We start from the raw sequence: 55,268 nt of genomic DNA, 5'->3' as shown, positions 1-55,268 counted from the left end.
TGTTGGTGGCATCCGGGGTTGCGGCTGGTTCTCCCGGTTCTTGTGTGTTTCATAGTGTTTCGGTGGTTATAGCGTGAGGGAAACGCCCGGTTACTTTCCGAACCCGGAAGCTAAGCCTCATTGCGCCGATGGTACTGCGAGGGGGACCTCGTGGGAGAGTAGGACGCCGCCGAACAATCATTGACGGGAGCCCCGTCGGCCTTCGGGCCGGCGGGGCTTTCGCCGTTTCCAGACCCGGTGTTCAGTCTCGGGCCCGGGGCGGCGGGTGCCGGAACCGGTTCCGACGCCCGCACGCGCAAGCGCCTACAGACGTCCCGCGGCCTTCAACGTGAGATAGGCGTCGACCAGGTGCGGCGCGAGAACGCCTGGCGTCGCGTCGACGACCGTCACTCCGTGGCGGCGCAGGAGATCGGCCGCGCTGCGGCGTTCCCCCTGGGCGCGCGTCGCCGCTCCCGCCTCGTACACCGCGTCCACCGAACCCCGGTTGCGTGTCATCTCCTCCAGCCGCGGGTCGGCCACCGCCGCCGCCAGTACCGTGTGCCTCTGCGTCAGCAGCGGCAGAACCGGCATCAGGCCCTCCTCCACGGCGGCCGTCTCCAAGCCGGTCAGGAGCACGATCAGCGAGCGCCGGCGCGCCATGTGCAGCGCGGTGGACGCCAGCCCTCGGGCGTCGGCCTCCACCAACTCCGCTTCCAGCGGGGCCATCGCCGAGACGAAGGAAGGCAGTACGTCCTGTGCTGACTTCCCGCGAACGGTGGCCCGGACGCGACGGTCGTAAGCCAGCAGATCCACGCGGTCACCCGCCCGGGAGGCCACGGCGGCCAGCAGCAGTGCGGCGTCCATCGCCGTGTCCAGCCGTGGCGCGTCGCCCACGCGGCCCGCTGCCGTACGACCGGTGTCGAGGACGACGAGGACGTGACGGTCCCGCTCCGGGCGCCAGGTACGGACGGCGACGTCGGACTGCCGTGCCGTCGCACGCCAGTCGATCGACCGGGTGTCGTCGCCCGGGACGTACTCGCGGAGGCTGTCGAACTCGGTGCCCTCGCCCCGGGTGAGGATGCTGGTGCGTCCGTCCAGTTCGCGGAGCCGCGCAAGCTTGGCCGGGAGCTGTCTGCGGCTCTCGAACGGGGGCAGCACGCGGATCGTCCAGGGAACGGCGTGGCCGCCTTGCCGTGCGGCGAGCCCCAGAGGGCCGAGGGACCTGACCGTCACCCGAGCAGAACGCAGGTCGCCGCGCCGGCGTGGCCGGAGGCGGGTGGTGAGAAGCGTGCGTTCGCCCGCCGGAACGTCGAGCCGGTAGCGGGAGGAGAGCCCTGCCTCCGGGCTCTCGGCTCCGCCGCTGGGAGGCCAGGCGTCGCGGAGCACGCCGCGCAGCAGCCGGGAGGAGGTGTTGGTGACCAGCAGGGTCACCGCCGCACTCTCACCGAGTCGAACTGATGTGTCACCAGAACGGGTGAAATGGAGCGTTCGTACTGGCGCGGCGCGGAGGAGGTCGTAGACGATGGCGAGGAGCAGGGGGAGTTCCACGGCCAGGACGCCGGCCCAGCCGGGGAGCACCAGTCCGACGAGTAGCGCGCCCAGAGCTGCGACCAGAGCGGCGCGTCCGGTGAGAGCCATGGCCGGGTCCTCAGCGGGGTACCGGCACGTGGGCCAGGACGGAGTGGATGACGCTGTCCGGGCTGACGCCTTCCATCTCCGCTTCCGGGCGCAGCTGGATCCGGTGGCGGAGGGTGGGAAGGGCCAGAGCCTTCACATCGTCAGGGATGACGTAGTCGCGGCCGGTCAGCCAGGCCCAGGCGCGCGCGGTGGCGAGCAGCGCGGTGGCGCCTCGGGGAGAGACGCCGAGGGAGAGAGAGGGGGATTCGCGGGTGGCACGGCAGACGTCGACGACGTAACCGGTGATCTCCGCCGAAACGGACGTCCCGGCGACGGCCCTGCGTGCCGCGTCCAGCGCCTCCCGGCCGGCGACGGGACGCAGGCCGGCGGCGGACAGGTCGCGGGGATCGAAGCCCTCGGCGTGCCGGGTGAGGACGCCGATCTCGTCCTCCCTGGAGGGCAGCGGCACGTTGAGCTTCAACAGGAAGCGGTCGAGCTGAGCCTCGGGAAGGGGGTAGGTGCCCTCGTATTCGACCGGGTTCTGGGTGGCGGCGACGAGGAACGGATCGGGCAGCGGCCGAGGTGTCCCGTCGACGGAGACCTGCCGTTCCTCCATGGCTTCCAGGAGCGACGCCTGCGTCTTGGGCGGAGTCCGGTTGATCTCGTCGGCGAGGAGAAGGTGGGTGAAAACAGGTCCGGCCTGGAAGGAGAACTCCGCGGCCCGGGCGTCGTACACCAGGGATCCGGTGACGTCGCTCGGCATCAGGTCGGGCGTGAACTGTACGCGCTTGGTGTCGAGTTCGAGCGTGGCGGCGAGGGCGCGCACGAGCAGCGTCTTCGCGACGCCGGGGACGCCCTCGAGCAGGACGTGGCCTCGGCACAGCAGGGCGATGACGAGGCCGGTGACGGCGGCGTCCTGTCCGACGACGGCCTTGGAGATCTCGGTGCGCAGCGCCTCGAGTGCGCTGCGGGCGCTGTCTGCGGAGGGGACGCTCACGAGGTGCGGTCCTTGTCTGTCGGTGGTGCGGTGACGGGCGACGGAGGTGGTGCGGTCGGTCGGTGGGCGACCTGGCCTTCGAGGGCGTCGAGCTGGTCCGCCAGCAGGACCAGCGCCCGGTCATCGGCCGGGGCGGGACCGAAGAGCAGCGCATGCAGGTCCCCGCTGTGGTGCCGGTCCAGGGCCGGCAGGAGTCGCTCGGGCGCGTCCGCTTGCGTGGTGCTCACACCCACGAGGGGTGCCAGTCGTCGACGGCTCGCTTCGCGCAGGGCATCGGCGGCGCGGTCGCGGGCCTGCGTCTGACGGTAGAGGCGTGCACGGCCCTCGGTGGTCTCGGAAGCCCGGACGACGACCGGGAGGCGTTCGGGCACCAGCGGCCCGAGGCGACGTGCCCGCCAGAAGGCTGCCAGCACGGCGGCGAAGGCGAGTTGGAGGACACCCCAGCGCCAGCCGCCGGGAAGGAGGTCGAAGAAGCCGTCCGCGCCGTCGCGGTCGGCGGCGGAGTCGGACAGCGAAGGGAGGTACCAGACGAGCTGCGGTCGTGAGCCGAGTAGTTGGAGGGCGAGCGAGGCGTTGCCGTGGTCGTCCAGCCGGTCGTTGTGCAGCGGGTGGGGCGTGCCGAGGAGGACCGTGTCCCCGTCGCCCCCCTCCGAGGCGGTGACCACCAGGGTCGGCCGCGCGTCCCGGGGGTAGCAGGCGTGGGCGGTCTCGTCGGCGGTGCGGTAACGGACTCCGCCGAGGTCGGCGTCGCCCGCGCGTCGGGCCGCGGGCAGGTCGCAGCGGGGCGGGGTCGCCTCGGCGGCTGCGCTGGTCTTCGTCGCCTCGACGCCTGGCGTGAGGACGGACGTGGCGCGCGGGCCCGCACCGACCACGACGGTACGGCCGCCGGTGGCGGCCACCGCGCGCAGCGACGTCAGTTGCTCGCGGCTCAGGACGTCCGGTCGGGTGATCAGCACGGTGGTGTCCGGTCCGGCGGCGGCCGCGGCCTCGGCGCCGGTGGTCACGACGGTGGTGGTGACGCCACGCTCGGCGAGCAGTTCGGCGACTGCCAGGCTTCCGTACGTGCTTGGGGAGCGCGGGTCCAGCGCGCCGTGGTGTTCTCCGGAGCGCAGCGCGGCGAGCGTCACGCCGGCCACGGCGAGGATCGCGGCGGCGACCAGCAGGCCGCGCAGGCGTGCCCAGACGTGCCCGGCGGTGGGGGAGACGGAGGTCGTCGGACGGCTCACCGGCCGCTCCCGGTGCCGGCGCCGCTCCCGCTCCCGGCGCCGGTGAGTGTGGGGGTGGTCCGGCGGAGGGTCTCGTCCAGGTCGCGGATGCGGCGGTAGGTGTCCTGCCGCGCCGCCCGCCCTGCGTAGGTGTCCTCGTCGAACGCGACGGCGGCGTCGCGCAGCGCGCCTGCCTGGGCGGGCAGCAGGCGGCCGGCCTCGTGCGCGGCCTCGTCGGCGGTGCGTCCGGGACGGGGGTCGAGCAGCGCCCGCTCCTCCAGGGAGCGCACGAGGGCCCGCATGGCCTCGCGTACGGCCTCGCTCCACCGCCCGGCGGCGGCGTGGGCGTCGGCGACGGCGCGGTGCTCGTCGGCGGTGCGGGGGCGGTCCTCGAAGAGAGCGGGGCGCGCCGGGCCGGTCGTCCGGTGCGGGTTGCCCAGGCGTGACCACAGGGCGGCGACCAGCAGCACCAGGGCGCCCACCAGGACCGTGACACCGACGGCTCCGCCGGGCACGACGTCCACGGCGGAGCCGAGCAGCTCGCCCAGCTTCTCCCAGACCCAGTCGACGGCCTGCTCGAGGAGGCTCGGGTCGTCGCGGTGGTAGACGGGCTCGGAGAGTTCGCGTTCCGCGTCGCGCCGGGCGGGTTCGCGCGGCGTGGTGACCGGCGGGGCGTCCTCGCCGAGGACGCGGGCCACGGCGGAACCCCCCGGCACCGTGTGTCAGCTCCCCGCGGGACCGGGCGGCGGGGAACCGCTCGCGTCGACGCCCGCGGCGCGGGCGAGCTCCAGGTCGAGGGCCTCCCGGCGGATGCGCTGGTCCATGTAGAGCAGGGCCGTGATGCCTGCGCTGAGGGGCAGCGTCACGGTCATGGCCAGTACGCCGCCGATGCCGACGATGATCAGGTACGTCCAGGAGAACGTCAGCGAGCCGCTGAGGACGTCGCGGAGACCGTCCCCCTCGATGACGGAGGCGAGCACCGAGGACGGGATCTGCACGACGAGACTGACGATCTGCACCAGGAGCCAGGCCAGGACCTGGATGCCGAAGATGCGCCACCAGCTGTTCCGGACGAGCTTGGCGGAGCGGCGGAGTGCGGTGGTGACGCTCTGCCGCTCCAGCATGAGCGCCGGTGCGGCCAGGCAGTACCGGATCCACAGCCAGATCCCGCAGACGGCGCCGCCGATCATGCCCAGGAGGAGGAGGCCGCTTCCGGCGACGGTGGCGCCGGCGGCCAGCAGGACGATCCCCGGCAGCGTTCCGGCGAGGACCGAGCCCGTCACGATCAGCATGACCAGCACGGTGAGGCCGAGCATGCGGCCGAGCTGGGGCCGCGATGCGCGCCAGGCCTCCGACATGCTTACCGTGCGGCCGAGGACGGCGCGGCTGACGACGATGGTGAGCATCGCGGTGGCGATGACCGTGCCGACGAGGGTGGCGAGGAGGGTGATGCCCGCGCTGCTGAACGAGGCGCTCATCGCGTCGAGCAGTTCGTCCGTGCTGGGCTGCGGGTTGTTCTCGAGGGCCTCCAGCCCGTCGTTGCCGCGCAGCCATATGCCGTTGGCGACGGTGGACGCGAGCTGCACCAGCACGGCGACGCCGAGGGCGACCCCCAGGGCGGTGCGCCAGTGGGCGCGGGCGGTGGACACGGCGCCGTCGAGGATCTCCCCGACGCCGAGCGGCCGCAGCGGGATGACGCCGGGCTTGGCGGCGGGCGGGCGCCCCCACTGGTTCCAGGCTCCCCACCCCGGCGGCTGCCCGGGCGCCGGGTGCCCCGGCCCGCCCGGGGGTGGCGGGGCGGCGCCCCATCCGCCGCCCGCGGACGCCGGCGGCTGCTCGGCCGACCACTTCCCCGGCTGTACGTTCCCCGGCACGCGCCCAGGCTGCGCGTCGGGACCGTCCGGCTGCTCGCCGGGCCGTTCCTGCCGCCCCGCGCCCGGCGGTTCGGGCGGCGGGGTCCGGGAGGCGTCGTCGGCCGGACTCCCCTCGGCGCCCTTCGCGGGCTCGGACGGGGAGGATCCGGGCGAGGCCCAGCCCGGAGAATCGTTCATTTCTGCCACTCCTTCGCCTGGTTCGCTGCCATCGTGCCACGACCGGTGGCGGCCGGGCGTTTCTTTTGGATCACGCCCTAGAGGTGGGGCCTCTGCGGGTCGTGCGCCTTCTGCGCCGCGCCGGTGCGGGGCAGACTGGGCGGATGACAGATCACAGTGTTCCGGTACTCCGGTGGGCGGACGCACCCGAGGGCCCCGCGGTGCTGCTCCTGGACCAGACGCGGCTGCCTGCCGAGGAGGCGGAGCTGCGGTGCGGCGACGTGCCGTCCCTGGTCTCCGCGATCCGGTCCCTCGCGGTGCGGGGCGCGCCCCTGCTGGGCATAGCGGGCGCATACGGGGTGGCGCTGGCCGCCGCGCGCGGCGAGGACGTGCGGAAGGCGGCGGGCGTGCTCGCCGGCGCCCGGCCGACCGCGGTGAACCTGGGGTACGGCGCGCGCCGGGTCGAGGGTGCCCATGGCCGGGCGGTCGCGGAGGGCGCCGGGCCGGAGGCGGCCGCGGCGGTGGCGCTGGCCGAGGCCCGTGCCCTGCACGCGGAGGACGCCGAGGCGAGCGACCGGATGGCCGAGCACGGACGGGACCTGCTGCTCAACACGCTGCTCGGCGACCGCCGGGGCGCGCGCGACCTGAGGCTGCTGACGCACTGCAACACCGGCATCCTCGTCTCGGGCGGCGGTGGCACGGCGTTCGCGGTGGCCCGGGCGGTGCACCGGGCGGAGCGGCTGGAACGCCTGTGGGTGGACGAGACGCGGCCGCTGCTGCAGGGGGCGCGGCTGACGGCGTACGAGGCGGAGCGGGACGGCCTGCCGTACAGCGTGCTGGTGGACGGTGCCGCGGGGTCGCTGTTCGCGGCGGGCCGGGTGGACGCGGTGCTGATCGGCGCGGACCGGATCGCGGCGGACGGCTCGACGGCGAACAAGGTGGGGAGTTTCCCCCTGGCGGTGCTCGCCCGGCACCACGGGGTGCCGTTCCTGGTCGTGGCCCCGGTGACGACCATCGACCCCGAGACGCCGGACGGCGCGGCCATCGAGATCGAGCAGCGGTCGGCGGAGGAGGTGACCGCGAACGCGCCGAAGGGCGCCGAGGCCTACAACCCGGCGTTCGACGTGACGCCCGCCGAGCTGGTCACGGCCATCGTGACGGAACGTGGTGTGGTCTCCCCGGTCGGTCGTGAGGGGATCGCGGCGGTGTGTTCCGCACCACCGACGGGAGCGTCACGATCGCGCAATGGGATGATGAACTCATGAAGGGACGCGTCCTCGTCGTCGACGACGACACCGCACTGGCAGAGATGCTCGGCATCGTGCTGCGCGGCGAAGGCTTTGAACCGTCGTTCGTGTCGGACGGCGACAAGGCGATCGCCGCTTTCCGCGAGACGAAACCGGACCTGGTGCTGCTCGATCTGATGCTGCCAGGCCGGGACGGTATCGAGGTGTGCCGCCTGATCCGTGCCGAGTCCGGGGTACCGGTGGTCATGCTGACCGCGAAGAGCGACACCGTCGACGTGGTGGTCGGTCTGGAGTCCGGTGCCGACGACTACATCGTCAAGCCGTTCAAGCCGAAGGAACTGGTGGCCCGCATCCGGGCGCGGCTGCGCCGTTCGGAGGAGCCCGCCCCGGAGCAGCTCGCCATAGGCGACCTGGTGATCGACGTCGCCGGTCACTCGGTGAAGCGCGACGGGCAGTCCATCGCGCTGACCCCGCTGGAGTTCGACCTGCTGGTGGCACTGGCCCGGAAGCCGTGGCAGGTGTTCACCCGCGAGGTGCTGCTGGAGCAGGTGTGGGGCTACCGGCACGCCGCCGACACCCGACTGGTGAACGTGCACGTGCAGCGGCTGCGGTCGAAGGTCGAGAAGGACCCGGAGCGGCCGGAGATCGTGGTCACCGTCCGCGGCGTCGGGTACAAGGCCGGACCGGGCTGACGAGCCCGCACAGGTGACGGAGATGCCCGAGAGGCCGGACGGGTCCCGCATGGCGCGGCTGTGGCGTGCGGGCGGTGCGCTGTTCTCCGAGGGCCTGCTGCCCGAGGGGGCGACGGGGACCCGCTCCCATCCGGTGTTCCGGATGGCGGTCCGGCTGATTCGCCGTCCGCTGCTGCCTGCCGTGCGCCTGTGGCGACGGAACATCCAGCTCCGGGTGGTCGCGGCGACGCTGATGATGTCGCTGTGCGTGGTGGTGCTGCTGGGGATCGTGGTGACCGGCCAGGTCCGGAACGGGTTGCGGGAGGCGAAGGAGCAGGCGGCGCAGAGCCAGGCCGCCGGCGGCTTCGCCTTCGCCCAGCAGGTGGCCGACGCCTCCAGCGGGCGCGGTTTCAGCGACGGCGGCTCCGACCCGGCGGACGGTCCCGTGGACCAGTCCGCCGGTCCCTGGCTGAACAGCCTGGCCGAGCAGCTCTCCAGCGGCGGGCAGGGCGTCTTCTCCGTGGTCGTGCTCAATTCCGACCCCGACGACTCGCCGCCCTCCCTGGACCAGGGGACTCGTCCGCTCGGCCCGCGCGCCTCGGACGACGTGGACCCGGTCCGCACCATCCCGGCCGAGTTGCGGAGCACGCTCGACAAGAAGGACGGCACCTTCCAGCAGTTCGCCCTGGTGCACCGTCCCGGCGGCGCCACCGAGCCCGGTCTGATCATCGGCAAGCGGGTCAGTGACCTGAACGGCAATCCGTACCAGCTCTACTACGTCTTCCCGTTCGCCCAGGAACAGGAGACGCTCAACCTGGTCAAGGGCACGCTGATCACCGCCGGGGTGTTCGTGGTCGCGCTGCTCGGCGCCATCGCCTGGCTGGTCGTACGCCAGGTGGTCACCCCGGTCCGGATGGCCGCGGGCATCTCCGAACGACTGGCGGCCGGGCGGCTGCGGGAGCGGATGAAGGTCGCCGGCGAGGACGACATCGCTCGTCTGGGTGAGTCGTTCAACAAGATGGCCCAGAACCTCTACCGCAAGATCCACCAGCTCGAGGAGCTGTCCCGGATGCAGCGGCGGTTCGTCTCCGACGTGTCGCACGAACTGCGGACGCCGCTGACGACCGTGCGGATGGCCGCGGACGTGATCCACGCCGCGAAGGACGACTTCGACCCGGTCACGGCCCGTTCGGCGGAGCTGCTCCTCGGCCAGCTCGACCGGTTCGAGTCGCTGCTGGGCGAACTGCTGGAGATCTCCCGCTTCGACGCGGGCGCCGCGGCGCTGGAAGCCGGTCCCGTCGACCTGCGGGACGTGGTGCACCGCGTGGTGGACGGCTGCGCGCCGCTCGCCGAACGCACCGGCAGCCCGGTGCGCGTGCTGGGGGACGAGCAGCCGGTGATGGTCGAGGCCGACGGCCGCAGGGTGGAGCGGGTGCTGCGCAATCTGCTGGACAACGCGATAGAGCACGGCGAGGGACGCGACGTGGTGATACGTCTGGCCGCCGGCGGCGGTGCCGCCGCGGTCGCGGTGCGGGACTACGGCATCGGCCTCAAGCCGAGCGAGGTCAACCGGGTGTTCAGCCGCTTCTGGCGCGCCGATCCCGCCCGTGCCCGCACCACCGGCGGTACCGGGCTGGGACTGGCGATCGCCCTGGAGGACGCGCGGCTGCACGGTGGCTGGCTCCAGGCCTGGGGCGAGCCCGGGGGCGGTTCGCAGTTCCGGCTCACGCTGCCGCGCACCGCGGGCGATCCGCTGAGCGGCTCGCCGATACCGTTGGAGCCCGCCGACTCGCGCCGCCGCCGGGGCGCCGAAGGCGTGCTGCCGCCCCGCAACCGGGTGTCCGCGAACGGGCAGGGCGGCCGTGGAGAGGAGACGGAGGATGAGGGCTGACCGACGGCGCCGCGGAGGCGTCGGTGCGCTGCTGTCCCTCGCCCTTCTCCTGTCCGGGTGTGCGTCCATGCCCGCCGACGGCCAGGTCACCCCGGTCGAGCCCTCCCAGCGGGCCGAGCAGGAGTCGCGGGTCCGCGTGTACGGCCTCAGCCCGCAGAAGGGCGGGGAGCCGCAGGACATCGTGCGCGGGTTCCTGGAGGCCACCACCAGCGACGAGCCCGGCTTCAGCACGGCTCGTGAGTACCTCACCGAGGACGCCGCGAAGGCGTGGGATCCGTTCGCCGGGACCACGGTGCTCGAGCGCGGACCGGTCACCGAGGGCGGCGTCCCCGACGGGGCGAGGAAGAACGGCTCCACGGTGATGGTCACCGGGGAGCGGGCCGCGCGGCTCGACACCCGGCACGCCTACCGGCCCGACAGCGGCCGGCTCACCGACGCCTTCCACCTGACCGAGGTCGAGGGCGAGGGCTGGCGCATCGACCGGCTCCCCGACGGTCTCGTCCTCGGATCGTCCGACTTCGAGCGCATCTACCGCTCCGTGGACATCTACTACTTCGCGCGGCTCGGACCCGGAGCCCCTTCCGTGAACCGGGGACAGGACGTGCTGGTGGCCCAGCCGGTGTACGTCCGGTCGCGCATCGAACCCGTCGCCGACACGGTGCGCGCCCTGCTCGAAGGCCCCACCGACTGGCTCGACCCGGTCGTTCGCACCGCCTTTCCCGACGACACGCTGCTGGCCCGCAGAAACAGCGTGACCGTGCAGGATTCGGGTGCGGTGACCGTGCGGCTCAACCGGGCGGGGGCGAAGGCCGGCGGCGCCCGGTGCGAACGGATGGCCGCACAGGTGTTCCACAGCGTGCAGTCGCAGGCGTCGTCGAAGGTGACCAGCGTCGCGCTCCGGGGAGCGGGCGGCGAGATCTGCGCACTCGACGGGGGCGAAGCGCGGGCCTACGCGCCCGGCCGGCTGGACGGGACGATTTCGCCGTACATGGTGGATGCGGAACACCGGGTCGCCACCATCGACGGGGCGTCGAACCGGCCGCGGGTCGTCACCGGCCTGCTGGGCAGCGGCCGCGTGGAGTTCCGGGCGGTCGGCGTGAGCCGCGACGAGCGCATCGGCGCGGCCGTCACCCGGGACGGGCGGGCCCTGTACGTGGCGCCCTCACTGCAGTCCCCGGCCAAGGGGGAGCCCGCGCAGCCGGTGCTCGTCAGCCGGGCGGTGCAGGAGGAGAACCGGCTCAGCGCGCCGAGCTGGGACGGGCTGGGCGACCTGTGGGTCGCGGACCGCGATCCGCGCGACCCGCGGCTGCTCCGGCTCCCCGGCGGTCAGGGCGAGGCCGAGGCCGTCTCGGTGCCGGGCCTCGCCAGGAACGAGCGCATCGAGTCGTTGCGGATCTCCTCCGACGGGGTGCGGATCGCGCTGCGGATCAGGAACCCCGACGGCACCAGTTCGCTGCAACTCGGCCGCGTGGAGCGGGAGGGGACGCGGGAGGACCCGTCGGTCACCGTCGCCGCCCTCCAGCGGGTCGCCCCGCAACTCGAGGACGTCGTCGCGATGTCGTGGTCCGGTCCGAGCGAACTCGTCGTGGTGGGGCGGGAGTCGCGCAGCGTGCAGCAGTTGCAGTACGTCGGCACGGACGGGTCCACGGCGCACCAGCCGCCGCTGCCCGGCATCAACGACGTGGAGAGCGTCGCGGCCTCGGAGAGCGAGAACATGCCGCTCTTCGCCGAGTCCCAGTACGGCATCGTCCGGCTGACGCCACCGGACGGCGACTGGGAGACCGTCTCGGAGGACGGCAGCGCACCCGTCTATCCCGGCTGACCGAGTCGACGCGGAGTCGCCCGGTGACGCGGTGTCGCCGCAGCTCGGAGCGTGTGCCGACGGAGTTCTCCACAGGACTGGTGGGGGTGTCCGGCCGCTGGGAGACTGGGTTCATGCAGGCCCTGTGGCAGGAGCTGACCGACCTGGTGTTGCCAGGGGGTTGTGCCGGGTGCGGGGTCGCTCGGGCCTCCCGGCGCCTGTGCGCCCGCTGCCGCGCGCTGCTCGGGCGCGCCGTTCCGCGTCCGGTGCGTCCGTTGCCCGCCCCCGACGGACTCCCCTCCGTCCACGCGGCGCTGCCGTATGCCGACGAGGCCCGGGCCATCTTGCTCGCGCACAAGGAGCGGGGCGCGCTGCCGCTGGCCGAGCCCCTCGGCCGTGCCCTGGCGGGCGCCGTACGGGCCGCCGTGGCCGGGAGCGGTGCGTGCCGTCCGGTGCTGCTGGTGCCGGTGCCCTCGGCGCGCCGCTCCGTCGCCGCACGCGGCCACGACCCGGTGCGACGGGTCGCGTCCGCCGCCGCGGCCGCCCTGCGGCGCGCGGGGGAGCCGGCCCGCGTCGTGCCGGTGCTGCGGCAGCGGCGGAAGGTCGCCGACCAGGCGGGACTGACGGCCGCGCGTCGCGCGGAGAACCTGTCCGGGGCGCTGGAGACGGCGCCCGGTGCGGCGCGGTTGATGTCGCCGCGGGCGCGGTCCCGACCCGGTGCGGCGCGGCCGCTCGTGGTGCTGGTGGACGACCTGATCACCACGGGTGCCTCGCTCGCCGAGGCGTCACGGGTGGTCACGGAGCGGACCGGAGCCCTTCCGGTCGCCGCCGTGGTCGCCGCCGGCGGACGGAACCACCCCTCGCGGTCCGTCGTTGCCGGTGGGACAGGTGATATTCGCCCGATCGGAGGTACGTGTCAGTAAGGGGTGCCGGGCGTCCGCCACCGGAGGTACGTTCGGAGAGGGATGACGATCTTCCGAGTGGGGGAGGAGGAGGTGAAGTCGCAACCCGACCTTGTGCCGGAGCGTGACCGGCAGTGGCCGTGAACCTCCGGCGTCAGTGCACAAAGGGCGCGCCGCGCTCAGCGCGAAGCAGCGTCCGGGAACGGAGTTCTGCGTGGACATCGTCGTCAAGGGCCGGAAGACTGAGGTGCCGGACCGGTTCCGCAAGCACGTGGCCGAGAAGCTGGAGAAGATCCAGAAGCTCGACGGCAAGGTGATCAACCTGGATGTCGAGGTCTCGAAGGAGCACAACCCCCGGCAGGCCAACCGTTCCGACAGGGTGGAGATCACCCTGCGCACCCGCGGCCCGGTCATTCGCGCCGAGGCTTCGGCCTCTGATCCGTATGCGGCGCTCGACCTTGCCACCGGAAAGCTCGAGGCACGCCTGCGCAAGCAACACGACAAGCGCCGGGTGCACCGCGGCGGCCACCGCGCCCCGATCAGCGTGGCCGCGGCGACGGCGCACCTGGCTGCGGAACTCAACGGGGAGATGGATGCCGCGTCCGCGGCGGCACGTACCTCGGAAGACGACGGGAACTCGAACACCACGCGGGTCGGCCCGCTCGAGGTCCAGGGTGAAGGCCCCCTGGTCGTACGGGAGAAGACCCACGCCGCCGCACCCATGACGCTCGACCAGGCGCTCTACGAAATGGAGCTGGTGGGCCACGACTTCTACCTGTTCGTCGACTCGGAGACCAAGAACCCCAGCGTCGTCTACCGGCGCCACGGCTACGACTACGGCGTGATCCACCTGGAACAGGATCCGTTCGCCGAGGAGGCTCCGCTCGGAGCGGGCGGCGCCCTCGGAGGCTGACCGACGCCGCGCCCCCGGCCGGGTCACGGGAGACCGGCCGGGGGCGCCCCACGTCGGTGCCGGGCGGACGCGGGCCCTGCGGCATGGGAGGATGGCCGGACCGTCAACCGGCGTGTTCTCCAAACGGCGTTGGGGCGGCCGAGCCCGTTGGGGGAGGAATCGATGGCGGACAGCTTCGGGCCCGCGATGTCCGTGCCGGGCGCACGGCAACCCGCGGGAGCGCCCGACGCGGAAGAGGCTGCGGGCTCGCACGACCCCTCGCGCAAGGAACCGATCCGGGTCCTCGTCGTGGACGACCACGCGCTGTTCCGGCGCGGTCTGGAGATCGTCCTCGCGCAGGAGGAGGACATCCAGGTGGTCGGCGAGGCCGGTGACGGCGCCGAAGCCGTGGAGGTGGCCGCCGACCTGCTGCCCGACATCGTGCTGATGGACGTGCGGATGCCCAAGCGCAGCGGCATCGAGGCGTGTACGGCGCTCAAGGAGGTGGCTCCCAGCGCCAAGATCATCATGCTGACGATCAGCGACGAGGAGGCCGACCTCTACGACGCGATCAAGGCCGGCGCGACGGGCTACCTGCTCAAGGAGATCTCCACCGACGAGGTCTCCACCGCCATCCGTGCCGTCGCGGACGGGCAGTCCCAGATCAGCCCTTCCATGGCGGCGAAGCTGCTCACCGAGTTCAAGTCGATGATCCAGCGCACGGACGAGAGCAAGCTCGTACCGGCACCCCGGTTGACCGACCGCGAGCTGGAGGTCCTCAAGCTCGTCGCCACCGGCAAGAACAACCGCGACATCGCCAAGGAACTCTTCATCAGCGAGAACACGGTGAAGAACCACGTCCGGAACATCCTGGAGAAGCTTCAGCTGCACTCCCGGATGGAGGCCGTGGTCTACGCGATGCGGGAGAAGATCCTCGAGATCCGCTGAGGGCGCCCAGGCCGGCTGCCCGCGCCCGCCGCCCAGCGGCGGGTCCGGACGTCAGAAGACCTCCCCCGTCAGGAGACCTCCCGCAGCGCCGCCTCCAACGGCCCGCGCAACTCCTCCGGTGCGCACCGCTCCACCCGCACCGCGTCGCAGCCCACCCACTCCGCGGCCTCCCGCAGCGCCTTCGCCATCGGCTCCACCGCGCTCCGCCCGCGCAGCGACAGCTGCCGTGCGACCAGCGTCGTCCCCTCCCGTGCCGGATCGACCCGGCCCCGCAGCTTCCCGCCCGCCAGCAGCGGCATCGCGAAGTAGCCGTGCAGCCGCTTGGGCCGCGGCACGTACGCCTCCAGGCGGTGGGTGAAGTCGAACATGCGCAGCGTCCGCGGGCGGTCCCAGACGAGCGAGTCGAAGGGGGAGAGCAGCGTGGTGCGGTGCCGACCGCGCGGCGGGGAGGCGAGGGCGAGCGGGTCGGCCCAGGCGGGCTTCTGCCAGCCCTGCACCTCCACGGGCACCAGTCCGGTGTCCGGCAGTACGGACGCCACCTGATCACCCGTGAGGCGGTGGTAGTCGGCCAGGTCGGCCCGGGTGGCGACGCCCATGGCCGACCCGGCCTGCGCCACCAGGCGGCGTACGCACTCGGCGTCGTCCAGGTCGTCGTGCAGCAGGGCGTCGGGGACCGCGCGCTCGGCCAGGTCGTAGACCCGCTTCCAGCCGCGCCGCTCGGTGCAGACCACCTCGCCGGTGTCCAGCATCCACTCCACGGCGATCTTGGTCTGCGACCAGTCGAACCACTCGCCGCCGTTCTTGCCGCCGCCCAGCTCCGTGGTGGTCAGCGGCCCGTCGGTCTTGAGCCGGTCGCGGACCGCGGCACAGGACGACTCCTTGTCCTCCAGGTGGTGCCAGCGGTGTCCCTTGGCGCGCCGGGCACGCCGACGGAAGGCGAAGTGCGGCCATTCCTCGATCGGCAGGATGCAGGCCGCGTGCGACCAGTACTCGAACGAGTGACCTCCGGTCCAGTACGCGTCCTCGACGCGCTGCCGTCCGACGGCGCCGAGGCGTGCGTACGGCACCAGCTCGTGCGAACGGGCCAGCACGGAGATGGTGTCGAGCTGCACCGCCCCGAGTCTGCCGAGCACCCCGCGCACGCCGCCGCGCCGGTCCGGCGCACCCAGCAGGCCCTGGGCGCGCAGCGCGACGCGTCGTGCCTCGTCCGCGGTCAGCGAGAGCTCGGAAGTCATGCCGCACACCCTAGAGCGCCGCACTGACAGCCGGTCCCGTCGCGTGCGGCCGCGGCGAGACACGACAGGGACGATGCGGCGACCGCGTGGGCAGGCCCGCTGCTCCGACCCGCAGGCCGGTACGGGCAGGCTCAGACCGGCTCAGACCGCCGGCTCGTACGGCGTCACGGAGGCGCGCCCCCAGTCCCCGGGCAGCAGGGCCCCGATCCAGGCGTCCAGCCGGACGCCGCGGTGCACCAGGCGGCCGCGCTGGAGACCCTCCATGACGAAGCCGACCCGTGCGGCCACCGCGCGGGAGCCCTCGTTGCCCGCCGCGGCGACCCACTCCATGCGTTCCACGCCGAGCCCGGTGAAGGCCCAGTCCACGACGGCGCGCGCCGCCTCCGCCGTGTAGCCCCGGCCGCGCTGCTCCTTCGCCGCCCAGAAGCCCAGTTCGGCCTGGCGTTCGGGGGCGTGCAGCAGGGCGAGCCGCACCAGCCCCATGGAACCCACCAGAGCGCCGTCCTCACGGGTGAAGTAGCCGAAGTTGTACATCGTGTCGTCGCGCCAGCCGGCGGGGCTGACGCGGGTCACGAATTCGAGCGCGTCCTCCCGGCGGTACGGCGCCGGTACCGGTATCCACCGGGCGATCTCCGGGTCCTGGCAGGCGGCGGCGACCGCGTCGACGTCGGCCTCGGTGAACGGGCGCAGTTCGAGGCGCTCGGTGGTGAGGGTGATGGGCTCCATGACGGCATTCTCCCGTGCCCGTCCGGCCCGCCGAACCCGGCACGTTCCGGAAGTCCGGCACGTTGGGGGTACAGGGGGCTACGCCCCTGTCTTACGATGGCCGGTGCGGCGGGGGACTGCTCCGCCGTGCCCGCGCACCAGACCGTGCCAGGCCCGACCGGCAAGGAGTCACCCTACGTGTCCGTCTTCGGCAAGCTCATGCGCGCAGGTGAAGGAAAGATCCTGCGCAAGCTGGACCGCATCGCGCGGCAGGTGAATTCCATTGAAGAGGACTTCGTCGATCTCTCCGACGCCGAGTTGCGGGCTCTGACCGACGAGTACAAGGAGCGGTACGCGGAGGGTGAGAGCCTCGACGACCTGATGCCGGAGGCCTTCGCGACCGTCCGGGAGGCGGCCAAGCGCGTTCTCGGCCAGCGGCACTACGACGTGCAGCTCCAGGGCGGCGCCGCGCTGCACCTCGGGTACGTCGCGGAGATGAAGACCGGTGAGGGCAAGACCCTGGTCGGCACCCTGCCCGCGTACCTCAACGCGATCTCCGGCGACGGCGTCCACATCATCACCGTCAACGACTACCTCGCCCAGCGCGACTCGGAGTGGATGGGCCGCGTCCACCAGTTCCTGGGCCTGAGCGTGGGCTGCATCCTGGCGAACATGACGCCGGCGCAGCGCCGCGAGCAGTACGGGTGCGACATCACCTACGGCACCAACAACGAGTTCGGCTTCGACTACCTGCGCGACAACATGGCGTGGTCGAAGGACGAGCTGGTCCAGCGCGGACACAACTTCGCGATCGTCGACGAGGTGGACTCCATCCTCATCGACGAGGCCCGCACCCCGCTGATCATCTCCGGCCCGGCGGACCAGGCCACCAAGTGGTACGGCGACTTCGCCAAGCTGGTGAAGCGCCTGGAGAAGGGCGAGCCGGGCGACCCGCGGCTGGGCAAGGCCGAGACCGGCGACTACGAGGTCGACGAGAAGAAGCGCACGGTCGGCATCCACGAGACCGGCGTGGCCAAGGTCGAGGACTGGCTGGGCATCGACAACCTCTACGAGTCCGTCAACACGCCGCTCGTCGGCTACCTCAACAACGCGATCAAGGCCAAGGAGCTCTACAAGAAGGACAAGGACTACGTCGTCATGGACGGCGAAGTCATGATCGTCGACGAGCACACCGGCCGTATCCTCGCGGGCCGCCGCTACAACGAGGGCATGCACCAGGCCATCGAGGCCAAGGAGCAGGTCGACATCAAGGACGAGAACCAGACGCTCGCCACGATCACCCTGCAGAACTTCTTCCGGCTGTACGACAAGCTGTCCGGCATGACCGGTACGGCCATGACCGAGGCCGCGGAGTTCCACCAGATCTACAAGCTGGGCGTCGTTCCCATCCCGACGCACCGCGCGCTGGCCCGTGCGGACCAGGCCGACCTGATCTACCGCACCGAGGTCGCCAAGTTCGACGCGGTCGTCGACGACATCGCGGAGAAGTACGAGAAGGGTCAGCCGGTCCTGGTCGGCACGACCTCCGTGGAGAAGTCCGAGTACCTCTCCAAGCAGCTCAACAAGCGGGGCGTGCGCCACGAGGTCCTCAACGCCAAGCAGCACGACCGGGAGGCCGTGATCGTCGCCCAGGCGGGCCGCAGGGGCGCCGTCACGGTGGCGACGAACATGGCCGGCCGCGGCACCGACATCAAGCTCGGCGGCAACCCGGACGAGATCGCCGAGGACGAGCTGCGGGCCAAGGGCCTGGACCCGGTGGAGCACTCCGAGGAGTGGTCGGCGGCGCTGCCGGCCGCGCTGGAGCGGGCGGAGAAGGCCGTCGAGACCGAGTTCGAAGAGGTCAAGGACCTCGGCGGTCTGTACGTGCTGGGCACCGAGCGGCACGAGTCGCGTCGCATCGACAACCAGCTCCGCGGCCGTTCCGGCCGTCAGGGCGACCCGGGCGAGTCCCGGTTCTACCTCTCCCTGGGCGACGACCTGATGCGGCTGTTCAAGGCCCAGATGGTCGAGCGCGTGATGGCCATGGCCAACGTCCCGGACGACGTGCCGATCGAGAACAAGATGGTCACCCGCGCCATCGCCTCCGCCCAGTCGCAGGTCGAGCAGCAGAACTTCGAGATCCGGAAGAACGTCCTCAAGTACGACGAGGTGCTCAACCGGCAGCGTGAGGTCATCTACGGCGAGCGTCGCCGCGTCCTGGAGGGCGAGGACCTGCACGAGCAGGTGCGCCACTTCATGGACGACACGATCGAGGCGTACGTCGAGGCCGAGACGTCGGAGGGCTTCGCCGAGGAGTGGGACCTGGACCGGCTCTGGGGCGCCTTCAAGCAGCTCTACCCGGTGCAGGTGACCGTGGACGAGCTGGAGGAGGCCGCCGGCGACCTGGCGGGTGTCACCTCCGACTTCCTCATCGAGTCCATCAAGGACGACGTCCACGAGCAGTACGACGCGCGGGAGAAGGAGCTCGGCTCCGAGATCATGCGCGAGCTGGAACGCCGCGTCGTGCTCTCCGTCCTGGACCGCAAGTGGCGCGAGCACCTCTACGAGATGGACTACCTCCAGGAGGGCATCGGCCTGCGTGCCATGGCGCAGAAGGACCCGCTGGTGGAGTACCAGCGCGAGGGCTTCGACATGTTCCAGGCCATGATGGAGGGCATCAAGGAGGAGTCCGTCGGCTACCTGTTCAACCTGGAGGTCCAGGTCGAGCGGCAGGTCGAGGAGGTCCCCGTGGCAGAGCGCGAGGCGGCCGAGGACCGGGGCAAGAAGGACGCCGTCCCGGCGGGCGCCGCGCCCGCCCCGGCGATCCGCGCCAAGGGCCTGGACGCGCCGCAGCGCCCCGACCGGCTGCACTTCTCGGCCCCCACCGCCGAGGGCGGCGTCGTCGAGGGCGAGATGCAGACCGGTGACAGCCCGGTGCGGTCCGCCGCCGACGGCATGACCCGCGCGGAGCGGCGCAAGGCGCAGAAGGGCGGCCGTCGCCGCAAGAAGTGAACGGCCGCGGGCGCGCTCCTGACGCGCCCGCCCGCCGTCGGGCCGGGCCCGTGCTCCTCACCGGGGCACGGGCCCGGCCCGCTGCGCGTCAGCCCAGCTCGACCGCGGCACACCGCCAGCGCCGGTCCTCGCCCGCCTCCAGCCGGAACGCCATCGCCCGTTCGCGGCCGCCGGTGCTGATCCGGGCGCTGGCCTCGATCACGTCGTCCTCCAGGCGCATGCTGCGCACCGACGCCAGCACCGCGGCCCGCCGGTCCGCGCCGTCCGGACGCAGCGGCGCCCGTTCCGCGAGGGCGACGACCTGGTCGAAGGCCGTACCGCGGGCGTGGCCCAGCAGGGCGTGCACCGGTCGCCGGCCGCTGAGCACCTCGACCAGCTGCTCGGCGAACCACCGCGACGGGGAGGGGCGTACGGCCGTCCGCACGCCGCCGCGCGCACCCGGGCGCCGGGGGTCTCGCCGTCCCGGCGGGGCGGTACGGGCGGGGGCGCGCCGCCGTACGCCGGGCCCGACGGGGGTGCGGGCACCGGGCGGCGCGGCGCCCGCGGCCCGGCCTGCGGCGGCGCGGTCCCTGGCGTTCCCGCCCTCCCCGGCGTTCCCGCTGTTCCCGGCGGTCCGGGCATCGGGGCCGTCCGGGGAAGCGGAGGGAGCGGTGGTCGCGGAGCGTGAGGGTGCGGGTGACGGCGGGTGCGTCCGCTGCTCGTCGGCGTGTGGCCGCCTCGGCTGCGGCACCGGCGGGACTGCGGGCTCGCCGCCGGGTGTGCGCCGCTGGTCACAGGTGCTGGGCATGGGTTCTCCCCCGATCCGTGATGGGTGCTGCACGAGATGACTACTCGTCAGTAGCCCAGGTTCTAGCGGCGTCCGTCGTCGGCCGCAACGCACGGCGGGCCCGCGTCGTCGCGGAGCGTGATGCACCTATCCGGGTGGGCGGCTGTCGGGCGCTGACGCGCGGGGTCCCGCGCGTGCGCCGCAGGCTCCGATACCGGGCCCGCCCGCCCCGGCCCGCGTGCGGACCGGTCATACCGGCGGCGGGCGCAGGAGTGAACGACGGACCGTATGCTGACGGGGCAGTCGGAACGGCGATACACGAAAGCGGCAGCCATGCGCGTCTACGTCCCCCTGACCCTTCCCGCTCTCGCCGCCGCGCACCGCTCCGGCGCACTGGGTCCGGATTCCTTCGACGCCTACGCCGTGACACCGGGACTGCGCGAGTGGTACGTGTCCGACGACCTGGAGGAGCTGGAGTACGCCGCCCTCAACCGGGCCGCGCAGGCGTCGTTGCGCCTGCTGGCCTGCGACCCCGAGGCACCCCGGGTGCGTGTGGTGGTCGCGGTCGACGTCGCCGACGGCGCCGCGACCGCCGACCCCGACCGCAGTCTCGACCCCGCCGCGCTCGGCGAGGTCCGCGTCGCCGGGCCCGTGCCCCTCACCGAGGCGGCGGCGGTGCACGTGGACGCCGAGGACGCCCGTAGGGACGTGTCCGCCGCGGCGGACGCCCTCGGTGCGGCCGACAAGGGCGACGACGACGCCCGCTTCGTCGTGGACGGCGCCGAGGACCACGAACTGCTGTGGTTCGCCACCCAGGAGATCGACACCCTGCTGGGCCGGGCGTCCGAGGGCTGAGCGTCCACAGGCCCGGACGTCCGACGGCCGGGCGTCCACAGGCCCGGACGGGCCCGGGAGTGCGCCGCCGGAATTCCGTTACCGCGCCGTCGGACCCGGCGCGTACGGTGCTGCACATGGCATCTCCGCAGAGCGCAGGCACCACTCACATCGTCTGGGACTGGAACGGGACGCTCCTCCACGACATCCACGCCGTCCTCGACGCGACGAACGCCGCGTTCGCGGAGACCGGTATGCCGTCGATCACCCTGGAGCGCTACCGCGACCTGTACTGCGTGCCCGTCCCCCGCTTCTACGAGCGGCTGATGGGGCGGCTGCCCACGGACGAGGAGTGGGCGGCCATGGATGCGATGTTCCACCGGCACTACTGGGAGCGCGCCGAGGGCGTCGGCCTCACCGAAGGCGCGGCGGAGCTGCTGGCTGCCCGGCAGGCCGCCGGGCACACGCAGTCGCTGTGCTCGCTCGCGCCGCACGACATGCTGCTGCCCCTGATCCGCACACACGGCATCGACGCCCACTTCCTGCGGGTGGACGGCTCCACCGGTGACAACGCCGGCGGCAAGGCCGCCCAGATGGCGCGCCACCTGGCGGCGCTGGAGGGCGTCGGCTCCGACCGGACGGTGGTCATCGGCGACGCGGTGGACGACGCCGTGGCGGCCGCGCACGTCGGGGCGAGGGCCGTGCTGTACACCGGCGGTTCGCACAGCCGCGCCAGCCTGGAGGAGGCGGGCGTGCCCGTCGTCGACACCCTCGCCGAAGCGGTCGAGGCCGCGGACCGGATCGCCTCCGGCGTCCGTCACGTCTGACGCGCCGCCGAGGGGCCGGGCCCGCCCGCTCACCTCGGCAGTGGCGCGCAGCCACGTGCGGCGTCGCCCGGGCCGGGTGAAGCAGGACCGGGTGAAGCAGGGCCGGGGGAACGGCCGCCTGCCGCCCCCGCCGCACGCGGGGCGTCCGGGGCGTCCGGGGCGTCCGGAGGAGGTGCACGGCAGGGTCGCGGCTCCGCCGCGGGGACGCCGGGAAGGGCCGCGCGGTTTCGTCCATATCGGCAGGTTTCCCGGAGGGATTTTTGTACGCCGTACCAATCGGCCACCGCACCCGAGGGGGTACGTTGGTGCGCGTGACCAGCGCGATACACGCGGAGGGCGCCGACGCCCTCGCCCCGCGCCCCGGGGGACACCGCTCCGGGGCCGTCGCCGCTGGTCACCGCATCCGGCATGACGTCTCACTTCTGCGGACACCCCGTGCTGTGTGTGACGTCGTCGTGCCCACACCACACCGACGTCACGCAACGGCGCGCGACAGGAGTCAGAGGACATGCAGACCAAGCTGGACGAAGCCAAGGCCGAGCGGCTCGCCGAGGCGGTTCGAGTAGCCGAGCAGAGCCCGCTGGGAGGCCAGAAGACCAAGGGTCTCCAGCCGCACTCCCTCGGCGCGTATCTCCAGCGCTACTACCTGCACACCGCCCCGGAGGACCTGACCGACCGGGATCCGGTCGACATCCTCGGTGCGGCTCTCGCACACCACACCCTGGCGCAGGACCGTCCGCAGGGCACGGCGAACGTGCGGGTCTACACCCCCTCCGTGGACGAGAACGGCTGGGCCTGCACGCACACGGTCGTCGAGGTGGTCACCGACGACATGCCCTTCCTCGTCGACTCCGTCACCAACGAGCTGTCCCGCGAGGGCCGCGGCATCCACGTCGTCGTGCACCCGCAGATGATCGTCCGCCGCGACGTGACGGGCGCGCTGCTGGAGGTGCTGGACGCCGGCCGCGACCCCTTCTCGCCCGCCGCGTCCACGCACCGCCCGGAGGAGCTGCCGGACGACGCGGTGAGCGAGTCGTGGATCCACGTCGAGATCGACCGGGAGACGGACCGCGAGGACCTCCACGAGATCCGCGAGAGCCTGCTGAGCGTCCTGTCGGACGTCCGTGAGGCCGTCGAGGACTGGACGAAGATGCGCGACGCCGCCCTGCGCATCGCGGACGAGTTGACGGACGAGACGGCCCCGGACGACCTGCGCGAGGGCGAGCTGGAGGAGGCCCGCGAGCTGCTGCGCTGGCTGGCCGACGACCACTTCACCTTCCTCGGCTACCGCGAGTACGAGCTGGAGACCGAGGGCGACGGCGGTGACGGCGGGGGGACGCTGCTGCTGGCCGCCAAGCCGGGCACCGGCCTGGGCGTGCTGCGCTCCGACCCGCGGCACGTGGACGACGAGGGTCATCCGGTGTCCCCGTCGTTCAACCGGCTGCCGTCGGACGCCCGCGCCAGAGCGCTCGAGCACAACCTGCTGATTCTCACCAAGGCCAACAGCCGTGCCACCGTGCACCGCCGCTCCTACCTCGACTACGTCGGCGTGAAGAAGTTCGACGCCGACGGCAACGTGGTGGGCGAGCGCCGCTTCCTGGGCCTGTTCAGCTCGGCGGCCTACACCGAGTCGGTGCGCCGCGTGCCGGTGATCCGCCGCAAGGTGGCCGAGGTCCTGTCGACGGCGGGCTTCACCCCGGACAGCCACGACGGCCGGGACCTGCTCCAGATCCTGGAGACGTACCCGCGGGACGAGCTGTTCCAGACGCCGGTCGACGAGCTGCGCGCGATCGTCACCTCGGTGCTCTACCTCCAGGAGCGCAGGCGGCTGCGGCTCTACCTGCGCCAGGACGAGTACGGCCGGTACTACTCGGCGCTGGTGTACCTGCCGCGCGACCGCTACACCACGGCCGTGCGGCTGCGGCTGATCGACATCCTGACGGAGGAGCTGGGCGGCACCAGCGTCGACTTCACGGCGTGGAACACCGAGTCGATCCTCTCCCGGCTGCACTTCGTCATCCGGGTCAAGCCCGGCAGTGCGCTGACCGAGCTGACCGACGAGGAGACGGACCGCATCGAGACCCGGCTGGCCGAGGCCGCCCGGTCGTGGGCGGACGGCTTCACCGAGGCGCTGGTCTCCGAATGCGGCGAGGAGCAGGCCGCCGAGCTGGCGCACCGGTACGCCAACGCCTTCCCGGAGGGCTACAAGGCCGACTTCCCGCCCCGCGCCGCGGTCGCCGACCTCCAGCACATCCAGAAGCTGCGCGGCGGCGGTGGCGCGGAGCGCGGCTCGGACGTGGAGCGTCCGGACTTCGCGCTGAGCCTGTACGAGCCGGTGGGCGCCGCGATCGGCGAGCGCCGCTTCAAGATCTACCGCACCGGCGAGCCGGTGTCGCTGTCGGCGGTGCTGCCGGTGCTCCACGCGCTGGGCGTCGAGGTGGTCGACGAGCGGCCGTACGAGCTGAAGGCCTCCGACCGCAGCCGCGCGTGGATCTACGACTTCGGTCTGCGGATGCCCGCGTCGCAGATGAAGTCCTTCGGCGACGACGCCCGCGAGCGCTTCCAGGAGGCGTTCAGCGCGGTGTGGACGGGCCGTGCGGAGAACGACGGCTTCAACACGCTGGTGTTCACCGCGGGGCTGACCTGGCGGCAGGCGATGGTGCTGCGCGCCTACGCGAAGTACCTGCGGCAGGCGGGCGCGACCTTCAGCCAGGACTACATGGAGGACACCCTCCGGCACAACGTCCACACCACCCGGCTGCTGGTGAACCTGTTCGAGGCGCGGATGTCGCCGGAGCGGGCGCGGGCCGGGCACGAGCTGACCGACGCGATGCTGGAGGAGCTGGACGCCGCGCTGGACGAGGTCGCCAGCCTGGACGAGGACCGCATCCTGCGTTCGTTCCTCACCGTCATCAAGGCCACGCTGCGCACCAACTACTTCCAGCGCGACACCTACGGCGAGCCGCACGCGTACGTGTCGATGAAGCTCGACCCGCAGCAGATCCCCGATCTTCCGGCGCCGCGTCCGGCGTACGAGATCTGGGTGTACTCGCCGCGCGTGGAGGGTGTGCACCTGCGGTTCGGCAAGGTCGCGCGCGGCGGTCTGCGCTGGTCCGACCGCCGGGAGGACTTCCGGACCGAGATCCTGGGTCTGGTGAAGGCGCAGGAGGTCAAGAACACCGTCATCGTGCCGGTGGGCGCCAAGGGCGGCTTCGTCGGCAAGCAGCTGCCCGACCCCGCGGTGGACCGGGACGCCTGGCAGGCGGAGGGCGTCGCCTGCTACCGGACCTTCATCTCCGGTCTGCTGGACATCACCGACAACCTGGTGGCCGGCGAGGTCGAGCCGCCGAAGGACGTGGTGCGGCACGACGAGGACGACACCTACCTGGTCGTCGCGGCGGACAAGGGCACCGCGAAGTTCTCCGACATCGCCAACGAGGTGGCGACGGCGTACGGCTTCTGGCTGGGCGACGCGTTCGCCTCCGGCGGCAGCGCGGGCTACGACCACAAGGGCATGGGCATCACCGCCAAGGGCGCCTGGGAGTCGGTGAAGCGCCACTTCCGGGAGCTGGGTCACGACACCCAGACGCAGGACTTCACCGTCGTCGGCATCGGCGACATGAGCGGCGACGTGTTCGGCAACGGCATGCTGCTGTCGGAGCACATCCGGCTGGTGGCCGCGTTCGACCACCGGCACATCTTCCTCGACCCGGACCCGGACGCCGCGACCTCGTACGCCGAGCGGAGGCGCGTCTTCGACCTGCCGCGTTCCTCGTGGGAGGACTACGACACCTCGCTGATCTCGGCGGGCGGCGGCGTCCACCCGCGCAGCGCCAAGTCGGTGCCGATCACCCCGCAGGTGCGCAAGGCGCTGGGCATCGAGTCCGGCGTCAGCAAGATGACGCCGGCCGACCTGATGCGGGCCATCCTGTCCGCCCCGGTCGACCTGCTGTGGAACGGCGGCATCGGCACGTACGTGAAGGCGTCCACCGAGTCGAACGCCGACGTCGGGGACAAGGCGAACGACGCCATCCGGGTGGACGGCCAGGACCTGCGGGTGAAGGTCGTCGGCGAGGGCGGCAACCTGGGCCTGACCCAGCTCGGCCGCATCGAGTACGCGCACCACGGCGGCCGCATCAACACCGACGCGATCGACAACAGCGCGGGCGTGGACACCTCGGACCACGAGGTGAACATCAAGATCCTGTTGAACGCGGTGGTCACGGCCGGCGACATGACCGTCAAGCAGCGCAACGCGCTGCTCGCCGAGATGGAGGACGAGGTCGGCGCGCTGGTGCTGCGCAACAACTACGCGCAGAACGCCGCTCTGGCCAACTCCCTGGAACAGGCCTCCAGCCTGCTCCACGCCCACCAGCGGCACATGCGACGGCTGACGAAGGAGGGCAAGCTCGACCGCCAGCTGGAGTTCCTGCCGAGCGACAAGCAGATCCGGGAGCGGTTGAACAGCGGCCTCGGGCTCACCCAGCCCGAACTGGCCGTGATGCTCGCCTACACCAAGATCGTCGTCACCGAGGACCTGCTGGCCAGCGACCTGCCCGACGACGCGTACCTCCAGCAGCTCGCCCTGGCGTACTTCCCGAAGGCGCTGTGCGAGCGGTTCGAGCAGGAGATCCACGAGCACGCGCTGCGCCGCGAGATCATCACGACGCTGCTGGTCAACGACGCGATCAACACCGGCGGCTCCTCGTTCGTGCACCGGCTGAAGGAGGAGACCGGGGCGTCCACGGAGGAGATCGTCCGGGCGCACACCGCGGCCCGCGCGGTCTTCGGCCTGGGCGCCATCTGGGACGAGGTCGAGTCGCTGGACAACAAGGTGTCGGCGGACATCCAGACCCGCATCCGGCTGCACTCGCGGCGGCTGGTGGAGCGCGCCACGCGCTGGCTGCTCAACAACCGGCCGCAGCCGCTCCAGCTCACCGAGACGATCGAGCTGTTCGGCGAGCGGGTGGCCACCGTGTGGGCCGAGCTGCCCAAGCTGCTCCAGGGCGACGACCTGGAGTGGCACCGCAAGGTGCACGACGAACTGGCCGGTGCGGGCGTGCCGGAGGACCTGGCGCGGAAGGTGGCCGGCTTCTCGGCGGCGTTCCCCGCGCTGGATGTCGTCGCGGTCGCGGAGCGCACCGGGAACGGCCTGCTGGACGTCGCCGAGGTGTACTACGACCTGGCCGACCGGCTCGCCATCACTCAGCTCCAGGAGCGGGTCGGCGAGCTGCCGCGTTCCGACCGCTGGCAGTCCATGGCCCGCGCGGCGATCCGTGAGGACCTGTACGCGGCCCACCAGCTGCTGACGGCGGACGTGCTGGCGTCCACGGACGAGACGGCGGGCGCCGGGCAGCGCTTCGCGGCCTGGGAGGAGAAGAACTCCGCCATCCTGCACCGCGCCCGGGCGACGCTGGAGGAGATCCACGCCTCGGAGTCCTTCGACCTGGCGAACCTGTCGGTGGCCATGCGGACCATGCGCACGCTGCTGCGCAGCAACCGCTGACGGCCGGGTACCGCACCCGAGGTCCGCGCACGGCCCGCCTCCCGCACTGCGGGAGGCGGGCCGTCGCCGTTCCCGTCCGCGTTCCGGTGCGCATCCCCGTCCGCGTCTCCGTCCGGATTCCCCCGAGTGCCCCACCGGAGTACGAAAGCGGGCATACTGTGCGACGATTTCTGGCACGTGGTCGACGGAACCCACCCGTCGCCGCGCGCAGTGGCGGCCTCATCCGTCGCGTACGTGTTCGAACGAGTCGAGCCGGGGATTCGGGAGCTCATGCCACGTCTCAGCATCGTCGTACCGGTCTTCAAGGTTCAGGGCTACCTCCGCGAGTGCCTGGACTCGATCCTGCGCCAGTCCTTCACCGACCTGGAGGTCATCGCGGTCGACGACTGCTCGCCGGACGGCAGCGGCCGCATCCTGGACGAGTACGCCGCACGCGACGGCCGGGTCACCGTGCTGCACCTGCCGGAGAACGTCGGGCTCGGCCGCGCCCGGAACGCGGGCGTCGAGCGCGCGACCGGTGACTACCTGCTCTTCCTCGACAGCGACGACAGCTACCTGGACGGCGCCCTGGAGGCCGTCGCCCGGCGGCTCGACGCCTGCGGCGACCCGGACGTGCTGGTCTTCGACCACGTGCGCTCGTACTGGTGGAACTCGGTCCGCCCCAGCCAGTTCGGCGAGGTGCTCGCCTCCGTCGGCGACCGCACCGCGAACGTGTTCGAGGAGCCCGCGCTGCTGGAGCTGTTCGCCGTCGCCTGGAACAAGGCCTACCGGCGCGCGTTCTACCGGGCAGGCGGCCTGGCCTTCCTGCCCGGTCTGTACGAGGACGCCCCGCTGGCGTACGAGGCGATGATCACCGCGGAACGGGTCGGCTGCCTGGCCCGCGCCTGCGTGGACTACCGGCAGCGCTACCAGGGCGCCATCACCCGCTCGCCGGGCCGCAAGCACTTCGACATCTTCCCCCAGTACGCCTCGCTGTTCGCCTTCGTCGACGAGCGCCCGCACCTGGACCCGCTGCGCCCGGTGATCTTCGAGCGCATGATCAACCACTTCGTGTTCTGCCTCGGGCGCCCCGACCGGGTACGGCCCGTCGACCGCCGCGAGTACTTCGGCGTCGCCGCCGCCTTCCACCGCCGCTACCGCCCGCAGGACTACCGCCCACCGGCCGGCCGTTCCGGGCTGGCGCACCGCGCCGTCGCCTCCGGACGCTTCCCGCTCTTCGCCTCCGTGGACGCCGCCCGCGAGATGCACCGCCGCGGCACGTCCGGGGTGCGGCTCTCCCGGCGCACCGCCGGGAAGGTCGCCTACCGGGCGCTGTACCGGATGCAGCGCCGGCTGCCGCTCGACGAGCACCTCGCCGTCTACAGCGCCTACTGGGACCGCGGGATGCGTTGCAATCCGGCCGCGGTCGAGGCCAAGGTCCGCGAGCTGGCGCCGCACGTGCGCAGCGTGTGGGTGGTGCGCCGGGAGGCCGTCGAGTCGCTGCCCCCCGGCGTCGACTACGTGCTGCCGCGCAGCGTCCGCTACTGGCAGGTCATCGCCCGCGCCACGTATCTGGTCAACAACGTCAACTTCCCCGACTACGTGGTCAAGCGGGAGGGCCAGGTCCACCTCCAGACCCACCACGGCACGCCACTGAAGCGGATGGGCCTGGACCAGCAGCCGTTCCCCGCGGCGGCGGCCGGGATGAGCTTCCGCCGCCTGCTGCACCGGGCGGGCCGCTGGGACTACAGCATCTCGGCCAACCCGCACTCCACCGAGATGTGGGACCGCGTCTACCCGTGCCCGTACGAGCACCTTGAGACCGGCTACCCGCGCAACGACGTCTTCTCCACCGCCACCGACGACGACGTCCTCGCGATCCGCGAACGTCTCGGCGTCCCCCGCGACCGGGTCGCCCTGCTGTACGCGCCCACCATGCGGGACTACCGCAAGAGCTTCGTCCCCGAACTCGACCTGGTGCGCATCGCGCAGGAACTCGGCGACGGCTACGTCCTGATGGTGCGCACGCACTATTTCTACGGCCGGGACCCGCGTCTGGAGGAACTGGAGCGGCAGGGCCTGCTGCTGGACGTGTCCACGCACGACAGCGTCGAGGAACTGTGCCTGGCCTCCGACGGGCTGATCACCGACTACTCGTCGGTGATGTTCGACTACGCCAACCTGGACCGGCCGATCCTCACCTACGCCCCGGACTGGGAGGCGTACCAGGCGGCCCGCGGCGTCTACTTCGACCTCCTCTCCGGCCGACCGGGCGAGACCCCTGGGACGGTGGCGCGCACCGAGGAGGAGCTGATCGCCGCCCTCACCTCCGGCGCCTGGCGCGGCGAGGACGCCGCCCGGCTGCGGGCGGCGTTCCGGGAGCGCTTCTGCCCCTGGGACGACGGGCGGGCGGCCGAACGCGTGGTGCGCCGGGTGTTCCTGGGGCAGGACGCCGACGCGCTCCCGCCCGTGGTGCCGGTAGCCGCCCGGCGGCCGCCGCGCGCCGTGCACCACGACGACGCGTCCTCCGCCGGGCGGCCCGCGGCCCCGGTCGTCTGAAGGGCGTGGTCCCGGTCGTCCGAAGGGTGCGGCCCGAGGGCCGGCCTCAGTCGAACATGCGGTCCACGACCCGGGCCGCCGCCGTGCCGTCGTCCAGGTCGCAGAACGCCCGGCGGAAGTCCGCGTACGCGTCCCGGTGGACGTCCGCCACCGCGTCCACCTCGCGCAGCGCCTCGATCACCTCGTCCGAGGACGACAGCAGCGGTCCCGGTGCGCGCTGCTCGAAGTCGAAGTAGAAGCCGCGCAGCACGTCCCGGTAGTGGTCGAGGTCGTAGGTGTGGAAGAGCATCGGCCGCCCGGTGTGCGCGAAGTCGAACATCACCGACGAGTAGTCGGTGACCAGCACGTCCGCGACGAGCAGCAGTTCTGCCAGGTCAGGGTGCGCGGAGACGTCCCGCACGAAGCCGTCGGCGGTGCCGGGGACGCTGTCGGCCACCAGGTAGTGCTTGCGCACCAGCAGCAGGTGGTCCGCGCCGAGCGCGGCCCGCGCGGCGGCGAGGTCCAGCCGCAGGTCGAAGCGGCAGTTCGCGCGGTCGTACCGGTTGTCGTCCCGCCAGGTGGGCGCGTACAGCACCACGCGGGTGTCGAGGGGGATGTCCAGCCGGCGCCGCACCTCCTCCGCGCGCTTCTCCCGGTCCTCCGCGTACAGCAGGTCGTTGCGCGGGTAGCCGGATTCCAGCACCTCGCCCTCGTAGCCGAACGCCCGGCGCAGGATCGGGGTGCTGAAGCGGTTGGGGGAGAGCAGCACGCTCCACTCCGCGGCGCGGGCGGGCAGGCCCTCCAGGTAGGAGCGGTTGGCGAAGTCGGTGTCCGCCAGATCCAGACCGATGCGCTTCAACGGCGTCCCGTGCCAGGTCTGCACCGCGGTCTGGCCGTCACGCCGGGCGAACCAGCGGGGGAAGTGCGTGTTGCCGATCAGCCACCGGCTGCGCGCCAGCGCCTCGTGCCACCGGGCGCTGCCCATCACCACCGCCTCCGCGCCGGACGGCACCAGCGCCTGCCCGTCGCGCACCACCCACAGGTGCTCCACGTCCGTGCCGCGCCGCAGCACCTCCTCGTGCACCGCGCGCGGGGAGTCGGAGTACTGACGGCCGTCGAAGCTGTGGTACAGCACCGCGTCCCGCAGCGGCTGCCTCCGCGCGACCGGATAGTGGAGCGTGCTGAGCCGGTGCTGCCCGTACGCGCCGCGCTCGGTCTCGGCGAGGTCGGAGCCGGAGGCGAGGAACAGCCGGTCGTGGTAGCGGCGTTCGGCGGTGAACGCGCGTCCGCCCGGCCCGCTGCGGCCGTGCGTCAGCGGCAGCGTGTCCAGCGCCGCGGGGTACAGCCGCACCGGCAGGTCGTCGCGCCGCGTCTCGGCGCCGACCGCCCGCAGGAACGGGAACCAGCGGCCCTGCCGCAGCGGCAGCGCGCCGGGCGCGGCACCGGCCGGACGCAGCGCGGTGCGAAAGCGTTCGCCGGACCGCTCCAGCGGCGCGGTCACCTCCTGACGGTGGCCGCTGTGCTGCCACACCACCTCCAGCTCCTCCCCGACGGCCTCCGGAAGCACGCCCTCGACGGCCAGTTCGCCGTCCGGGCTCCAGGACACCCGGTCCGCCACCGGATGCACCGGGCGGTCGGTCAGGGCCAGCAGACCCTGCGCGTCGGGACCGGCGTACAGCTCGCGCAGCGCGTGCTCCCCGGACGCCGCCAGGGGCGCCCGCAGCGGTGCGCCCGCGGGCTGTTCCGCGGAGGGGACGACGATCCGGCAGGTGGTCTCGTCCGCGAGGGACAGGGCCGGCCGCCAGCGGTCGGTGCCGCGCTGCCGAGCGGCGCCCTCGTCCTCTTCCGGTCCGGCGCCGGTCTCCTCCGCCTCGCCCTCCTCACCTTCCCCGGCCCGTGCGTTCGCGAGGGCGGAGGCGAGTTCGGCCGCCGCGACCGACACGGCGTACGGCGTCCAGCCCTCGTCGGCCGGCGCGGCGGACGCGTCCGGCCGGACGGGCAGTTCGACCTCCGTGCCCGACTGCTGGTGCGCCATCCGCAGGGCCAGCGGCCGGTCCGGCTTCCGCACCGCGAGGGTCGCGTGCCAGACGCCGTCCGCGATCCGCTGCCCGGTCAGCCGCGCGGTGGTCTCCTCCACCGTCAGCCGCAGCCGTCCGCTGGCGAAGCTCGCCGACACCCGGCGGTCGCCGGGCAGTTCGCGCACCGGCGGCTGCGCGCCCGACCCCTCGCTGCCGGCCTTGACGCCGCCGCCGCGCACCAGCCCGCCGGTCACCACGCCCAGACACACCGTCCAGCTCGCGCTGCGCCGGTCGCCGCGCAGCGCGGTCAGCAGCCGCTCCGGGTCCACGGTGATCTCGAAGCCGGACGCGTCGTAGGAGTACGTGCGCTGGCGGGAGTTGCGGGTGGCCTCGGGGGCCGGGACGGTCCGCACCCGCAGCGGCAGGCGCCGCCGGCTGCCACCGCCCTGGCGCAGCCAGCCGAACTTGCGGGAGCGCTGCGGGCGGTCGGCGTCCGCGGACCGTACGTAGCCGTAGCCGCGCAGCAGCAGCGTGCCGTCCGGCTGCCAGCGGGCCTCCCGCAGCCGGGCGTGCAGGGGCTGCTCGGCGGAGCGGACCCGGCCGATCCGGTGGGGCACCTCGATGGGGCTGCCGTCCGGTCGCAGGTACGCCGCCGTGCGGCGCGGCCCGCGACCGGTGACGTGGAAGACGTGGGGGTTGTCCCGCTCGAAGGCGAGGGCGGCGAGCAGGTCGTCGGTGCGGCCCTCGCGGACCAGGTGCCACTTGATGCGCGACGCCAGCGGCAGTGCGGCGACCACGGCGGGGTCGACGCGGGTGAGGAAGTCGCGGGCGAGGGCGGCGAACTCGGCCTGGAAGCCCTCGTCCGCCTCCGGGAACGCGGCCAGGTACGGCGCGAGATCGATGGTGAGCACGCCGGTGTCGAAGTGGCGCTCGTCCTCGCCGCGGTGACGGCGGTCGGCGGGCCGGCCGTGCACGAACCGGCTCACCGCGTCCAGGGCCCCGACCAGTTCACGCAGCTCCGCGCCCGCGCTCGCCCCCCGGGCGCGCGGCGCGCCGGCCACCGGCGCGCCGGGTTCCGTACGGTCTGCGCCGGAGTCCCGGCGGTGCAGCACCGCCTTGCCCACCACGTCCACGGCGGTGGCGAGGAAGTGCGCCGGTACCACCAGACGCAGGTCGGTCTGGCCCGCCTCCTCCGGCCAGGACAGCGCGTGGCGCTCCCAGAAGGCGCGACGGAAGACCTTCGTGCCGGCCATCCTGTCCCGGGCCAGATTGCGGTGCCGGGTCACGTGCGTGGTGGGCCGGTCGCGGTCCAGCGGCCTGCCCAGCAGCGGTGTCCGGCCGGGGCGGCCGTCCGCACCGAGCCGTACGGCGTTGCCGGTGGCGAAGTCGGAACCGGTCTCCTCCAGCGTCCCGAGCAGCCGCTCGTACGCGGTGGGCGGCAGGGTGTCCTCGGGGTCGAGGAACGCGAGGTAGGGGATCCCGGCGCCGGTGTGCCGCAGGCCCGCGTTGCGGGCCCGGCCGGTGCGGCCCGGGCCTCCCGGCGGACGGTCGGCCTCCCGCACGACGCGGAACCTCCCGTCCCCGGCGGCGAACGCGCGCGCCGCGGCCGCCACCGGTGCATCCTCCGGACCGTCGTCCACGAGGACGACCTCCAGGTCCGCCGCCGTCTGGGCCGCCAGCGACCGCAGGCACGGCAGCAGGGCGGCGTCGGTGGTGGGGAGGGGGACGACGACGCTGAGGCGCGGGCTCATCGGGATGCACGTCCGTTCATCGGGGCGAGACTTCTGCCACGATGCCCAACCGGTGACGGCCCGGGACGGTCACCGTACGCGATCCGTACGGGTGAGACGTGTGCTCCGGGGAGGCCGGCCGCGGCACGCTCCCGGGGGCCTCGCGAGGGGCGCCCCGGCCCGGGAAAAACGAAAGGCAAGGAGGTCGGAGACTCCTTGCCACTCTCAAGGTATAGCGCATGGGGGGCCTTGCGGCAAGGCCCCCGTCGTGCCGCACAATCACCGGCCGAAGCCGTAACCAGGGAAGACGGGGACCGTATGACGAACGACGTGATCGTGGTGGGCGGCGGCCCGACCGGCATGATGCTGGCCGCCGAGCTGCGGCTGTGGGGTGTGCGCACACTGGTGCTGGAGAAGGCGGCGGAGCCTCCCGCGTTCGTCCGCTCGCTCGGGCTGCACGTGCGCAGCATCGAGGTGATGGACCAACGCGGCCTGCTGGAGCGGTTCCTCGCGGAGGGGCGCAAACATCCGCTGGGCGGGTTCTTCGCCGGCATCGCCAAGCCCGCACCCGAAGGGCTGGACACCGCCCACGGCTACGTGCTGGGCATCCCGCAACCGGTCACCGACCGGCTGCTCGCCGAGCGTGCCGCCGAACTGGGTGCCGGCATCCGGCGCGGCTGCGACGTGGTCGGGCTGGAGCAGGACGAGGAGGGGGTGACCGTCGAGCTCGCCGACGGCGCGCGGCTGCGTGCGCGCTGGGTCGTCGGCTGCGACGGCGGCCGCAGCACGGTGCGGAGGCTGCTCGGCGTCGGCTTCCCCGGCGAGCCCAGCCGTACCGAGACGCTGCTGGGCGAGATGGAGGCGACCGCTGCGCCGGAGACGATGGCCGCCGTGACGGCGGAGGTGCGCAGGACCGAGCTGCGGTTCGGCGTCGGACCCGTCGGCGACGGGGTGTGCCGGATCGTCGTGCCCGCCGAGGGGGTGGCCGAGGACCGTGCGGTCGCGCCCACCCTGGAGGAGTTCCGGCGCCGGCTGCGGGCGGTCTGCGGCACCGACTTCGGCGTGCACTCGCCCCGTTGGCTGTCCCGTTTCGGCGACGCCACGCGGCTGGCCGAGCGGTACCGGAGCGGCCGGGTGCTGCTGGCCGGCGACGCGGCGCACATCCACCCGCCGGTCGGCGGGCAGGGACTGAACCTCGGCGTGCAGGACGCCTTCAACCTCGGCTGGAAGCTGGCGGCCGAGGTCCGCGGTACGGCGCCGGAGGGGCTGCTGGAGAGCTACGAGACCGAACGGCGCCCGGTGGCCGCCGACGTGCTGGACAACACCCGCGCGCAGATGGTGCTGATGTCCACCGAGCCGGGGCCGCAGTCGGTACGCCGGCTGGTGTCGGAGCTGATGGACTTCGAGGAGGTGAACCGGCATCTGATCGAGAAGATCACGGCGACGGCCGTCCGCTACGACGCCGGGGAGGGGCACGCTCTGCTGGGGCTTCGGATGCGCGACGTGCCGCTGAAGCGGGGCCGCCTCTACGGGCTGATGCACGGCGGCCGGGGGCTGCTGCTCGACCGGACGGGCAGGCTCTCGGCGGCGGGCTGGGCGGACCGCGTGGACCACGTGGTCGACGGGAGCGACGAACTGGACGTTCCCGCGGTGCTGTTGCGCCCGGACGGGCACGTGGCCTGGGTGGGCGAGGAGCAGGAGGAGCTGACGGGCCCGCTGGAGCGGTGGTTCGGGGCCGCGGCCCCGGCGGGTGACTGACACCCCCGAGCCGCGAGACGGCGACGGCCGCGGTGCCCTCGGGCGACCGCGGCCGTCTCCGCGCCGGGCGCGCCCGTGGCCGGAGGAGGGTCCGGAACGGAACGCGCCCGGCGCGGGATGGGCTCGGGCAGGACGGGCGAATCGTCCGTGCCCGGCCCGACTGCACGGCGGAGGGCAGGTTACTCTCCCCAGTCCTGCCCTCCCCCGCGTCGGTGAGGAGACCCGGCATCCCCAGGATGCCGGGCTCCCCCGTCACTGCGGGCCTATTTGACCGAGCCCGCCATCACGCCGGAGACGAACTGCCGCTGGAAGGCGAAGAAGACCGCCAGCGGGATGACCATCGACATGAACGCGCCGGGTGCCAGTACGTCGATGTTGTTGCCGAACTGCCGGACCTGCTGCTGGAGTGCGATGGTGATCGGCGGCGAACCGGAGTCCGCGAAGATCAGCGCGACCAGCATGTCGTTCCAGACCCACAGGAACTGGAAGATGCCCAGCGAGGCGATCGCCGGTCCGCCCAGCGGCATGATGACGCGGGTGAACAGGCGGATCTCGCCGGCGCCGTCCAGCCGTGCGGCCTCCAGCAGCTCCTTCGGGATCTCCGCGAAGAAGTTGCGCAGCAGGAACACCGCGAAGGGGAGACCGAAGGCGGTGTGGAAGAGCACCACGCCGGGGATGGTCTCGAAGAGTCCCACCGCGTTGAACAGCTTCGCGACCGGGATCAGCGCCACCTGGATGGGGACGACCAGCAGGCCGACGACGACCAGGAACCACCAGTCCCGGCCGGGGAAGTCCATCCAGGCGAAGGCGTATCCGGCGAGCGAGCCGATGACGATGACCAGCACCGTCGACGGGATCGTGATCGCGATGGTCACGCCGAGCGAGCCGGTGATGGCGTCGTTGGCGAACAGCGCCTCGTAGTTCGCGCCGGTCAGCTGGCCCGGGTCGGTGAAGACCGTCCACCAGCCCGAGTCGGCGATGTCGGCCGAGTCGCGGAAGGACGAGCTCAGCAGGCCGGCCGTCGGCATCAGCCAGATCAGGGCGATGACGACGAGGGCGAACCGTACGAACGTGCCGCCGGTGAGCGAGGTGAGCCGGGAGGCGACGGTGCGCCGGGGCTTTCCGTCGGCGGGTCCGGTCCCGGAGCCCGCCGCGGGTGCGGCCTGCTCCTTCCCGGGGGCCGGCACGGCCGGCGCGGGAGTGGGGGTACTCATCGTCGGTTCTCCCTCCGCAGGCGGCGGATGTTGATGACCATCACCGGCAGGACGAGCAGCAGCAGGAGCACCGCGAAGGCGCTGCCGAGGCCCTGGTTGGCGCCGCCACCGAAGGACACCAGGTAGAGCTGGAGGGCGAGGACGCTCGCATCGGACTGCACCGCGCTGGGCGCGATGATGTACACGAGGTCGAAGATCTTCATCACGTTGATCATCAGCGTGACGAGGACGACGCCGAGCACCGGTGCGAGCAGTGGCACGGTCACCTTGCGGAAGACCTGCCATTCGCTGGCGCCGTCGACGCGTGCGGCCTCCAGGATCTCCCGGGGGACGCTGGCCAGTCCGGCGGCGATCAGCACCATCGCGAAGCCGGCCCACATCCAGAGGTAGGAGCCGATGATCGCGGGTGTGACGAGTGCCGGGCCGAGCCAGTCGACGCCGTTGTACGGTTCGGCGAAGTTGGCGGCCGGCAGTCGCAGGGTCGCGCCTTCGGCCTCCGCCGGCAGCGCGTAGGTGCCGTCCGCGCCCGTGGTCGCGGTGGCGACGACCTCGCCGTCCTTGACCGCCTCGACGGCGATCCCGGCGAGGGCCTTCTCCTCCGGGTCGATCGCGCCGGCCTCGCCGCCGCCTCCCGGGGTGAAGTCCAGCCAGACGGTGCCGGTGACCTCGCCGCCGGAGGGCTGGGCGGTTCCCGCGGTCGCGGCCTGGGCCACGTCCTGCGGGGGCACGCCGACCAGCGGCAGGTTCGTCGGGTCGGCCGAGCCGACGGCGTCGGCGGTGACGAAGCCGCCGCCCTTGATCTCCTCCAGCCCGGCGTTCGGACGCGGCCGGGCGCCCGGCCAGGCGGAGGACTCGGCGAAGGTGTCGTGGACGCCGACCCACACGGCGTTGGCGACACCGCGATCGGGCTCCTGCTCGTAGACGAGCCGGAAGATGATGCCGACGGCCAGCATGGAGATCGCCATCGGCATGAAGATGATCAGCTTGAACGCGGTGGCGAACCGGAGCCTGTCGGTCAGTACGGCGAACATCAGACCGAGCAGGGTGGCGATCGACGGCGCGACGATCACCCATATCAGAGTGTTCTGGACCGAGGTCAGGTTGTCGGGATCGGTGAAGATCTCGACGTAGTTGGCCAGACCGACGAAGGAGTCGCCCGCAGCGTCGAAGAAGCTGCGCCAGACCGAGTAGCCGATGGGGTAGACGACGAGTGCGCCGAGCAGCAGGAAGGCCGGGAGCAGGAAGCTGACGGCCACCCAGGGGCGGGCGCGCATCGCTGACACGCGCCCGCCCGCACCCGTACGGGCAGAGCTGCCGCCTGGACTGCTGGACTGGTCAGGTTCATCAGTTCCACGGCTTCCGGGATCCTCGACTACAGGAGCCCCGGAGCCACCCGCGGATGCTTGGGACATGAGAGATGGTCTCCTGCTGTCAGTTGCCGAACGCCTTGGCGGCGGACTTCTCGAGAGCCTGCATGGCGCCCTCGACGTCCTCGGGGTTCTTCAGGAAGTCCTGCAGGGCCTTCCACTCGCCCTCGCCCTTGGTGCCGCCGAAGGCCGCGGGGGCCTGGTCGGACATGTCGAAGCGGAAGTCGTCGCCCGAGTCGATGAGCGCCTGGGCGATCTCACGCTGGACGTCGTCCGGGTACGCGGCGGTGTCCAGGCCCTTGTTCGGGGACAGGAAGCCGCCCTGCTCGGCCATGATGCCTGCGGCGTCCTTGGAGGCGAGGAAGGTCATCATGGCGTGGGCGGCCTTGGTGTCCTTCAGCGCCACCGCGGCGTCGCCCGCCGTCACGACCGGGGAGTCGCCCTCGCCGACGGCCGGGAACGGGAAGACCTGCGCGTCGGAGCCGATCTTGGCGTCGGTGTCGCTGGCGATGGTGACGCCGACGAAGTCGCCCTCGTAGACCATGGCGGCCTGCGGGGCCTCCAGGTCGGAGAAGGTCTTGGTGACCGACTCCGGGAACGGCGTCTGCAGAGCGCCGCTCTTGCCGCCGGTGAGCAGCTGGTCCTCGCCGAAGAGCTCGCCGAGCGTGGTCAGCGCCTTCTCCACGGAGGGGTCGGTCCACTTGATCTCGTGGGCTGCCAGCTTGTCGTACATCTCCGGGCCGGCCTGCGAGAGGTAGACGTTCTCGAACCAGTCGGTCAGGGTCCAGCCGTCGGCGCCGCCGACGGAGACCGGCTCGACACCGGAGTCGGCCACGAGCTGCGCCGTGTCGAGGAAGTCCTGCCAGCTCTTCGGCTCCTCCGCGCCCGCGTTCTCGAAGGCGGCGGTGTTGTACCAGACCAGCGACTTGTTCGCGGCCTTGAAGTAGGCGCCGTACTGCTTGCCGTCGGCCTGGCCGAGTTCCTTCCAGCCGTCGGAGTAGTTCTCGTCGAGCTGCTCCTGGGTGGCCTTGTCGACCGGCTTGAGCCAGCCCTTCTCCGCGAACTGCTTCAGGACGCCCACCTGCGGCAGCATCGCGACGTCCGGCGGTGCGCCGCCCTCGATCTTGGAACCGATGAACGTCGCGACGTTGTCGCCGGTCGGGACGAACTCGACCTCGGCACCGGTGCGCTTCTCGAACTCCTTCAGCGCGGTCTCGAAGTTCTTCTGCTCCGGACCGGTCCACACGGCGGCGACCTGGACGGTCTCGCCCTTCAGGTCCGGCAGTTCGACGGTCGCCTTGACGTCCTCGCTGCCGCCGGTGTTCTCGGTGTCGTCGCCACCGCCGCCGCCACAGGCGGCGGTGAGGGAGAGGGCGAGCGCGGCGGTGGTGGCCGCGGCGGCGCGCCGGGCGCGGCCTCCGCCTGCGTTACGGATTCTCATCCGGTTGTTCCTTCCTCGCGGTTCGAGCCTGTCGGCTCCCGGGACGTCCGCCCCGGGAGCCGGGTCAGGCGGTGATGTGGTCGCTGATCCACCACGCGGCGGTGGATCCGGGCAGGTCGCCGCCCGTGTACGGGCCACTTGCCAGCAGCGGTGCGCCCGGGACGGGTGCGGGTGCCGGCGCGGTGCCGAAGTTGACGGCGCAGATGAGCCCGTCGCCTCGGACGAAGGTCAGGACGCTGGGCGGGGAGTCCAGCCAGCGCAGCTCGCCGGTGCCGAGCTGCGGCAGCGTCTGGCGGAGCTGGAGCGCCTCGCGGTAGAGGTGCCAGAAGGAGTGCGGGTCGGCGAGCGCCCGGTCGGTGGCGTGGTCCGCGAACCATTCGGGCTGCGGCAGCCACGGCGGCCGGGTCGGCTCCATCCCGGAGGAGGTGAAGCCGAACGGCGAGGCGTGCCCGGACCACGGCAGCGGCACGCGGCAGCCGTCCCGGACCCGGCTGCGGTTGCCGGTGCGCCGGAAGATCGGGTCGGTGAGCAGCTCGTCGGGCAGGTCCACCTCGGGCAGACCCAGCTCCTCGCCCTGGTAGACGTACGCGCTGCCGGGCAGCGCCAGCATCAGCAGCGCGGAGGCGCGTGCACGGTCGGAACCGAGGCAGCGGCCGTCGCCGGAGGCTTCGGCGTAGCGGGTGACCGAGCGGATCTGGTCGTGGTTGTTCAGCACCCAGGTGGTGGTGGAGCCGGTGCCGGCGATGTCGCGCATCGCTTCGGCGATCGACGTGCGGAAGGCGTCGGCGTTCCACGGCGCGCTCAGCAGGTCGAAGAAGAACGCCTGGTGCAGCTCGTCGGGCCGGATGTAGCGGGCGTGCTCGCGGGCGTTGGCCACGGACACCTCGCCGACCAGCAGCCGGTCGTGGCCGTCCTCGGCGGTGTACTCCTCGCACACCGCCCGCCAGCGGCGCCACACGTCGTGCACCTCGGGCTGGTTCCAGGCCAGCGGGTTGACCGAGTCCCGGGAGCGCTCGTCGGCGTGCGGGTCGTCGGAGTCCGGCAGGTCCGGGTGCTTGAACAGGCCGGCGGCGACGTCGATGCGGAAGCCGTCGATGCCGCGGTCGAGCCAGAACCGCAGGACGCGGTCGAACTCGTCGCCGACCTCGGGGTTGCGCCAGTTCAGGTCCGGCTGCTCGGGGGTGAACATGTGCAGGTACCACTGCCCGGGCGTGCCGTCCGGCTCGGTGACCCGGCTCCAGGCCGGTCCGCCGAACATGGCGTGCCAGTTGTTCGGCGGCTCCTCGCCGTCCTCGCCGCGGCCGTCGGCGAAGTGGAACCGCTCGCGGGCCGCGGAGCCGGGCTCGGCCGTCAGTGCCTCGCGGAACCAGACGTGGTCGCTGGAGCAGTGGTTGGGGACGATGTCCAGCAGCAGTCGCATGCCGAGCCGGCGGGCGTCGGCGACGAGGCGGTCGAACTCCTCCAGGTCGCCGTAGACCGGGTCGACGTCGCAGTAGTCGGCGACGTCGTAGCCGTGGTCGTGCTGCGGCGAGGGGTAGAACGGGCTGAGCCACACGCCGTCCACGCCGAGCTTCTTCAGATAGGGCAGGCCCGTTCTCACGCCGGCGAGATCGCCGATGCCGTCCCCGGTGCTGTCCAGGAAGCTCCTGACGTACACCTGGTAGATGACCGCATCACGCCACCACTGCTCCGTGGCGCGGCTGGTGCGGGGCGGGAGGCCGTTCACGGCCGGGGCTGCCAACATCTTTCGCTGACCTGTACCTGACTCTCGGAGTTGCGCAGAGGCGACCACAGACGGGGTCGTCGGTTACATGCATGTTAAGTAAGGCCAGTGAGCCAGTGTCAACGAACGTGCAGAAGCTCGAGGGGAATGCCCGGTTTTGTGTCGAGCATCGTGAGCGGGCCGCTACCTAACTGTTAAGTAGCAAGTCCAGCGGTCAAGAGACGCCGAGGGTACGGACGGCGCCGACCTGTGCAGCGGTCCGCGGACGTCAGTCCTCGCGGGCGATGGCCGTCAGTTCCCGGCGCAGCCGGTTCACGGCGTCGCCGGGGGACTGGCGCAGCGACAGCACGTCGTGCGCCACCGCCTGCACGGCCAGGCTCACCTGGTCGTAGCGCGGGCTCTTGGGACGCGGCTCGGCGGTAAGGATGCTCTTCCTGAGCGTCGGAAGATAGGGGTGTTCCCCTACCAGTTCCGGATCGTTGTAGAGATCCGCGCGCACCGGCGGGAGGGCGCCCTCGGTCAGCACGCGCCGCTGCACCGGCTCGCTCGTCAGGTAGGCGATCAGGTCCGCGGCGGACTCGCGGTGCCGGGAGTGGGCGCTGACCGCCAGGTTGGAGCCGCCGAGCACGCTCGTGCCCGGCCCGTCCGGCCCGGGGATGCGGACGGCGCCGACCTTCCCCGCCACCGCCGAGTCCTCGTCGCCGTTGGCGAGCTGGTACACGTACGGCCAGTTGCGCAGGAACAGCAGCTCGCCCTTCTGGAAGGCGATCCGCGACTCCTCCTCCTTGTAGCCGAGCGCCTCGCGGGGGATCCAGCCCTCCCGCACCCCGCCGGCCAGGAACTCCAGACCGTCGCGGGTCGCCCCGTTCACGGTGACCTTCGCGCCCTCGTCGCCGAGCAGCGAGCCTCCGGAGGACCGCACCGCCTCGGTGACGTTCGCGGTCAGCCCCTCGTACGGCAGGAACTGCCCGGCGTAGCCGTCCAGGTCGTACTTCGGGGCGATCTCCCGCGCCTGGCGGGCGAGTTCGTCCCAGGTTCGGGGCGGCTCGACGCCCTCCTTCGCCAGCACGTCCTTGCGGTAGTACAGCAGCCCCGCGTTGGTGACGTAGGGGACGGCGTACAGCCGGTCGTCGAAGGTCGCCGTGTCCAGCACCGGCGGGAGGAAGCTGTCCAGCGGGAAACGGGACCGGTCCAGCGGCGAGATCCATCCGGCGGCGGCGAACTCCGACGTCCACGCCACGTCGATGTTGAGGATGTCGAAGCGCGGACTCCCCGAACGCAGCTCGGTGATCATCTGCGACCGCGTCTCGTCAGCCGAGTCCGGCAGCTCGACCAGCTTCACCCGCTGACCGGGGTGCTCCCGGTTCCAGTCCCGCAGGAGCGGGCCCAGGTAGCGGGTGAGGTCGCCGGCCGTGGCCAGCGTCATCGGCCCCCGCTCGTCCGGCCGTTCGTCCTGCTGCGCGCAGGCCGTATAGCCGGTCACCAGCAGGGCGGTCACCAGAAGGCTCCTGCCTGCGGCCCGCATCCACCGCATTTTCGGTGCCTCCCTCAGATCGTCGGCCGGTTCCTTGCCCCGGTGATCCGGGCTCATATATACCCGTTAGGCATGGGCGATACTAGGGTGTGGCGACCGGGCCGGGGAGGGTCGGGGAGCGGGCCCCGGTGGCGGCCCTACGACAAGGGGTGGTGAGCGCACCACACCGCAGGCCCGAACCGGAGGAGGAGAGCGCGCGTGCGTCTGCCGCTCATGGCCCTCCTCGCCCGTGGCCCGGCGCACGGCTACGAGCTCAAGGGAGAGCTTGAGAAGCTTCTGGGCAGCGCGTACCCTCAGCCCAACGTCGGGCAGATCTACGTCACCCTCGGGCGACTCGAGAAGTCGGGCCTGATCGAGGGCGAGGACGTCACACAGACCAATCGCCCCAACAAGCGCACCTACCGGCTGACCCAGGCCGGGCGCGAGGCCGTTCTCGCGTGGTTCGAGGAGACGACGGACGAGCCGCGTATCCGGGACGAGTTCTTCATGAAACTCGCCCTGGCCACGCACTCCGGCCTGGCCGACCAGATCACTCTGATCAACAAACAGCGGCGTCAGTACCTCAACACCATGCGTGACCTGTCGAAGCTGGCGGTGGCGGGGGACCGGGACAACCGGATAGCCCAGCTGCTGATCGAGGGCGCGATGCTGCACCTGCAGGCCGACCTCGACTGGCTCGAGCGCTGCCAGGAGGAGCTGGAATGAGCGAGGACGCGGACTCCGCCCGAGCGGCGGAGGCGGCCGACGGCGCCCGCGAGAGCGAGCCGCTGGTGCGCGCCCGCGGCCTCACCAAGACCCATCGCGGCGAAGGCGCCCCCGTGTACGCCGTCCGCGGCGTCGACCTGGAGGTGCGGCGCGGCGAGTTCGTCGCCGTCACCGGCCCCTCCGGCGCCGGCAAGTCCACCCTGCTGCACCTGCTGGGAGGTCTCCAGCGTCCCGACGGCGGCAGCCTGTGGATCGACGGCCGCTGCATGGACGACCTCAGCGAGTCCCGCTGGGCCGTGACCCGGCGCAGCGGCATCGGCATCGTCTTCCAGTTCTTCAACCTGGTGACGAACCTCACCGTCGCCGACAACATCGAGCTGCCCGCCCTCCTGGCCGGCGCCTCCCCCCGGGACGCCCGCGCCGGGCGGCGCGAACTTCTCGACGAACTGGGTCTCACGGGCAAGGAACGCGCCATGCCGGCCGAACTGTCCGGCGGCGAACAGCAGCGCGTCGCCCTGGCCCGCGCCCTGGTCAACCACCCCGGCATCCTGCTCGCCGACGAGCCCGCCGGCAGCCTGGACAGCAAGGGCACCCGCGAGGTCATCCGCCTGCTCGGCCGCTTCCACCAGCGCGGCCAGACCATCGTCATGGTCACCCACGACGCGCGGATGGCCAGTGCCGCCGACCGTGTCATCAGCTTCTTCGACGGGCGCATCCTCGATGACGCCGACCTCGCCGCCGGCGGCGGCAACCGTTCCGGCAAGGCTCCCGGGGGCGTCACCGGCGTGCTGGAACTGGGCACGTGACCGTGCGGGCGACCCTGCGCTGGGCGCACGCCGACCTGCGGGCCCACCGGGGACAGACCCTGTTCACCGTCCTCACCACCGCAGGCATCATCGCCTCCCTCGTGCTCGCCGCGGCGCTGTTCAGCTACGCCACCAACCCGTGGGAGCGCGTCTTCACCCAGACCCGCGGCGCCCACGTCTGGCTCCACACCACCGCCGACGCCCCCGCAGGTGAACTCGTCTTCCTCGACGGCATCGGCGACGCGGCCGGGCCGTACCCCACCACCCGCACGTCCGCCGAGGCGCGCGGTGTCCGGGCCGGGGTGGAACTGCGTTCCGCGGACGCGACCGAGCCCCGGGTCGCCCGCCCCCAGATCACCGCCGGCGACTGGCTCGACCCCGGCGACCCCGACGGCATCGTGCTGGAGCGCTCGCTCGCCGAGGCCCTGTGGGTCGAACCCGGCGACGCCCTCACCTTCCCCGGCGGGGAGGCGGCCGACGGCCCGCAGACGCTGGAAGTCGTCGGCGTGGCCGAGACCGCCGAACTCCACTACCGGCCCGGCGAACAGCCCGGCATCGCCTGGGCCCTGCCCGACGCCTTCGCCCGCACCGCCGCCGAGGGCCGGGGCGGCCAGGCGGTCGGGCTGCGCCTGAAACATCCCGAAGACCTGGACTTCCTCGTCCAGCGCGCGGTCACGGTGCTCGGCGCCGACCAGGTCACCCAGGTCACCAAGTGGCAGGAGGCCCGCGCCGACGCGGAGGACGGCTACCGCCTCCTCGGCCTGGTCTTCGGCATCTTCGGGTTCGGTGCGCTGCTCGCCGGCGCCCTCGTCGCCTCCGGCGCGATCAGCACCCGCATCCGGGGACAGCTCCGCGACATCTCCGTGCTCAAGGCCATCGGCTTCACCCCCGGCCAGGTCGTCCGCGTCTTCCTCGCCCAGCACCTGGGCATGGCACTCCTCGCGGTCGCCGTCGGCAACGGCCTGACCCTCGCCCTCGGCCCCCACATACCCGGCCGCATCGGCGAGGCGATGTCGGTGTGGCACCAGCTCCCCGGACACCTGCTGCTGCTCGCCGGCATCCCGGCCGGAGCGGTGCTCGTCATCGTCGTCGCCACCACGCTCGCCGCCTGGCGCGCCGGACGGGTGCCGCCGGTGCCCGCCTCTCGCGCCGCCCTGCCGTCCGCCGGCCCGGTCACCCCGCTCACCCGGCGCTTCCTCGGCCTGTCCTTCTCCTCCACCGTCCTCCTCGGCTGGCGCGGCGCCTTCCCGCGCCGCGCCCGCGCCGTCACCGCCGTCGCCCGGCTCACCGTCCCGCTCACGCTCATCACCATCGCGCTGAGCGTGTGGACCACCATCGACCGCTTCCAGGAGGCCCCCGGAAGCATCGGCCTGCCCGCGGCTCTGACCGCCCGCTCCGCGCAGGGCGGCGAACTCGGTCCGCAGGAGACCCGGCGCCTGCTCGCCGAGCACCGCGAGGTCGAGGCCGTCCACCCCGGGGCGGAGGTCGCCGCCCTCGTCCCCGGCCAGACCGGCACCATCACCCTGCGCGGCCTGGGCACGGAGGACGACCCCTACCCGTTCACCCTCGCCGAGGGTGAGTACCCCGACGGGCCCGACGAGGCCGTCGCGGGGCAGGGGCTGATGGACCTGCTGCAGGTCGAGATCGGCGACTGGGTGCGGATGACCGTCGAGGGCAGACCGCAGATCCTGCACCTCGTCGGCCGCAGCCTCGAACCCGAGGACGGCGGGAAGGTCGTCTCCACCTCGCTGGACACCCTGCGCGAACGCGACGCCGACCTGCGGCCGGAGTTCTCCCTGCTGCTGCTCGAACCCGGCGCCGACCCGCGCGCCGTCAGCTCCCAGCTCGCCGAGAACGCCCCCGGCGGCCTGGAGATATGGGAGGTCCCCAACCCTGCGGACGGGCTCGCCCCCGCGCTGTGGGGGATCGCCGGACTGGTCACCGTCCTCGCGCTGATCGGCCTCACCGAACTCCTCACGTCCATCGGCTCGTTCGTCCGCGACCGGAGCCGCGACCTGCTCGCCCTGCGGGCCATCGGGCTCACGCCCCGGCAGATCAGCGGCGTCATCGTGGCCTCGGCGGGCTTCATCTCGCTGGCCGCGGCGCTCATCGGCACCACGCTGGGCGTGCTGCTCAGCGGCTGGCTCATCGACCTCCAGGGAGCGATGAGCGGCATCGGCTCGGGCATCGCCGCGCTGCCGTCCTTCTGGACCCTCCTCGCCCTCGCGGCCGCCGCGGTGTGCGGCGCCGTCGCCGCAGCCGCCCTCCCGGCGGCCCGCATCACCCGCCGCCGCCTCGCCGATTCGCTCAGCGCGACGCTCTGATCCGTCGGGGCGCACGGCGTGTGAGCCGGCCGGGGCTTCCTCCTCCGGGTCGGCGGCTCGGCGGACGGCGGAGGGCGGCCGACGTCGGGAGGTGACCTTCACTCGTCGCCGCCGCCCTCGCGGATCCACGCGCATGCGGCCGTGGCACTGCCTGTGCCCGCCCGCGGGTTCTCACACGCTGGACGGGCTGGGAGCGGCCGGGCGGGCGGCGCGGGTCATGGCGCTGGCCAGGAGGGCGAGGTCGGTCGGCCCGTTGCCCAGTTCGCGGACCGTGCGGCGGGTCGGGGGGTCGCCCGCCCGCGCCCAGTCGAGCGGGACGACCGTCGGCCGGAGCGTGGCCGTGCGGGGGATGCGCCCGGAGACCCGCCCGCCCTGGAAGGGGAGGGAGGTGCCGTCCGGGAGGCGCAGGGAGCCGCGGCCGGGAACCGGGTCGTCGCCGTCGCGCCCGGTGAGACGCACCTCGAACGCGGCGCCGCGCGCCGTCGCGGTGTCGGCGACGGCGTCGGGGCGGCCGGAGGCGGCGACCAGGTGCACGCCGAGCCGCGCACCGTCGCGGGCCACGGCCTCCAGCGCGCGGACGACCGAACCGGCCGACGGCCGCCCCGGGTTGCCCAGCGCCGGGTCGACCAGGGTGTCGAAGTCGTCGACCAGGACGACCAGCCGGGGCAGCGGGGGCGCGGCGTGGCGTGCCGTGCCTGCCGTGCCGAGCGGGCGGCGAGGGGAGACCACGCGGGTGGCGTCCGGCGGAGGGCCGTCGGAGGACCGGCCGTCGGCGACGAGTTCGGCGCGGCGTTTCAGTTCGGCGCTGAGCGACTGGGCGAACTCCCGCATCCGCACCGGGTCGCCCGCGACGAGGTGGTCCCCGGCGGGCGGCAGGTCCGCGCACCCGGACAGGCCGCCGCCGGCGGTCGCACGGTCCGCGTCGCCGTCGACGAGCAGCAGGGCGAGCCGGTCGGCGGGCGTGTCGGCCGCCAGCGAGGCGGCGACCGCGCGTAGCAGCTCCGTCTTGCCCGAACCGGCAGGACCGGTGAGGAGGAGGTGCGGGTGCGTGGCGGTGAGCGCGGCGGCGACCGGACCGCGCGGTCCCGCTCCCAGGGTGAGCGGCAGCCGGGTCGGCTGCGCGGCGGAAGCCGCCCACCGGGAGAGCAGCGCCGCCGGGGTGGCCCGCGCCAGGCCCAGCTCGTCGAGCAGCCGGCACGTCCGGGGCAGGGCGGCCGGGACGCGCGGGACGTCCGCGGCGCCACCGGACCCGGCCGGGGAGCCGTCGGCCTCGCGCAGCGGTGCAAGCGCGCGCGCGAAGCGCTCGGCCCAGGCGGCGGACACGCCGTCCATCGTGGCCACCGTGCCGTCCGCGTGCCGGCGGCCGGGGCGCACTATCCGTACGGCGGTCGCCACCGCGCCGCTGAGGAGCGCGAACGTGCCGCACGAGCGGAACGGCGGTGACGCCTCACCGGCGGCGCGGACGGTGTCGTCCAGCGGGGAGGCCGGTGTCGCCGACGGCGTCTCGGCCAGGCACAGCACATGGATGCCCGCCGCGGCGCCCTCGGCGGCCAGCCGGGCGACGGCGTCCCGCACGGGGGCCGGGCCGGGGTCGCCGTCCACGACCAGAACGGTGCGCGGGCCCCGGTACGCGGCGGGGGAGACGGATGCGGTCTCGTCGAGGCGGCGGACCAGTTCGCTCGTGCGGGCGGCGGCCTGGTCGCCGTCGTAGGCGACGAGCAGGCGGCAGTCCTGTCCGTGCGCGGGCCGTACGTGGGGCAGCCAGCCGAGCCAGGCCCACTCCCGGGTGCGGTCGGTCTCGTCGCGCGCACGGTCGGCGGCGATGAGCACGGTCTCCAGCGCGCCGGGCCCGTGCAGGGCGGTGAGTTGGGCGAGGAGCGCGCGGGCCAGCGCGGCGAGCCGCGCGCGGGGCCCGGCCATGCCGAGGGAACCGGAGGTGCGGAGATCCACGGTGACCGGCTCGCCCGGCCCGTGGCTGCGGTGCGCGATGCCGATCCGCACGGTCAGGGCGTGCGGGTGCTGCGCCCCGCGCCCCCACAGCAGGGGGCCCGGGCCCAGTGCGGTCAGCAGCACGGCGGCGAGGTCGGGCCGCGTCACGTCCGCCGCGGCGGGGCCGCCTTCCGGTGGCCCGGGGGCGCGGCGGGTGGCAGCCCCGCCGCGGGCGTCGAGGCCCGGCGCCGCCTCCGCCCGCCAGGTCGCCCACTTCCGCGCCCAGCCCGTGAGCCCTCTGCCCGACGGCCCCGACGGCCCCGACGGCCCCGACGGCCCCGACGGTGCGGCGTCGCGGTGCGCGGCCTCCGTCCCGCCCTCCGGTTCCGTGCGGCGGCCGTCCGCGACAGACATGCCGGGCGGGCCGGGCGGGCCGGTCGTCGGTTCGGGGCCGCGACGGGCGGCGGTCCCGCCGCCGGGGGCGCGGTTGGGGGTGTGGCTGGGGGACGGAACGCCGGGCGTTCCCGGCGCCTCCGGGCCGGCCACGGGGCTCGGTGCAGGAGCCGGCTCGCCGGGGCCGTCGTCGGCGCCGAGGACTCCCGGCTGTGCGAGGCGGAGGCGGCCCTCGCCGTCCGGGACGGTGCCGAGCGGTACGGCGTCGCCGTCGGAGGTCTGGACGCGTGCCGCGGACTCGCCGAGGCGGACGGTGGCCCCCGCCCGCAGCGGCACCGTGCGGCCGCTCGGCACGTCCGAGCCGTCGAGCGCCGTCCCGTTGGTCGACTCCAGGTCGGTCACGGTCAGCTGTCCGGAGTCGGTGACCGTCACCGCGCAGTGCAGCCGGGAGACGTCGGGGTCGTCGAGGGGCACGTCGGCTTCTGCGGAGCGGCCGAGCGTGACCCGTCCGCCGTGCAGGAGGTGCACGCCGCCCGCGTCGGGTCCGGCGACCACGTGCAGCCGGGCCCGCGCGCCGCCGGACGCCTCCGCGTGCGCGGCGGGGGAGGGGGCGTACAGCGACACCTCCGCGCCGTCGACCAGCGGAGGTGCGCCGACGATCTGCCGATGCGGGTCCAGCCGGCGTTCGCCGACGTACACCGGCACCGTCTCGTGACCCCGGTCGCGGTCGCGTTCGGGGCGCTCGCTCCGCTCGGCGCCGTCCGGGGCGCCGGCGGCCGCGGCGACCAGCCCCTCCGCGATGGTGGCCAGGACGGTGCCGCTCGGGGCCGTGACGACGACGTCGGTCGCACGCGCGGCGGCCTGCCCGCCGCGCGACGCCAGGACGCCCAGACGGATCTGCATCGGTCCCTCCCGCTTCCCACCACCGCGTGCGTCTGCTCCCGCAGGCGCTCTCCGGCATCCTCGCATCCGGCGCCGACATCCGGCCGCGCCCGCACCGCCACATGATCTTGATTGGCGCGTTCGGTGCGCAAGGTGTCCGAGTGGGATTGTGCGTGATCCAGCCACGATCGGTCCGGCCCCGGGAGCGATCGCTCCCGGTCTCCGTCGCCGGGGCGCCGCCGGTGTGGGAGATCCCCCGGTCTTTCGCCGCGGGGCGCGCGCCCGGTGTCCGGGAAGACGCCCGTGCGGGAACCTGCGGCCCCGCCCCGCACGTCTTCGACAGGAAGCGGTCGCCCCCGGTCCCGCAGGGCCCGCGTACGATCGCCTCGGCCCGGCCGCCGCCCGGCGCGACGGCCGTACAGTGGGCGGGACAGCAGTGCGAGACCCAAGGAGCGCATGACGTGCGGCCGGTAGGCAGCAAGTATCTCCTCGAGGAGCAGCTCGGGCGCGGGGCCACAGGCACGGTGTGGCGGGCGCGGCAGCGGGAGGTCGCGGGGGACGAGGCCGCGGTCGCCGGGCACCCCGGTGAGGCCGTGGCAATCAAGGTGCTGCGCGAGGAGCTCGCCCACGACCCCGACGTGGTGATGCGCTTCCTGCGCGAGAGGTCCGCCCTGCTGCGCCTCACCCACCGCAACATCGTCCGCACCCGCGACCTCGTCGTGGAGGGCGACCTGCTGGCGCTGGTGATGGATCTGGTCGAGGGCCCCGACCTGCACCGCTACCTGCGGGAGAACGGCACGTTCTCCCCGGTCGGCGCCGCTCTGCTGACCGCCCAGATCGCCGACGCGCTGGCCGCCAGCCACGCGGACGGCGTGGTGCACCGTGACCTGAAACCGGCCAACGTGCTGCTGGCCGAGGGCCCCGACGGCATGCACCCGATGCTCACCGACTTCGGCATCGCCCGCCTCGCCGACTCGCCCGGCCTCACCCGCACCCAGGAGTTCGTCGGCACCCCGGCCTACGTGGCGCCCGAGTCGGCCGAGGGCCGTGAGCAGACCTCCGCCGTCGACGTGTACGGCGCGGGCATTCTGCTCTACGAACTCATCAGCGGACGCCCGCCGTTCGGTGGCGAATCCACGCTGCAGGTGCTGCGCCGCCACCTCGACGACGAGCCGCAGCGTCCCCCCGGTGTCCCCGACCCGCTGTGGACGGTGATCGAGCGCTGCCTGCGCAAGCAGCCCGCCCAGCGCCCCAGCGCCGTCAACCTCGGACGTGCCCTGCGGACGGTCGCGGCGGGCATCGGCGCGCAGGCCACCCCGCAGCAGGCGGGCGCCGCGATGGGCGTCGCCGCGCTGCTCGCGCCCGACCCCGAGCCGACGACCGTGCCGGACGGCCGGCTGATCGGCGATTCCGCGCCGACCGAGGTCCTGCCGCAGGGTGGCGCAGCCGCGTACGACGGTCAGGGCGGCCCGGGGCAGGGCGGTTACGGGTACGACCCGAACGCCGCCACCAGCGTGATGCCGCAGACCGGCGGACCCGGCGGACCCGGCGGCTATGGCGCCCCCGGCGCCCCCGGCGGCTCCGAGGACGCCACCCGCGTCATGCCCACCGGCGGTCCAGGCGGTCCCGGCGGACCGGGCGGCCCGCAGCAGTACCCCGAGCAGCCCCCGCAGCCGGACGGCCCCCACCCGTGGGAGAGCCAGCTGCGCGCGGCCCGCGACCGCAACGAGCAGACCCAGGTCCAGCCGCTCGACCCGTCCCTCGACCCGCTGCGCCGCCGCCCCCAGCGCCGGGCTCAGCAGCCCCCGCCGCCGCAGGCACGCCCGCAGCAGCAGCGCCCGCAGCCCCGCCGGCAGTCCTACGGCGGCGCCCCGGAGGCGCCGTCCCGCCCGCCGGCGCGCCGCCCCGAACGGCCCGCCCCGCAGCGGTACGAGCCCCGGCGCCCCGCGCCGCGCGAGGCACCGGCCCGCGAGCCGCGCCGCCGCAGCGCGAACCCGACGCGCATCCCCGGTCTGGGCTGCCTGAAGGGCTGCCTGGTCTCGATCCTGATCCTGGTCGTCATCGCCGTGCTGGTGTGGAACTTCACGCCGCTGCCGGAGTGGTGGGAGACCGGTCAGCAGTGGTGGGATCAGACCAAGGAGTTCTTCAACGACGTCGGCGACTTCTTCAGCAGCGCCGAGGACGCCACCGGCGGGCAGTAGCACCCTCCGGACGGCACGTCACCGGGGAGATTTGTCGACTCTGGGAGGGTAAAACCCTCGCATTCACGACATGTCACCCCCGTTTTCCCGCCCGCAGGGGCCCACGGCGCGTACTTTGTCGCCGTGCGGCCCCTCTTCCGTGACGGCGGGGCCGGTCACTCGGCGCACTCGGCTCACCCCACCCGGCTTCAGCGAGGGACGGAACGTGGCACGGAAGATCGGCAGTCGCTACACCGCTCGGCAGATCATCGGACGCGGCAGCGCGGGCACCGTATGGCTCGCGGACGGCCCCGACGGCCCGGTCGCCGTCAAGCTGCTGCGGGACGACCTGGCCTCGGACGAGAACCTGGTCGACCGCTTCGTGCAGGAACGGGCCGCGCTGCTCTCCCTCGACCACCCGCACGTCGTCGGCGTGCGCGACCTGGTCGTGGACGGCACCGACCTCGCCCTGGTCATGGACCTGGTCCGGGGCACCGACCTGCGCACCCGGCTGGAACGCGAACGACGCCTCGCGCCCGAGGTCGCCGTCGCGATCTGCGCGGACGTCGCCGGCGCGCTCGCCGCCGCCCACGCCGCGGGCGTCGTCCACCGTGACGTGAAGCCGGAGAACGTGCTGCTCGACGCGCACGGCCCCGGCGGGCCGGGCGGAGCGCCGCCGGCTCTGCTCACCGACTTCGGCGTGGCCAAGCTCATCGACTCGCCCCGGCGGCGGGCCGCCGCAGGGCTCCCGGCGGGCGCCGCCGGGAGCGCCTCGGGACCGGGCGCGGCGACGGGGGGCGAGCGCACCCCGCGCGGACTCATCGGCACCCCCGACTACCTGGCCCCCGAACTCGTCGAAGGGCTGCCGCCGCGTGCCTTCGTCGACGTCTACGCCCTCGCCACCGTGCTCTACGAGCTGCTCGCCGGATTCACGCCGTTCGGCGGCGGACACCCCGGCGCGGTGCTGCGGCGGCACGTCACCGAGACCGTCGCCCCGCTGCCCGGCATCCCGGACGAGCTGTGGCAGGTCGTCCACCAGTGCCTGGCGAAAGCCCCGGCGTCCCGCCTGCGCGCCCCCGAACTGTCGGAGCGGCTGCGCGAGGTGCTGCCCCTGCTGCGGGGTCTGCCGCCGCTGGACATCGACGACCACGCGGACGAGCAGTACGACGCCGCCGACGGTGCCGCGCCCGCCGCCGCGGGCGCCGACGGGGCGGCCGTCCCGGCGCAGGCGCGACCGGAGCCGGGGCCGGGGCGCGCCGCGGTGCCGCTGGTGCGCAGCAGCGCGAGCCCCGACGCGAACCGCGACACCCACACCTCGATGCGGGTGCCCGGCGCGGACGAGCTGGCCGGCGGCGCCCACGGTACGGCGCGTACGCCGCGGGCGGCGGGTGCGCGCCGGGCCGGTTCGGCGCGCAACCGTGCGGCCGCCGCGGGGCGGCGGCGCCTGGTGCTGGCGGTCGCGGGAGTCGCCGTTGCCGCGGCGGTCGGTGTCGGAGGGTGGCTCGCGGCCGGGGACGACGACGCCTCGACGCGCCCCGCGCCCGCCGTCCAGCAGCCCTGACCGCGGGGCCTTCCCCTCGCTTCCCCCGCACGACGGGTCCGGGGAAGCCCCGGTCCCGTCGTGCGGCGCCGCAGCGGGCGCCCCCGGAGGGGCGGGGTCCGCCGGGCCAGCCGTTAGGCTGGGGGCGTGGCAGTCGTCGATGTATCCGAAGAGCTGAAGTCCCTCTCCTCCACCATGGAGTCGATCGAGGCCGTCCTCGACCTGGACAGGCTGAGGGCCGATATCGCCGCGCTCGAGGAGCAGGCGGCGGCCCCCGACCTGTGGGACGACGTGGACAACGCCCAGCAGGTCACCAGCAAGCTGTCCTACCTCCAGGGCCAGCTGCGCAGGGCCGAGGACCTGCGGTCCCGCATCGACGACGTCGGCGTGCTCTTCGAGCTCGCCGAGGACGAGGGCGACGCCGACGCCCGCGCCGAGGCGGAACAGGAACTGGCGAGCGTCCGCAAGGCCGTGGAGGAGCTGGAGGTCCGGACGCTGCTGTCCGGGGAGTACGACCCGCGTGAGGCCGTGGTCAGCGTCCGCGCCGAGGCGGGCGGTGTCGACGCCGCCGACTTCGCCGAGCAGCTGATGCGCATGTACCTGCGCTGGGCCGAGCGCAAGGGCTACCCGACCGAGGTGTTCGACATCAGCTACGCGGAGGAGGCGGGCATCAAGTCGGCGACCTTCACCGTGAAGGCGCCGTACGCCTACGGCACGCTCTCCGTCGAGCAGGGCACGCACCGCATGGTCCGGATCTCGCCGTTCGACAACCAGGGCCGTCGCCAGACGTCGTTCTCCGGCGTCGAGGTGCTGCCCGTCGTGGAGCAGACGGACCACATCGACATCCCGGAGAACGAACTCCGCATCGACGTGTTCCGGTCGTCCGGTCCGGGCGGCCAGTCCGTCAACACCACGGACTCCGCCGTGCGGATGACGCACATCCCGACCGGCATCGTCGTGTCGTGCCAGAACGAGAAGTCGCAGATCCAGAACCGCGCCGCGGCCATGCGCGTCATGCAGGCCCGCCTCCTCGCCCACCGGCGGGAGGAGGAGCAGGCCAAGATGGACGCGCTCAAGGGCGACGGCGGCAACTCGTGGGGCAACCAGATGCGTTCCTACGTGCTGCACCCGTACCAGATGGTCAAGGACCTGCGGACGGAGCACGAGGTCGGCAACCCGCAGGGCGTGCTGGACGGCGACATCGACGCGTTCCTCGAGGCGGGCATCCGCTGGCGCAAGCAGCAGGAACAGGCCGAGCAGAACTGATCCCCGCCCCACGCGGCACCCGGCACCCGGCGATCTCCGAACGGTAACGATTTCCCGGCGCCCGGCCGTGCCAGTGGTCTGGGCCACTGCCGCGCCGCAGGCCCCGCACCTGCCCTGCGCAAAACGCACGTCCGTGCCCCGACATGCAGTGCGGCGAAGTCGTGCGCGGTAGTTGACCACCGGGCACGGGGTCGGTTCACCTGAGGCGGTTCACTCGGAACCACTTCGAGGAGGCTGCACCGTGGCAGGGACGATCCCCCGACGACCCGGCAGACGACGCACCGCGTACGCGGTGGCCGGCGTCGCCGCGGCGGCGCTGCTGGCGCCACTGGTCACCGCCGTGCCCGCATCGACCGACGAGACCGCGTCCCGCTCCCTCCAGGGGGCGTTCCAGCGGGCGGCGGAGCGGTACGAGGTGCCGCGGAGTGTGCTGCTGGGGGTGTCGTACCTGCAGTCGCGGTGGGACGGGCATGCGGGTGCGGCGAGTGTGTCGGGCGGGTACGGGCCGATGCATCTGACGGATCTGCGGACGGCGTTGGCGGAGTCCGGGGAGCATCATCACGGGGGTGCGGAGGATCCGCGGGGTGACGCGGCGCGTCCGCTGGACGTGGCGGCGCTGTCCCGGACCGCTCGGGCGGGTGAGGGCCGGGAGGCCGGGCGGGTGCCGGAGCGGCTGCGGACGCTGCCGGAGGCGGCGGAGCTGACGGGTATCGCGGCGGAGCGGCTGCGGGAGGATCCGGCGGCGAACATCGCGGGTGGTGCGGCGCTGCTGGCGCAGGCGCAGCGGGAGCTGGGACTCCCGGCGAGCGAGGACCCCGCGGACTGGTTCGGCGCGGTCGCCGCCTACTCCGGCGCGGACGACGCGACCACGGCCGC

34 protein-coding genes, 1 rRNA gene and 1 pseudogene are annotated in these 55,268 nt (G+C 73.2%); 21 read left to right on the top strand and 15 right to left on the bottom strand.

All coding sequences use genetic code 11. The features are described from left to right. Positions 1-58: 58 nt before the first annotated feature. Positions 59-175 (top strand): 5S ribosomal RNA (gene rrf / locus K304_RS0118505). Between the two features lie 128 nt (positions 176-303). Here rrf and K304_RS0118500 read toward each other — a convergent pair. Genes K304_RS0118500 through K304_RS0118480 form a run of 5 tightly spaced genes read right to left on the bottom strand, consistent with a single transcriptional unit; the run spans position 304 to position 5,849 of the window. Next, positions 304-1,617, bottom strand: a complete 1,314-nt coding sequence (locus K304_RS0118500) for a DUF58 domain-containing protein (protein ID WP_027764972.1) — start codon at positions 1,615-1,617, stop codon at positions 304-306. Positions 1,618-1,627: 10 nt separating this feature from the next. Next, positions 1,628-2,593 (bottom strand): AAA family ATPase, encoded by a 966-nt coding sequence (locus tag K304_RS0118495; protein WP_027764971.1) that lies wholly within the window; start codon positions 2,591-2,593, stop codon positions 1,628-1,630. Further along, positions 2,590-3,819: a DUF4350 domain-containing protein gene (locus K304_RS29805; protein WP_051308601.1), complete on the bottom strand. Its 1,230-nt coding sequence runs from the start codon at positions 3,817-3,819 to the stop codon at positions 2,590-2,592. The genes K304_RS0118495 and K304_RS29805 overlap by 4 nt, the downstream gene beginning before the upstream one ends. Further along, positions 3,816-4,514 carry a DUF4129 domain-containing protein gene (locus K304_RS29800; protein WP_037791001.1) on the bottom strand — a complete coding sequence of 233 codons (699 nt, stop codon included), beginning with the start codon at positions 4,512-4,514 and terminating at the stop codon, positions 3,816-3,818. The genes K304_RS29805 and K304_RS29800 overlap by 4 nt, the downstream gene beginning before the upstream one ends. A gap of 6 nt (positions 4,515-4,520) precedes the next feature. Next, positions 4,521-5,849 carry a DUF7847 domain-containing protein gene (locus K304_RS0118480; protein ID WP_027764970.1) on the bottom strand — a complete coding sequence of 443 codons (1,329 nt, stop codon included), beginning with the start codon at positions 5,847-5,849 and terminating at the stop codon, positions 4,521-4,523. 143 nt (positions 5,850-5,992) lie between these two features. Here K304_RS0118480 and mtnA point away from each other — a divergent pair, with 143 nt between their 5' ends. The 7 genes from mtnA to K304_RS0118440 all read left to right on the top strand — a co-directional run bounded on the left by mtnA (position 5,993) and on the right by K304_RS0118440 (position 14,180). Continuing rightward, a complete protein-coding gene (mtnA, locus tag K304_RS0118475; protein WP_078529340.1) occupies positions 5,993-7,093 on the top strand; it encodes an S-methyl-5-thioribose-1-phosphate isomerase in 1,101 nt (366 codons plus the stop codon). Then, positions 7,090-7,767, top strand: a complete 678-nt coding sequence (mtrA, locus tag K304_RS0118470; RefSeq protein WP_027764968.1) for a two-component system response regulator MtrA — start codon at positions 7,090-7,092, stop codon at positions 7,765-7,767. Before mtnA ends, mtrA begins: the two co-directional genes overlap by 4 nt. A 22-nt stretch (positions 7,768-7,789) precedes the next feature. Next, on the top strand, positions 7,790-9,637 hold the full coding sequence (mtrB, locus tag K304_RS29795) for an MtrAB system histidine kinase MtrB (RefSeq protein ID WP_078529345.1): 1,848 nt from the start codon (positions 7,790-7,792) through the stop codon (positions 9,635-9,637). Then, entirely contained in the window at positions 9,627-11,459 is a 1,833-nt protein-coding gene (locus K304_RS0118460; protein ID WP_037791000.1) for an LpqB family beta-propeller domain-containing protein, read from the top strand. Before mtrB ends, K304_RS0118460 begins: the two co-directional genes overlap by 11 nt. A gap of 245 nt (positions 11,460-11,704) precedes the next feature. Then, a complete protein-coding gene (locus tag K304_RS29790; protein WP_486591721.1) occupies positions 11,705-12,361 on the top strand; it encodes a ComF family protein in 657 nt (218 codons plus the stop codon). Positions 12,362-12,554: 193 nt separating this feature from the next. Then, positions 12,555-13,253 carry a ribosome hibernation-promoting factor, HPF/YfiA family gene (gene hpf / locus K304_RS0118445; protein ID WP_027764966.1) on the top strand — a complete coding sequence of 233 codons (699 nt, stop codon included), beginning with the start codon at positions 12,555-12,557 and terminating at the stop codon, positions 13,251-13,253. 162 nt (positions 13,254-13,415) lie between these two features. After that, positions 13,416-14,180: a response regulator gene (locus K304_RS0118440; RefSeq protein WP_027764965.1), complete on the top strand. Its 765-nt coding sequence runs from the start codon at positions 13,416-13,418 to the stop codon at positions 14,178-14,180. A gap of 68 nt (positions 14,181-14,248) precedes the next feature. On the opposite strand, the gene K304_RS0118435 is transcribed toward K304_RS0118440, so the two are convergent. Both K304_RS0118435 and K304_RS0118430 read right to left on the bottom strand, forming a co-directional pair. Further along, on the bottom strand, positions 14,249-15,415 hold the full coding sequence (locus K304_RS0118435; protein WP_027764964.1) for a DNA glycosylase AlkZ-like family protein: 1,167 nt from the start codon (positions 15,413-15,415) through the stop codon (positions 14,249-14,251). Between the two features lie 141 nt (positions 15,416-15,556). After that, complete coding sequence (locus tag K304_RS0118430) at positions 15,557-16,141, bottom strand: GNAT family N-acetyltransferase (protein WP_027764963.1); 585 nt, start codon at positions 16,139-16,141, stop codon at positions 15,557-15,559. A 177-nt stretch (positions 16,142-16,318) separates the two neighbouring features. Between K304_RS0118430 and secA the strand changes: the two genes are divergently transcribed. Next, a complete protein-coding gene (secA, locus tag K304_RS0118425) occupies positions 16,319-19,132 on the top strand; it encodes a preprotein translocase subunit SecA (RefSeq protein WP_027764962.1) in 2,814 nt (937 codons plus the stop codon). Positions 19,133-19,220: 88 nt separating this feature from the next. Here secA and K304_RS0118420 read toward each other — a convergent pair whose 3' ends face one another. Next, on the bottom strand, positions 19,221-19,556 hold the full coding sequence (locus tag K304_RS0118420; protein ID WP_027764961.1) for an Rv3235 family protein: 336 nt from the start codon (positions 19,554-19,556) through the stop codon (positions 19,221-19,223). A gap of 675 nt (positions 19,557-20,231) precedes the next feature. Between K304_RS0118420 and K304_RS0118415 the strand changes: the two genes are divergently transcribed. The 4 genes from K304_RS0118415 to K304_RS29785 all read left to right on the top strand — a co-directional run bounded on the left by K304_RS0118415 (position 20,232) and on the right by K304_RS29785 (position 29,603). Continuing rightward, positions 20,232-20,753 (top strand): DUF6912 family protein, encoded by a 522-nt coding sequence (locus tag K304_RS0118415; protein WP_027764960.1) that lies wholly within the window; start codon positions 20,232-20,234, stop codon positions 20,751-20,753. Positions 20,754-20,869: 116 nt separating this feature from the next. Beyond that, positions 20,870-21,559 (top strand): HAD family hydrolase, encoded by a 690-nt coding sequence (locus tag K304_RS0118410; RefSeq protein WP_027764959.1) that lies wholly within the window; start codon positions 20,870-20,872, stop codon positions 21,557-21,559. 508 nt (positions 21,560-22,067) lie between these two features. Beyond that, on the top strand, positions 22,068-27,065 hold the full coding sequence (locus tag K304_RS0118405) for an NAD-glutamate dehydrogenase (RefSeq protein WP_027764958.1): 4,998 nt from the start codon (positions 22,068-22,070) through the stop codon (positions 27,063-27,065). A gap of 270 nt (positions 27,066-27,335) precedes the next feature. After that, entirely contained in the window at positions 27,336-29,603 is a 2,268-nt protein-coding gene (locus K304_RS29785) for a bifunctional glycosyltransferase family 2 protein/CDP-glycerol:glycerophosphate glycerophosphotransferase (RefSeq protein WP_078529343.1), read from the top strand. 46 nt (positions 29,604-29,649) lie between these two features. Here the strand turns inward: K304_RS29785 and K304_RS0118395 are convergent, their stop codons facing one another. Further along, positions 29,650-33,351: a bifunctional glycosyltransferase/CDP-glycerol:glycerophosphate glycerophosphotransferase gene (locus tag K304_RS0118395; RefSeq protein WP_027764957.1), complete on the bottom strand. Its 3,702-nt coding sequence runs from the start codon at positions 33,349-33,351 to the stop codon at positions 29,650-29,652. Between the two features lie 297 nt (positions 33,352-33,648). On the opposite strand from K304_RS0118395, the gene rox reads away from it, so the two are divergent. Beyond that, positions 33,649-35,088, top strand: a complete 1,440-nt coding sequence (gene rox, locus K304_RS0118390; RefSeq protein ID WP_027764956.1) for a rifampin monooxygenase — start codon at positions 33,649-33,651, stop codon at positions 35,086-35,088. Positions 35,089-35,351: 263 nt separating this feature from the next. Here the strand turns inward: rox and K304_RS0118385 are convergent, their stop codons facing one another. The 5 genes from K304_RS0118385 to K304_RS0118365 all read right to left on the bottom strand — a co-directional run bounded on the left by K304_RS0118385 (position 35,352) and on the right by K304_RS0118365 (position 42,367). Then, on the bottom strand, positions 35,352-36,302 hold the full coding sequence (locus tag K304_RS0118385) for a carbohydrate ABC transporter permease (protein ID WP_051308600.1): 951 nt from the start codon (positions 36,300-36,302) through the stop codon (positions 35,352-35,354). Next, positions 36,299-37,714, bottom strand: coding sequence for a carbohydrate ABC transporter permease (locus K304_RS0118380; protein WP_078529336.1), 1,416 nt, complete (start codon positions 37,712-37,714; stop codon positions 36,299-36,301). The genes K304_RS0118385 and K304_RS0118380 overlap by 4 nt, the downstream gene beginning before the upstream one ends. Before the next feature lie 19 nt (positions 37,715-37,733). Then, positions 37,734-39,110 carry an extracellular solute-binding protein gene (locus K304_RS0118375; protein WP_051308599.1) on the bottom strand — a complete coding sequence of 459 codons (1,377 nt, stop codon included), beginning with the start codon at positions 39,108-39,110 and terminating at the stop codon, positions 37,734-37,736. Between the two features lie 64 nt (positions 39,111-39,174). Next, positions 39,175-40,854 carry a glycoside hydrolase family 13 protein gene (locus K304_RS0118370; protein ID WP_027764952.1) on the bottom strand — a complete coding sequence of 560 codons (1,680 nt, stop codon included), beginning with the start codon at positions 40,852-40,854 and terminating at the stop codon, positions 39,175-39,177. 247 nt (positions 40,855-41,101) lie between these two features. Then, the gene (locus K304_RS0118365; RefSeq protein ID WP_027764951.1) at positions 41,102-42,367 is read right to left on the bottom strand and encodes an ABC transporter substrate-binding protein; all 1,266 of its coding nucleotides are present in this window, start codon (positions 42,365-42,367) and stop codon (positions 41,102-41,104) included. A 198-nt stretch (positions 42,368-42,565) separates the two neighbouring features. Here K304_RS0118365 and K304_RS0118360 point away from each other — a divergent pair, with 198 nt between their 5' ends. The 3 genes from K304_RS0118360 to K304_RS0118350 are packed head-to-tail and all read left to right on the top strand — an operon-like array spanning position 42,566 to position 46,202. Further along, complete coding sequence (locus K304_RS0118360; RefSeq protein ID WP_027764950.1) at positions 42,566-43,072, top strand: PadR family transcriptional regulator; 507 nt, start codon at positions 42,566-42,568, stop codon at positions 43,070-43,072. Next, on the top strand, positions 43,069-43,878 hold the full coding sequence (locus K304_RS0118355; protein WP_051308598.1) for an ABC transporter ATP-binding protein: 810 nt from the start codon (positions 43,069-43,071) through the stop codon (positions 43,876-43,878). Before K304_RS0118360 ends, K304_RS0118355 begins: the two co-directional genes overlap by 4 nt. Before the next feature lie 2 nt (positions 43,879-43,880). Further along, positions 43,881-46,202 carry an FtsX-like permease family protein gene (locus K304_RS0118350; RefSeq protein WP_027764948.1) on the top strand — a complete coding sequence of 774 codons (2,322 nt, stop codon included), beginning with the start codon at positions 43,881-43,883 and terminating at the stop codon, positions 46,200-46,202. Positions 46,203-46,373: 171 nt separating this feature from the next. Here K304_RS0118350 and K304_RS0118345 read toward each other — a convergent pair whose 3' ends face one another. Next, positions 46,374-49,427 carry an FHA domain-containing protein gene (locus tag K304_RS0118345; RefSeq protein WP_027764947.1) on the bottom strand — a complete coding sequence of 1,018 codons (3,054 nt, stop codon included), beginning with the start codon at positions 49,425-49,427 and terminating at the stop codon, positions 46,374-46,376. Between the two features lie 440 nt (positions 49,428-49,867). Here K304_RS0118345 and K304_RS0118340 point away from each other — a divergent pair, with 440 nt between their 5' ends. The 4 genes and pseudogenes from K304_RS0118340 to K304_RS29780 all read left to right on the top strand — a co-directional run. Then, complete coding sequence (locus tag K304_RS0118340) at positions 49,868-51,607, top strand: serine/threonine-protein kinase (protein WP_027764946.1); 1,740 nt, start codon at positions 49,868-49,870, stop codon at positions 51,605-51,607. Between the two features lie 205 nt (positions 51,608-51,812). Further along, positions 51,813-53,147, top strand: a complete 1,335-nt coding sequence (locus K304_RS0118335) for a serine/threonine-protein kinase (protein WP_027764945.1) — start codon at positions 51,813-51,815, stop codon at positions 53,145-53,147. Between the two features lie 126 nt (positions 53,148-53,273). Then, positions 53,274-54,392: a peptide chain release factor 2 gene (prfB, locus tag K304_RS0118330; RefSeq protein ID WP_027764944.1), complete on the top strand. Its 1,119-nt coding sequence runs from the start codon at positions 53,274-53,276 to the stop codon at positions 54,390-54,392. Positions 54,393-54,633: 241 nt separating this feature from the next. After that, positions 54,634-55,268 (top strand): annotated as a pseudogene (locus K304_RS29780) (N-acetylmuramoyl-L-alanine amidase); the annotation flags it as partial.

The organism is Streptomyces sp. CNS606 (assembly GCF_000426325.1).
The sequence above is the reverse complement of the archived record's forward strand: the minus strand, read 5'-3'. Positions and strand labels throughout refer to the sequence as shown.

Coding starts and splice junctions, on each gene's coding strand:
- K304_RS0118500 (WP_027764972.1), bottom strand. CDS start 1,617: ATGGCTCTCACCGGACGCGCCGCTCTGGTCGCAGCTCTGGGCGCGCTA.
- K304_RS0118480 (WP_027764970.1), bottom strand. CDS start 5,849: ATGAACGATTCTCCGGGCTGGGCCTCGCCCGGATCCTCCCCGTCCGAG.
- mtnA (WP_078529340.1), top strand. CDS start 5,993: ATGACAGATCACAGTGTTCCGGTACTCCGGTGGGCGGACGCACCCGAG.
- mtrA (WP_027764968.1), top strand. CDS start 7,090: ATGAAGGGACGCGTCCTCGTCGTCGACGACGACACCGCACTGGCAGAG.
- mtrB (WP_078529345.1), top strand. CDS start 7,790: ATGCCCGAGAGGCCGGACGGGTCCCGCATGGCGCGGCTGTGGCGTGCG.
- K304_RS0118460 (WP_037791000.1), top strand. CDS start 9,627: ATGAGGGCTGACCGACGGCGCCGCGGAGGCGTCGGTGCGCTGCTGTCC.
- K304_RS0118440 (WP_027764965.1), top strand. CDS start 13,416: ATGGCGGACAGCTTCGGGCCCGCGATGTCCGTGCCGGGCGCACGGCAA.
- K304_RS0118435 (WP_027764964.1), bottom strand. CDS start 15,415: ATGACTTCCGAGCTCTCGCTGACCGCGGACGAGGCACGACGCGTCGCG.
- K304_RS0118430 (WP_027764963.1), bottom strand. CDS start 16,141: ATGGAGCCCATCACCCTCACCACCGAGCGCCTCGAACTGCGCCCGTTC.
- K304_RS0118415 (WP_027764960.1), top strand. CDS start 20,232: ATGCGCGTCTACGTCCCCCTGACCCTTCCCGCTCTCGCCGCCGCGCAC.
- K304_RS0118410 (WP_027764959.1), top strand. CDS start 20,870: ATGGCATCTCCGCAGAGCGCAGGCACCACTCACATCGTCTGGGACTGG.
- K304_RS0118405 (WP_027764958.1), top strand. CDS start 22,068: ATGCAGACCAAGCTGGACGAAGCCAAGGCCGAGCGGCTCGCCGAGGCG.
- K304_RS29785 (WP_078529343.1), top strand. CDS start 27,336: ATGCCACGTCTCAGCATCGTCGTACCGGTCTTCAAGGTTCAGGGCTAC.
- K304_RS0118395 (WP_027764957.1), bottom strand. CDS start 33,351: ATGAGCCCGCGCCTCAGCGTCGTCGTCCCCCTCCCCACCACCGACGCC.
- rox (WP_027764956.1), top strand. CDS start 33,649: ATGACGAACGACGTGATCGTGGTGGGCGGCGGCCCGACCGGCATGATG.
- K304_RS0118385 (WP_051308600.1), bottom strand. CDS start 36,302: ATGAGTACCCCCACTCCCGCGCCGGCCGTGCCGGCCCCCGGGAAGGAG.
- K304_RS0118380 (WP_078529336.1), bottom strand. CDS start 37,714: ATGTCCCAAGCATCCGCGGGTGGCTCCGGGGCTCCTGTAGTCGAGGAT.
- K304_RS0118375 (WP_051308599.1), bottom strand. CDS start 39,110: ATGAGAATCCGTAACGCAGGCGGAGGCCGCGCCCGGCGCGCCGCCGCG.
- K304_RS0118370 (WP_027764952.1), bottom strand. CDS start 40,854: ATGTTGGCAGCCCCGGCCGTGAACGGCCTCCCGCCCCGCACCAGCCGC.
- K304_RS0118365 (WP_027764951.1), bottom strand. CDS start 42,367: ATGCGGTGGATGCGGGCCGCAGGCAGGAGCCTTCTGGTGACCGCCCTG.
- K304_RS0118355 (WP_051308598.1), top strand. CDS start 43,069: ATGAGCGAGGACGCGGACTCCGCCCGAGCGGCGGAGGCGGCCGACGGC.
- K304_RS0118345 (WP_027764947.1), bottom strand. CDS start 49,427: ATGCAGATCCGTCTGGGCGTCCTGGCGTCGCGCGGCGGGCAGGCCGCC.